Source organism: Streptomyces sp. NPDC059957 (assembly GCF_042730015.1).
In the GTDB taxonomy this organism is placed as follows: domain Bacteria; phylum Actinomycetota; class Actinomycetes; order Streptomycetales; family Streptomycetaceae; genus Streptomyces.
Map to the genome: position 1 here is coordinate 1 of NZ_JBHWMB010000047.1, position 57,671 is coordinate 57,671.

Annotated in this window: 46 protein-coding genes and 1 pseudogene; 27 read left to right on the forward strand and 20 right to left on the reverse strand. The window is 72.5% G+C overall.

Translation table 11 applies throughout. From position 1 onward, the window contains the following. Positions 1-254 precede the first annotated feature (254 nt). The gene (locus ACFWBW_RS27420) at positions 255-875 is read right to left on the reverse strand and encodes a TetR/AcrR family transcriptional regulator (protein ID WP_385377486.1); all 621 of its coding nucleotides are present in this window, start codon (positions 873-875) and stop codon (positions 255-257) included. 121 nt (positions 876-996) lie between these two features. Between ACFWBW_RS27420 and ACFWBW_RS27425 the strand changes: the two genes are divergently transcribed. Next, positions 997-2,556, forward strand: coding sequence for an amino acid permease (locus ACFWBW_RS27425; protein WP_385377490.1), 1,560 nt, complete (start codon positions 997-999; stop codon positions 2,554-2,556). After that, positions 2,478-4,097 carry an amidohydrolase gene (locus tag ACFWBW_RS27430; protein ID WP_385377493.1) on the forward strand — a complete coding sequence of 540 codons (1,620 nt, stop codon included), beginning with the start codon at positions 2,478-2,480 and terminating at the stop codon, positions 4,095-4,097. Before ACFWBW_RS27425 ends, ACFWBW_RS27430 begins: the two co-directional genes overlap by 79 nt. A 13-nt stretch (positions 4,098-4,110) precedes the next feature. On the opposite strand, the gene ACFWBW_RS27435 is transcribed toward ACFWBW_RS27430, so the two are convergent. The 3 genes from ACFWBW_RS27435 to ACFWBW_RS27445 all read right to left on the reverse strand — a co-directional run bounded on the left by ACFWBW_RS27435 (position 4,111) and on the right by ACFWBW_RS27445 (position 7,875). Next, positions 4,111-5,016 carry a phosphatase PAP2 family protein gene (locus tag ACFWBW_RS27435; protein WP_385377496.1) on the reverse strand — a complete coding sequence of 302 codons (906 nt, stop codon included), beginning with the start codon at positions 5,014-5,016 and terminating at the stop codon, positions 4,111-4,113. A 127-nt stretch (positions 5,017-5,143) separates the two neighbouring features. After that, on the reverse strand, positions 5,144-6,184 hold the full coding sequence (locus ACFWBW_RS27440; RefSeq protein WP_385377499.1) for a LacI family DNA-binding transcriptional regulator: 1,041 nt from the start codon (positions 6,182-6,184) through the stop codon (positions 5,144-5,146). Between the two features lie 26 nt (positions 6,185-6,210). Continuing rightward, the gene (locus ACFWBW_RS27445) at positions 6,211-7,875 is read right to left on the reverse strand and encodes a glycoside hydrolase family 13 protein (RefSeq protein ID WP_385377502.1); all 1,665 of its coding nucleotides are present in this window, start codon (positions 7,873-7,875) and stop codon (positions 6,211-6,213) included. Positions 7,876-8,094: 219 nt separating this feature from the next. Here ACFWBW_RS27445 and ACFWBW_RS27450 point away from each other — a divergent pair, with 219 nt between their 5' ends. The 5 genes from ACFWBW_RS27450 (at position 8,095) to ACFWBW_RS27470 (ending at position 14,097) form a co-directional block, all read left to right on the forward strand. Then, complete coding sequence (locus ACFWBW_RS27450; RefSeq protein WP_385377505.1) at positions 8,095-9,375, forward strand: extracellular solute-binding protein; 1,281 nt, start codon at positions 8,095-8,097, stop codon at positions 9,373-9,375. Positions 9,376-9,382: 7 nt separating this feature from the next. Then, complete coding sequence (locus ACFWBW_RS27455; RefSeq protein ID WP_385377508.1) at positions 9,383-10,453, forward strand: carbohydrate ABC transporter permease; 1,071 nt, start codon at positions 9,383-9,385, stop codon at positions 10,451-10,453. 155 nt (positions 10,454-10,608) lie between these two features. Further along, entirely contained in the window at positions 10,609-11,400 is a 792-nt protein-coding gene (locus tag ACFWBW_RS27460; protein WP_385377640.1) for a sugar ABC transporter permease, read from the forward strand. 76 nt (positions 11,401-11,476) lie between these two features. Then, positions 11,477-13,093, forward strand: a complete 1,617-nt coding sequence (locus ACFWBW_RS27465) for a glycoside hydrolase family 13 protein (protein WP_385377511.1) — start codon at positions 11,477-11,479, stop codon at positions 13,091-13,093. After that, positions 13,090-14,097 (forward strand): LacI family DNA-binding transcriptional regulator, encoded by a 1,008-nt coding sequence (locus tag ACFWBW_RS27470; RefSeq protein ID WP_385377514.1) that lies wholly within the window; start codon positions 13,090-13,092, stop codon positions 14,095-14,097. Before ACFWBW_RS27465 ends, ACFWBW_RS27470 begins: the two co-directional genes overlap by 4 nt. A 734-nt stretch (positions 14,098-14,831) precedes the next feature. Here ACFWBW_RS27470 and ACFWBW_RS27475 read toward each other — a convergent pair. Beyond that, entirely contained in the window at positions 14,832-15,302 is a 471-nt protein-coding gene (locus ACFWBW_RS27475) for a DUF6415 family natural product biosynthesis protein (protein ID WP_385377517.1), read from the reverse strand. A gap of 126 nt (positions 15,303-15,428) precedes the next feature. Here ACFWBW_RS27475 and ACFWBW_RS27480 point away from each other — a divergent pair, with 126 nt between their 5' ends. The 7 genes from ACFWBW_RS27480 to pulA all read left to right on the forward strand — a co-directional run bounded on the left by ACFWBW_RS27480 (position 15,429) and on the right by pulA (position 27,237). Next, positions 15,429-16,694: a Twin-arginine translocation pathway signal gene (locus ACFWBW_RS27480; protein ID WP_385377524.1), complete on the forward strand. Its 1,266-nt coding sequence runs from the start codon at positions 15,429-15,431 to the stop codon at positions 16,692-16,694. A 1-nt stretch (position 16,695) separates the two neighbouring features. Then, the gene (locus ACFWBW_RS27485; protein ID WP_385377526.1) at positions 16,696-17,010 is read left to right on the forward strand and encodes a 4a-hydroxytetrahydrobiopterin dehydratase; all 315 of its coding nucleotides are present in this window, start codon (positions 16,696-16,698) and stop codon (positions 17,008-17,010) included. Between the two features lie 272 nt (positions 17,011-17,282). Beyond that, positions 17,283-17,711 (forward strand): DUF6188 family protein, encoded by a 429-nt coding sequence (locus ACFWBW_RS27490; protein ID WP_385377529.1) that lies wholly within the window; start codon positions 17,283-17,285, stop codon positions 17,709-17,711. 249 nt (positions 17,712-17,960) lie between these two features. Further along, complete coding sequence (locus ACFWBW_RS27495) at positions 17,961-18,338, forward strand: DUF6193 family natural product biosynthesis protein (RefSeq protein WP_385377532.1); 378 nt, start codon at positions 17,961-17,963, stop codon at positions 18,336-18,338. Between the two features lie 183 nt (positions 18,339-18,521). Next, positions 18,522-19,310 carry an aminotransferase class IV gene (locus tag ACFWBW_RS27500; RefSeq protein WP_385377535.1) on the forward strand — a complete coding sequence of 263 codons (789 nt, stop codon included), beginning with the start codon at positions 18,522-18,524 and terminating at the stop codon, positions 19,308-19,310. 764 nt (positions 19,311-20,074) lie between these two features. Next, positions 20,075-21,826 (forward strand): carbohydrate-binding module family 20 domain-containing protein, encoded by a 1,752-nt coding sequence (locus ACFWBW_RS27505; protein ID WP_385377538.1) that lies wholly within the window; start codon positions 20,075-20,077, stop codon positions 21,824-21,826. Between the two features lie 41 nt (positions 21,827-21,867). Then, entirely contained in the window at positions 21,868-27,237 is a 5,370-nt protein-coding gene (gene pulA / locus ACFWBW_RS27510) for a pullulanase-type alpha-1,6-glucosidase (protein WP_385377541.1), read from the forward strand. 22 nt (positions 27,238-27,259) lie between these two features. Here the strand turns inward: pulA and ACFWBW_RS27515 are convergent, their stop codons facing one another. The 7 genes from ACFWBW_RS27515 to ACFWBW_RS27545 form a co-directional block, all read right to left on the reverse strand. Beyond that, positions 27,260-27,805 carry a GNAT family N-acetyltransferase gene (locus tag ACFWBW_RS27515; protein ID WP_385377544.1) on the reverse strand — a complete coding sequence of 182 codons (546 nt, stop codon included), beginning with the start codon at positions 27,803-27,805 and terminating at the stop codon, positions 27,260-27,262. Positions 27,806-27,872: 67 nt separating this feature from the next. Then, a complete protein-coding gene (locus ACFWBW_RS27520) occupies positions 27,873-28,601 on the reverse strand; it encodes a TetR/AcrR family transcriptional regulator (protein ID WP_385377547.1) in 729 nt (242 codons plus the stop codon). A 35-nt stretch (positions 28,602-28,636) separates the two neighbouring features. Continuing rightward, a complete protein-coding gene (locus ACFWBW_RS27525) occupies positions 28,637-29,686 on the reverse strand; it encodes a PDR/VanB family oxidoreductase (protein WP_385377550.1) in 1,050 nt (349 codons plus the stop codon). Beyond that, positions 29,683-30,648, reverse strand: coding sequence for a metal-dependent hydrolase (locus ACFWBW_RS27530; protein ID WP_385377553.1), 966 nt, complete (start codon positions 30,646-30,648; stop codon positions 29,683-29,685). The genes ACFWBW_RS27525 and ACFWBW_RS27530 overlap by 4 nt, the downstream gene beginning before the upstream one ends. 114 nt (positions 30,649-30,762) lie before the next feature. Next, positions 30,763-32,688 (reverse strand): hypothetical protein, encoded by a 1,926-nt coding sequence (locus ACFWBW_RS27535; protein ID WP_385377556.1) that lies wholly within the window; start codon positions 32,686-32,688, stop codon positions 30,763-30,765. 120 nt (positions 32,689-32,808) lie between these two features. Continuing rightward, positions 32,809-33,624 carry a tyrosine-protein phosphatase gene (locus tag ACFWBW_RS27540; protein WP_385377559.1) on the reverse strand — a complete coding sequence of 272 codons (816 nt, stop codon included), beginning with the start codon at positions 33,622-33,624 and terminating at the stop codon, positions 32,809-32,811. A gap of 87 nt (positions 33,625-33,711) precedes the next feature. Then, on the reverse strand, positions 33,712-34,344 hold the full coding sequence (locus tag ACFWBW_RS27545) for a rhomboid-like protein (RefSeq protein ID WP_385377561.1): 633 nt from the start codon (positions 34,342-34,344) through the stop codon (positions 33,712-33,714). Between the two features lie 66 nt (positions 34,345-34,410). Here ACFWBW_RS27545 and ACFWBW_RS27550 point away from each other — a divergent pair, with 66 nt between their 5' ends. Both ACFWBW_RS27550 and ACFWBW_RS27555 read left to right on the forward strand, forming a co-directional pair. Next, positions 34,411-35,160 carry a hypothetical protein gene (locus ACFWBW_RS27550; RefSeq protein WP_385377564.1) on the forward strand — a complete coding sequence of 250 codons (750 nt, stop codon included), beginning with the start codon at positions 34,411-34,413 and terminating at the stop codon, positions 35,158-35,160. A gap of 79 nt (positions 35,161-35,239) precedes the next feature. Then, complete coding sequence (locus ACFWBW_RS27555) at positions 35,240-36,727, forward strand: PepSY-associated TM helix domain-containing protein (protein WP_385377567.1); 1,488 nt, start codon at positions 35,240-35,242, stop codon at positions 36,725-36,727. A gap of 55 nt (positions 36,728-36,782) precedes the next feature. Here the strand turns inward: ACFWBW_RS27555 and ACFWBW_RS27560 are convergent, their stop codons facing one another. The 3 genes from ACFWBW_RS27560 to glnII all read right to left on the reverse strand — a co-directional run bounded on the left by ACFWBW_RS27560 (position 36,783) and on the right by glnII (position 41,112). Beyond that, positions 36,783-38,576 carry a protein kinase gene (locus tag ACFWBW_RS27560; protein WP_385377569.1) on the reverse strand — a complete coding sequence of 598 codons (1,794 nt, stop codon included), beginning with the start codon at positions 38,574-38,576 and terminating at the stop codon, positions 36,783-36,785. 225 nt (positions 38,577-38,801) lie between these two features. Further along, positions 38,802-39,395: a winged helix-turn-helix domain-containing protein gene (locus ACFWBW_RS27565; protein WP_385377572.1), complete on the reverse strand. Its 594-nt coding sequence runs from the start codon at positions 39,393-39,395 to the stop codon at positions 38,802-38,804. Positions 39,396-40,092: 697 nt separating this feature from the next. Beyond that, positions 40,093-41,112, reverse strand: coding sequence for a glutamine synthetase (gene glnII, locus ACFWBW_RS27570; RefSeq protein WP_385377575.1), 1,020 nt, complete (start codon positions 41,110-41,112; stop codon positions 40,093-40,095). A 279-nt stretch (positions 41,113-41,391) separates the two neighbouring features. On the opposite strand from glnII, the gene ACFWBW_RS27575 reads away from it, so the two are divergent. Further along, complete coding sequence (locus ACFWBW_RS27575) at positions 41,392-42,321, forward strand: Gfo/Idh/MocA family protein (protein WP_385377643.1); 930 nt, start codon at positions 41,392-41,394, stop codon at positions 42,319-42,321. Positions 42,322-42,397: 76 nt separating this feature from the next. Here the strand turns inward: ACFWBW_RS27575 and ACFWBW_RS27580 are convergent, their stop codons facing one another. Further along, positions 42,398-42,988 carry a hypothetical protein gene (locus ACFWBW_RS27580; RefSeq protein WP_385377578.1) on the reverse strand — a complete coding sequence of 197 codons (591 nt, stop codon included), beginning with the start codon at positions 42,986-42,988 and terminating at the stop codon, positions 42,398-42,400. Positions 42,989-43,172: 184 nt separating this feature from the next. On the opposite strand from ACFWBW_RS27580, the gene ACFWBW_RS27585 reads away from it, so the two are divergent. From ACFWBW_RS27585 to ACFWBW_RS27595, 3 genes and pseudogenes are all read left to right on the forward strand, one after another. Beyond that, complete coding sequence (locus ACFWBW_RS27585; RefSeq protein ID WP_385377581.1) at positions 43,173-43,880, forward strand: NADPH-dependent F420 reductase; 708 nt, start codon at positions 43,173-43,175, stop codon at positions 43,878-43,880. A gap of 272 nt (positions 43,881-44,152) precedes the next feature. Beyond that, positions 44,153-44,416 (forward strand): annotated as a pseudogene (locus tag ACFWBW_RS27590) (ketopantoate reductase family protein); the annotation flags it as partial. A gap of 349 nt (positions 44,417-44,765) precedes the next feature. Continuing rightward, positions 44,766-45,857, forward strand: coding sequence for a serine hydrolase domain-containing protein (locus ACFWBW_RS27595; RefSeq protein ID WP_385377584.1), 1,092 nt, complete (start codon positions 44,766-44,768; stop codon positions 45,855-45,857). Between the two features lie 186 nt (positions 45,858-46,043). On the opposite strand, the gene ACFWBW_RS27600 is transcribed toward ACFWBW_RS27595, so the two are convergent. Then, positions 46,044-46,427: an ArsC/Spx/MgsR family protein gene (locus ACFWBW_RS27600; RefSeq protein ID WP_385377587.1), complete on the reverse strand. Its 384-nt coding sequence runs from the start codon at positions 46,425-46,427 to the stop codon at positions 46,044-46,046. Positions 46,428-46,533: 106 nt separating this feature from the next. Between ACFWBW_RS27600 and ACFWBW_RS27605 the strand changes: the two genes are divergently transcribed. Then, positions 46,534-46,797 carry a hypothetical protein gene (locus ACFWBW_RS27605; protein WP_385377590.1) on the forward strand — a complete coding sequence of 88 codons (264 nt, stop codon included), beginning with the start codon at positions 46,534-46,536 and terminating at the stop codon, positions 46,795-46,797. Positions 46,798-46,836: 39 nt separating this feature from the next. On the opposite strand, the gene ACFWBW_RS27610 is transcribed toward ACFWBW_RS27605, so the two are convergent. Together ACFWBW_RS27610 and ACFWBW_RS27615 are read right to left on the reverse strand one after the other, a co-directional pair. Further along, a complete protein-coding gene (locus tag ACFWBW_RS27610) occupies positions 46,837-47,622 on the reverse strand; it encodes a polysaccharide deacetylase family protein (RefSeq protein WP_385377593.1) in 786 nt (261 codons plus the stop codon). A 112-nt stretch (positions 47,623-47,734) separates the two neighbouring features. After that, positions 47,735-48,841 carry a PP2C family protein-serine/threonine phosphatase gene (locus ACFWBW_RS27615; RefSeq protein WP_385377646.1) on the reverse strand — a complete coding sequence of 369 codons (1,107 nt, stop codon included), beginning with the start codon at positions 48,839-48,841 and terminating at the stop codon, positions 47,735-47,737. A 106-nt stretch (positions 48,842-48,947) separates the two neighbouring features. Between ACFWBW_RS27615 and ACFWBW_RS27620 the strand changes: the two genes are divergently transcribed. From ACFWBW_RS27620 to ACFWBW_RS27630, 3 genes are all read left to right on the forward strand, one after another. Then, entirely contained in the window at positions 48,948-49,655 is a 708-nt protein-coding gene (locus ACFWBW_RS27620) for a VIT family protein (RefSeq protein ID WP_385377596.1), read from the forward strand. Between the two features lie 1,085 nt (positions 49,656-50,740). Next, positions 50,741-51,634 carry a TIGR01777 family oxidoreductase gene (locus ACFWBW_RS27625; protein WP_385377599.1) on the forward strand — a complete coding sequence of 298 codons (894 nt, stop codon included), beginning with the start codon at positions 50,741-50,743 and terminating at the stop codon, positions 51,632-51,634. Positions 51,635-51,843: 209 nt separating this feature from the next. Then, positions 51,844-53,094, forward strand: coding sequence for an FAD-dependent oxidoreductase (locus tag ACFWBW_RS27630; protein ID WP_385377602.1), 1,251 nt, complete (start codon positions 51,844-51,846; stop codon positions 53,092-53,094). Positions 53,095-53,459: 365 nt separating this feature from the next. On the opposite strand, the gene ACFWBW_RS27635 is transcribed toward ACFWBW_RS27630, so the two are convergent. Next, complete coding sequence (locus tag ACFWBW_RS27635; protein ID WP_385377605.1) at positions 53,460-54,974, reverse strand: regulator; 1,515 nt, start codon at positions 54,972-54,974, stop codon at positions 53,460-53,462. A 173-nt stretch (positions 54,975-55,147) separates the two neighbouring features. Here ACFWBW_RS27635 and ACFWBW_RS27640 point away from each other — a divergent pair, with 173 nt between their 5' ends. From ACFWBW_RS27640 to lipA, 3 genes are all read left to right on the forward strand, one after another. Continuing rightward, positions 55,148-55,507: a hypothetical protein gene (locus ACFWBW_RS27640; RefSeq protein ID WP_385377608.1), complete on the forward strand. Its 360-nt coding sequence runs from the start codon at positions 55,148-55,150 to the stop codon at positions 55,505-55,507. 88 nt (positions 55,508-55,595) lie between these two features. Beyond that, complete coding sequence (gene lipB, locus ACFWBW_RS27645) at positions 55,596-56,393, forward strand: lipoyl(octanoyl) transferase LipB (RefSeq protein ID WP_385377611.1); 798 nt, start codon at positions 55,596-55,598, stop codon at positions 56,391-56,393. Positions 56,394-56,512: 119 nt separating this feature from the next. Further along, a complete protein-coding gene (lipA, locus tag ACFWBW_RS27650; protein ID WP_385377614.1) occupies positions 56,513-57,460 on the forward strand; it encodes a lipoyl synthase in 948 nt (315 codons plus the stop codon). Positions 57,461-57,671: the final 211 nt, after the last annotated feature.

Below are 57,671 nucleotides of genomic sequence, written 5' to 3' on the forward strand. Positions count from 1 at the left end.
CCGTTTCTTCCTGCTCTCCCCGCGCGGACGGGGCCGTCGGCCACCTAGATCCGCACGCCGCCTTTGTGTGGCCGCATCAGCTGAGTGCCAGCACGGCGAGGGCCGTCAGGGCGACGGGGAGCAGCGGCCGGCGCGCGGAGCGGGCGAACGTGCTGGTGGAGCCATGGGTTCGGGTCATGCGGACAGTCTCTGATCATGGCGAGCCCGGCGCGTGAGTACGCATACTCACCTGGGCCGGGGGTACTTGCTCAAGCTCAGGACGTGTACGTGTCCGCCACGCCCCGCAGCCCCCGCGCGTACGCCAGGAACGCCGTCAGGCCCACCTCGAAGGCGGCCTCCGCGCGGCCCGGGCCCTGGGCGGCCAGGGCGCGGGCGAGCAGGGGGGTGCCCGGGGTCGGCTCCCACATGGCGTCCGGGGCGGCGAGGTCCAGGGCCGAGCCCAGGACCAGGTTCTCCAGGCCCGTGAGCAGCGGCATCACCTGCTCCGCGGCGAAGCCCGCCCGCAGGAGGAGGGCCACCGCCCGTTCGTACTGCGCGAGCACCGCGGGCGCCCGTACCGGGGTGGTCATCAGCAGCGGGATGGCCCGCGGATAGGCGGCGAAAGCGGCCCGGTACGAGCGGGCCCAGGCCTCCAGCGACCGGTCCCAGGGCTCCGGTGAGGACAGCGTGTCGCCGTCGATCCGGGCGCACACCCGCTCGCGGACCAGCTCGATCACCCCGGCCCGGCCGTCCACGTGGTGATACAGCGACCCGGTCTGCACCCCGAGTGCGCGGGCGATCTGCGGAACGCTGAACTCTCCCTGATCGGCGAGCAGTTGCAGGGCGGCAGCGCCGATCCGCTCCCGGTCGAGCAGTGGGGTGCGCGGCCGCGCCATCGTATTTCTCCCGCCGTCAGGTCTTCCCGTATCCCAAAACCGGAGGCTACATTGCCGCAAACCGAAAGCCTTTAGGTTTTCTGGTTCCCGCCGCCTGCCGTTCGCAGAAGGGTGCTCCCGCATGCCCGAAACGCCGAAGCCACCGAAGCCGCCGAAGCCGCCGAGAACCGGTAACGACCTGCGCCGCGGCGCGCTCGGTACCGCCGACATCTCCTTCTTCGTCGTCTCCGCGGCCGCCCCGCTCACCGTCATGGCCGGCGTCGCCCCCGTGGCGATCCTCCTCGGCGGCATCGGCGCCCCCGCCGGCTACCTCCTCGCCGGCCTCACCCTCGCGGTCTTCGCCGTCGGTTTCACCACCATGAGCCGCCACGTCCGCAGCGGCGGCGCCTTCTACGCCTACATCGCCCGAGGCCTCGGCAAGCGCGTCGGCATCGGCGCCGCCCTGCTCGCCCTCATCGGCTACAACGGCATGGAGATCGGTGTCTACGGGCTCCTCGGCACCACCACCGCCGACACCGGGCAGGCCCTCGCCGGCCTCGACATCCCCTGGCTCCCCGTCTCCCTCGCCGGCCTCCTCCTCGTCTGGTACGGCGGCTTCCGCTCCATCGACTTCGGCGCCAAACTGCTCGGCGTCCTGCTCGTCGCCGAGACCGGGATCCTCGTCCTGCTCGCGGGCGGCGTCCTGCTGGAGGGCGGCGCCCACGGCCTCTCCCTCGGGTCCTTCGCCCCCGGCGCGGTGCTCGTCCCCGGCACCGCCGCCGTCCTGGCCTTCGCCTTCGCCGCGTTCACCGGTTTCGAGTCCACCGTCATCTACCGCCGCGAGGCCCGCGACCCCGACCGGACCATCCCGCGCGCCACCTACATCGCCGTCGCCTTCCTCGGCCTCTTCTACGCCTTCGTCGTCTGGACCGTCATCCAGGCCTTCGGGTCCGGGGAAGTCCTCGCCGCGGCCGCCGAGGACCCGGCGGGCCTCTTCTTCACCGCCATCACCACCTACGTGGGCCCCTGGGCGGCCGACCTGATGCACGTCTTCATCGTCACCAGCGTCATCGCCTCCCTCCTCGCCTTCCACAACGCCATCAACCGGTACGCGCTCGCCCTCGCGGAGGAGGGCGTCCTGCCCGCCGCCCTCGGCCGGATCCACCCGCGCCACGGCTCCCCGTACGTCGCCGGCGCCGCGCAGACCGCCCTCGGCGCCGTCGTCGTTCTCGGCTTCGCCCTCGCCGGAGCCGACCCGTACCAGCAGCTCCTGCTCTGGGTGAACACCCCGGGCATGATCGGCCTCATGGCCCTGATGCTGCTCGCCGCGATCGCCGTACCCGTCTACTTCCGCCGGGTCCGGCACGACGAGGGGCCCTGGCGGACCCTGATCGCGCCCGTCACGGCCGCCGTGCTGCTGGCCGTCGCGATCTGCCTGGTCGTCTCCAAGGTGGCCCTCTTCACCATGGCCTCCACCACCGTCAACACCCTCCTCGTGGCCCTCGTCCCCGCCGTCTTCCTCGCGGGGCTCGCCCTCGCCCAGCGCCTGAAGACCCGCCGACCCGAGGTCTACGCCCGATTCGCCGAAGAACCTTCCCCCGAAGCCCCCCAAGGAGCAGAGCCGTGCCCGCTGCCGACACCGTCCTCACCGGAGCCCGCGTCCGCACCCTCGACCCCGCCCGCCCCGAGGCCCGCGCGGTAGCCGTCCTCGGCGGCGAGATCGTCGCCGTCGGCGACGAGGCCGACGTCCGCGACTGGCGTGGCCCCGGCACCGAGACCGTCGACCTCGGCGGCGCCACCCTCACCCCCGGCCTCACCGACGCCCACAGCCACCCCGTCTGGGGCATCGAGATGGCAGAGGGCACCGACCTCTCCGCCGTCACCGACCTCGACCAGCTCCGCGCCGCCCTGCGCACCGCCGAGAGGGGCCCCGGAGGCTGGGTCACCGGCTTCGGCCTCGACCACAACGCCTTCGGCGGGCGGCCCGTCGACAAGGCCCTGATCGAGGAGGCCCTCGCCGGAGCCCCCGCCTTCCTGCGCCTCTACGACGGCCACTCCGCCCTCGCCTCGGGCGCGGCCCTGGCCGCCGCCGGGATCACCGGTCCGCGCTCCTTCGCCCAGCGCTCCGAGATCGTCTGCGACCCCGGCGGGCACCCCACCGGCCACCTCGTCGAACACGCCGCCATGGCGCTGGTCGGCTCGCTCGCGCCGAAGCCCACGTACACCGAGCGCCGGGAACGCCTCACCCGGCTGCTCGGCGACATGGCCGCCACCGGGCTGACCGGCGCACACGTCATGGACCTCGGCGACGGGGACGTACCGGCCCTGCTCGCGACCGCCGAGTACGAGGGAGACCTGCCGCTGCGCCTGAACCTCGCCCCCTGGTGCATGCCGGGCGCCACCGGCGCGGACCTGGACGAGCTGATCGAGCTCCAGCGGGTCACGGGCCGCCACTGGAAGGTCGGCGGGGTGAAGTTCTTCATGGACGGCACCGTCGAGGGCGGAACCGCCTGGCTGGAGCACGCCGACTGCCACGGCCGGGGCACCGAGGCCTTCTGGCCCGACCCGCACGCCTACGCCGAGGCGGTACGGGTCCTCGACGCGGCCGGGGTGCGCACCGCGACCCACGCCATCGGCGACGCGGCCGTGCGGCACGTCCTGGACACCGTGCAGTCCCTGGGCCCGCGGGGCCGGATGCGGCACCGGATCGAGCACATCGAGACGGTCCCGGACGGCCAGCTGAAGCGGTTCGCGGAGCTCGGGGTGATCGCCTCGATGCAGCCGCCGCACACCGCGTACACCCGGGCCGACCACAGCGACGAGTGGTCCAAGCGGCTGGGGGAGGAGCGGGCCGGCCGCGCCTGGCGCTGCCGGGACCTGCGCGAGGCCGGTGCGGTCCTCGCGCTCGGCTCGGACTGGCCCATCGCCCACTACGACGCCCGCCAGGTCCTGGCCACCGCCCGCGACCCGCGCGGCGCGGCCTCGGCCGGTACGGGGGCCCGGACCGGGGCGGCCCTGAGCGGGCTGATGGCCCTGGAGGGCATGACCTCGCACGCCGCGCTGGCGGCGGGGGAGGAAGCGGTGGCGGGCCGCATCGCGGCCGGTTACCGGGCGGACCTGACCGCCTTCGGCCTGGACCCGGTGGCGGCTCCGGCGGACGAACTGGCCGGGGCGCCGGTCCGGCTCACCATGTCGGGAGGCCGCATTACCCACAGGGAGGGGTGTACCCACAGGGAGGGGTAGAGGAGGCCGGGACTCAGCGCTGGAAGCGGGCCAGTGCCGGATGGTTCAGGACGGCCGCCGCCACCGGGTGGCGGCCGGTCTCCTCGGGCCGGCGCGGCAGCCGGTGCGGGAGGGATCCGTACCAGGCGCGGGAGACGGCGTAACCGAAGGCCAGGCAGATCATGCCGCCGACGGCGTCGAGCCAGAAGTGGTTGGCGGTGGCCACGATCACGACCAGCGTCGCCGTCGGGTAGAGCAGGCCCAGGATCCGGGCCCAGGGGGCGGAGGCGACCGCGAAGATCGTCAGCCCGCACCAGAGCGACCACCCTATGTGCATGGACGGCATGGCCGCGTACTGGTTCGACATGTGCTTGAGGTTGCCCGAGGCCATGGAGCCCCAGGTGTGATGGACCAGCACGGTGTCGATGAAGTTCTGCCCGTTCATCAGCCGGGGCGGCGCGAGCGGATAGAAGTAGTAGCCGACCAGGGCCACGCCCGTGGTGGCGAAGAGGACGAGCCGCGTCGCCGCGTAACGCCCGGGATGAAAGCGGTAGATCCAGACCAGCACGCCGATGGTCACGACGAAGTGCAGCGTGGCGTAGTAGTAGTTCATGCCCACCACGAGCCAGGTCACCGAATCGACCGCGTGGTTGACCCTCTCCTCGACGGCGATGCCGAGCGCCTGCTCCACCTTCCAGATCCAGTCGGCGTTCGCGAGCGCGGCGGCCTTCTGCTCGGGCACGGCGTTGCGGATCAGCGAGTAGGTCCAGTAGCTGACCGCGATCAGCAGGACCTCGAACCAGATCCGGGGTCGCCGCGGGGCGCGCAGCCTGGAGAGCAGTGCGCGCTCGGACGACTCCGGGCGGTCCTTGCTCTCGGTCACGGGGGGTGACGAGACGTCCGTCCGGGTATCCAGTGTCTTCACGCTCGCTTCACCCATAGGAAAAGAGTCTGCCAGATGCGGACTCTCCTTCGATCATCCCCTGGGACGGTCTTGGCCGCAGCCTCTCCACCTTCGGAACGAGCGGAGGCCTTACGTCCCTAGGGGGTGTCGGCAGGGGCGTGCCTCAGGGGCGTGCGTCGCCGCGGCCCTGCCGCGGGCCTGAAGCGGTCGAACCGCGGACCACGAGCTCGGGGAGGAACACGAACTCGCTGTGCGGGGCCGGCGTACCGCCGATCTCCTCCAGCAGGGTCCGTACCGCGGCCTGACCCATGGCCTGCACGGGCTGGCGGATGGTGGTCAGCGGCGGATCCGTGAACGCTATGAGCGGGGAATCGTCGAAGCCCACGACCGAGACGTCCTGGGGGACCTTGAGCCCCTGCTGCCGGGCGGCCCGGATCGCGCCGAGCGCCATCATGTCGCTCGCGCACACCACCGCCGTGCAGCCGCGCGAGATCAGCGCGGCCGCGGCGGCCTGGCCGCCCTCCAGCGTGTAGAGGGAGTGCTGGATCAGCTCCTCGACCTCGTCCTCGCCGAGTCCGAGCCGCTCCTTCATGCCGAGGCGGAAGCCCTCGATCTTGCGGAGCACCGGCACGAACCGCTTGGGCCCGACGGCCAGTCCGATCCGGGTGTGCCCGAGCGCGGTCAGGTGGGTCACCGCGAGCTGCATCGCGGCCCGGTCGTCGGGGGAGACGAAGGGGGCCTGCACCTTGTCGGAGAAGCCGTTGATGAGGACGTACGGGACGCCCTGGCCGCGGAGTTGGTCGTAGCGGCCCATGTCGGCCGTGGTGTCCGCGTGCAGCCCGGAGACGAAGATGATCCCGGACACCCCGCGCTCGACGAGCATCTCCACGAGCTCGTCCTCCGTGGACCCGCCGGGCGTCTGCGTGGCCAGCACCGGGGTGTAGCCCTGCCGGGTCAGCGCCTGGCCGATGACCTGGGCGAGCGCCGGGAAGATGGGGTTGTCGAGCTCGGGGGTTATCAGACCCACGAGGCCCGCGCTGCGCTGGCGCAGTCGTACGGGACGCTCGTAGCCGAGTACGTCGAGGGCGGCCAGCACGGATTCACGGGTGCCTGCGGCCACACCGGGCTTGCCGTTGAGCACGCGGCTGACTGTGGCTTCGCTGACCCCCGCCTGGGCTGCGATGTCGGCTAGCCGTGCGGTCACGGGATTGGACTGTACCGGTCGGACGTTCACAATGACCACCACGTGCACGAATCCGGGGGAAGCCGGACGGTACGGCCGTCCGTCTCCACCGGGGCGCTCGACAGGACGGGTCGTCCGGGCGAGGGCATTTCGAGCGGGACCGGCCGGGTGTTGAGCGTGCACGCGAAGCCGGGCCGGGTGAAGAGCAGCACTCCCTCGGGCGCGGGCAGCCACTGCATCCCGGACTCCGGAGCCCCGTCCTCCAGCGCGTCCCCGTCCTCCACCGCATCCCCGACCCCCGCCTCCGGCGCTCCGAGACCGGGCATCGCCCGGCGCAGTTCCAGGGCGGCGCGGTAGAGCTCCAGGGTGGAGTGGGGGTCGCCGGTCTGCGCGGCGACACTGAGCCCGCCCCAGCCGGCCGGCTGCGGGAGCCAGCTCCCGGCCGGCCCGAAGTCGTACGGGGGCTCCTCGCCGGACCACGGGATCGGTACGCGGCAGCCGTCGCGCAGCCCGTCCTGCCCGGCGCCGCGGGCGAAGGCCGGGTCCTGGCGGGCGGAGTCCGGGAGGTCGACGACCTCGGGCAGTCCGAGCTCCTCGCCCTGGTAGACGTACGCCGATCCGGGCAGGGCCAGCATCAGCAGCGCGGCCGCGCGCGCCCGGGCCAGGCTGCCGTAGCGGGTGCGGTGGCGCACGACGTCGTGGTTGGACAACACCCAGGTCGTCGGGGCGCCGACCGAGGCGGTGGCGGCCAGGGACTCGTCGATGACGGTCCGCAGCCGGGCGGTGTCCCACGGGCAGTTCAGGAATCGGAAGTTGAAGGCCTGGTGCAGTTCGTCGGGGCGGACGTACAGGGCGAGCCGCTCGGAGGTGGGCGCCCAGGCCTCGGCGACCCCGATGCGCGGGACCTCGTAGGAATCGAGCAGCCGCCGCCAGGAGCGGTGGATCTCGTGGACGCCGTCCTGGTCGAAGAAGGGGAGCGGCTCGGTGCCGATGAGGGTGGCCTGCGCGCCGCGGCCGATGTCCGGCAGGCCCGGGGCCTTGACCATGCCGTGCGCCACGTCCACCCGGAACCCGTCGACGCCGAGGTCGAGCCAGAACCGCAGGACGGCGGAGAACTCCTCGGCGACCTCCGGGTTCTCCCAGTTCAGGTCGGGCTGCTCGGGGGCGAAGAGGTGCAGGTACCAGGCGCCGTCCGGGGTCCGGCTCCAGGCGGGGCCGCCGAAGACCGACTCCCAGTCGTTGGGCGGGAGCTCCCCGGAGGGGCCCCGGCCGGGGTGGAAGTGGTAGCGGTCGCGGGCCCCGGGCTCCCCGCCCAGCGCCGCCCGGAACCAGACGTGCTGCTCGGAGGTGTGGTTCGGGACCACGTCCACGATGACCCGCAGCCCCAGGGCGTGCGCGGCGCGGATGAGGTCGTCGGCGTCGGAGAGGTCACCGAAGAGGGGGTCGACGGCCCGGTAGTCGGCGACGTCGTAGCCGCCGTCCGCCTGCGGGGAGACGTAGAAGGGGGTCAGCCACACCGCGTCGACCCCGAGCCGGGCCAGGTGGGGAAGGTGCTCGCGGACCCCGCGCAGGTCCCCGATCCCGTCGCCGTCGCTGTCCGCGAAGGAGCGCACGTACACCTGGTAGATGACGGCATCGCGCCACCAGCCGCCGCTCGCGGTGGCGTTGCTGGAAGCGCTTGCAAGCCGGGAGGCGGTCAACTCGTGGGTCATATCGGGTCAACGCGCGTACGACCCCCCTGGTTGCGGGCCCGGACAGTCGAAGAGGGTTCGAACTAACAGCAAGCTGCGGCAACCGTACGGACACACGGATGTAACGATCACCCCTTCTTGCAGAAACTTCCCGCAAGGTCTTTCGGTCGGCTTTCAGGCTTGTTACGTTCTCGGCAACTCGGGACGCGAGGCGCGGCCGGGATCATCGAAGGAGTTCATATGCGGCGTGGCATAGCGGCCACCGCGCTGGTCGCGGCTCTGGCGCTCGCGGCGACGGCTTGCGGCGGTGACACCAAGGACGGCGGCGGCAGCGGCGGCGCCAAGGCCGACGGGGAGCTCTCCGGCACGGTCACGTGGTGGGACACCTCGAACGACGCCGAGAAGGCGTCCTTCCAGAAGCTCGCCGAGGCGTTCACCGCCAAGCACCCCAAGGTGACCGTCAAGTACGTCAACGTCCCCTACGGCGACGCGCAGAACAAGGTCAAGAACGCCTTCAGCAGCGGCTCCGAGGCCCCCGACGTGATCCGCGCCGACGTGGGCTGGGTCGCCGACTTCGCCTCCCTCGGCTACCTCGCCGAGGTCCCGGCCGAGACGGCCAAGAAGGTCGACGCCGAGTTCCTGCCCCAGGCCGCCGCCAGCGGCAAGTACGAGGGCAAGACCTACGCCGTCCCGCAGGTCATCGACACCATGGGCCTCTTCTACAACAAGAAGATGCTCGCCGACGCCGGCGTCCAGCCCCCCAAGACGCTGGAAGAGGTGAAGACCGCCGCCGCCGCCATCAAGGCCAAGACCGGCAAGGCCGGCCTCTACCTGCGCGGCGACGACTCCTACTGGTTCCTCCCCCTCATCTACGGAGAGGGCGGCGACCTCGTCGACGCGAAGACCAAGACGGTCACCGTCGACAACCCGGCGGGCGTCAAGGCCTTCAAGGCCGCCCGCGACCTGGTCACCTCGGGCGCCGCGATCACCAACGCCACCGACGGCTGGACCAACATGCAGACCGCCTTCAAGACGGGCGAGGTCGCGATGATGATCAACGGCCCCTGGGCCGTGGCCGACAGCTACGCGGGCGACCAGTTCAAGGACAAGGCCAACCTCGGCATCGCCGCGGTCCCGGCCGGCTCCGTCAAGGCGGGCGCCCCGCAGGGCGGCCACGACCTCGCCGTCTACGCGGGCTCCAAGAACATCGCCGCCGCGAACGCCTTCGTCGACTACATGACCTCGCAGGAGGTGCAGGTCCAGTCCACCAAGGACCTGAGCCTGCTCCCGACCCGGACCGCCGCCTACGAGCAGCCCGAGGTCAAGTCCAGCGAGATGGTCCAGTTCTTCAAGCCGGCCGTGGACAAGGCCGTCGAGCGCGCCTGGATCCCGGAGAACGGTGCCCTCTTCGAGCCGCTCAAGGTCGAATACACCAAGGCGGTCACCGGGGCGTCGAGCCCGGAGGACGCGGCCAAGGCGGCCGGCGTCGAATTCCGCAAGATCCTCAAGGGCTGGAAGTAACGAAACCATGGCTGCTCACACCAGCCAGTCGGTGGCGAAGGCCGCGGGCAGCGAGACCGGTCCTGACGCCGGTCCCGCCGCCCGCGGCCGGAGCCGCAGGACTGACAACAGGGCCGGCGCCAAGGCCGGCGGCAAGGCCGGCGGGGGCAATCGCCCGGGGCTGAAGCGGGCGCTGGCCACCCACTGGTACGCCTGGGCCATGATCACCCCCGTGGTGCTCGTGCTCGGCGTGATCATCGGCTGGCCGCTCGTCCGCGGCGTCTACCTGTCGCTGACCGACGCCACCGAGCGCAACGTCGGCCGCACCATCGGCGCCAACCACATCGAGGCGACGTACGAGTTCATCGGACTCGACAACTACGCCGACGTCCTCGCCGACCCGGTGTTCCTGCAGCGGCTGGTGTGGACGGTGACGTGGACCGTCGCCTGCGTGTCGGTCACCTTCGCGCTGGGCCTCGGCCTCGCCACCGTGCTCAACCGCGAGTTCAAGGGACGCGCCGCCTACCGGATGGCACTCATCCTGCCCTGGGCCGTCCCCGGATTCGTCTCCGTCTTCGCTTGGCGGTTCCTCTTCAACCGCGACAACGGCATCCTCAACAAGATCCTCGAAGGCGGCGGCATCTCCGCCGTCCCGTGGCTCGACGACCCGACCTGGGCCAAGATCGCGGTCATCGCCGTCAACGTCTGGCTCGGCGTCCCCTTCATGATGGTCGCCCTGCTCGGCGGCATGCAGTCCATCCCCGGCGAGCTCTACGAGGCCGCCGAGATGGACGGGGCGAGCCCCTGGCAGCGGTTCCGCCACATCACCCTGCCGGGACTGCGCACGGTCAGCATGACCGTGATCCTGCTCTCCACCATCTGGACCTTCAACATGTTCCCGGTGATCTTCCTGCTCACCCGGGGAGGCCCGGGCGACTCCACGGAGATCCTGGTGACCCAGGCCTTCCGCGAGGCGTTCGTGACGAGCCCGCGCGACTTCGCGGTCTCGGCGACCTGGGGCGTACTGATCCTCCTGCTGCTCACGATGTTCGCGCTGGTCTACCGGCGCTCGCTGCGCAAGCAGGGAGAGGTGTGGTGACCGTGACGACCAACTCCGCGAGTTCCGCAAGGTCCGGGAGTTCCGCAGGGTCCGCGAGTTCCGCCGGGTCCGGGAGTTCCGCAGGGTCCGGGAGTTCCGCGAAGGCGGCCTCCGTCCGCCCGCGCGGCAAGCGCTCCCCGCTCGCCTCCGCCGGGCTGCACGCCACCCTGGCCGTCGCCGCCGTGATCGCCGTCTTCCCGGTGCTGTGGGTGCTGCTGACCTCGCTCAAGCCCGCGAAGCACGCCATCTCCACGGACTTCGTCAAGGAACCGACCCTCGACAACTACGGCTACCTGCTGGAGTCGACCTCCTTCCTCTCCTGGTTCGCGAACTCCGTCCTCGTCGCCGGCATCACCACCGTCCTCGGGGTGTTCATCGCCGCCACCACCGGATACGCCGTCAGCCGCTTCAAGTTCCCCGGAATGAAGCCGCTGATGTGGACCCTGCTCATCACGCAGATGTTCCCGATGGCCATCCTCATCGTCCCGCTCTACAACCTCATGGGAGACCTGGGGCTGCTGAACCAGCCGATCGGCCTGGTGATCACGTACCTCACGATCGCCGTGCCGTTCTGCGCCTGGATGATGAAGGGCTTCTTCGACACCATCCCGGTCGAGATCGACGAATCCGGCCGCGTCGACGGGCTCAACCCCTTCGGCACCTTCTGGCGCCTCATCCTGCCGCTCGCCAAGCCGGGCCTCGCCGTCACGGGCTTCTACGCCTTCATCACCGCCTGGGGCGAGGTCGCGTACGCCTCCGCCTTCATGGTCGGCGACGAGAACCTCACACTGGCCGGCGGCCTGCAGACCTTCGTCACCCAGTACACCTCCAACTGGGGTGCGATGAGCGCGGCTTCCATCCTCATCGCCATCCCCGCGGCGTTCTTCTTCCTCTTCGCCCAGCGTCACCTCGTCGCCGGGATGACGGCAGGCGCGACCAAGGGCTGACCCGCCCCCGCGCGCACGGGCCGACCACCCGGTGCCTGCCCCCTCTCACCCCCGGCCCGACCCATTCAAGGACGACATGACCCAGCACCTCGCCGCCGAATCCTCGTTGGACGGCCTTCCCACCTCCACCGGCACCCAGCCCGGCTGGTGGAGAGAAGCGGTGATCTACCAGGTCTATCCGCGCAGTTTCGCCGACTCCAACGGAGACGGCATGGGGGACCTCGAAGGCATCCGCACCCGACTGCCCTACCTCAAGGAACTCGGCGTCGACGCCGTGTGGCTCAGCCCCTTCTACGCCTCCCCGCAGGCCGACGCGGGCTACGACGTCGCCGACTACCGGGCCATCGACCCGATGTTCGGCAGCCTCCACGACGCCGACGCCGTGATCCGCGAAGCGCATGAGCTGGACCTGCGGATCATCGTGGACCTGGTTCCCAACCACTGCTCCGACCAGCACGAATGGTTCAAGCAGGCGCTGCGCGAAGGGCCGGGTACGCCGCTGCGCGAACGCTTCCACTTCCGCCCGGGGCGGGGAGAGGACGGGACCGAGCCCCCGAACGACTGGGAGTCCATCTTCGGCGGACCCGCCTGGACCCGGGTCGCCGACGGGGAGTGGTACCTGCACCTCTTCGCACCCGAGCAGCCCGACTTCAACTGGGAACACCCGGCGGTCCAGGACGAGTTCCGCTCGATCCTGCGCTTCTGGCTCGACCTCGGAGCCGACGGCTTCCGCATTGACGTGGCCCACGGCCTGGTCAAGGCGCCGGGCCTGCCCGATCTGGGGCGCGGAGAGCAGCTGAAGCTGCTCGGCAACCAGGTGCTGCCCTTCTTCGACCAGGACGGCGTCCACGAGATCTACCGCTCCTGGCGGAAGGTGCTGGACGAGTACGCCGGCGACCGGATCGGCGTGGCCGAGGCCTGGACGCCCAGCGCCGACCGGACGGCCATGTACCTGCGGCCCGACGAACTGCACCAGGCCTTCAACTTCCACTACCTGAACACCGGGTGGGACGCGCAGGCCCTGCGGTCCGCCATCGACGACTCGCTGGACGCCATGCGCCCGGTGGGCGCGCCGACGACGTGGGTGCTGTCCAACCACGACGTGGTGCGCCACGTCACGCGGTACGGGGGAGGGGCCGAGGGCCTGGCCCGGGCGCGGGCGGCCGCGCTGCTGATGCTGGCCCTGCCCGGATCCGCGTACGTCTACCAGGGCGAGGAGCTCGGACTGCCCGAGGTCGTCGACCTTCCGGACTCCGCCCGCCAGGACCCGGCCTTCGCCCGCGGCGCCGGGCAGGACGGGCTGCGCGACGGCTGCCGCGTACCGATCCCGTGGTCGGGCACCGAAGCCCCGTACGGCTTCGGCGAGGGTGGCAGCTGGCTCCCGCAGCCGGCCGAGTGGGCGGGCCTGAGCGTGGCCGCGCAGACCGGCGACCCGGCCTCCACCCTCGAGCTCTACCGGGCCGCGCTGCGCCTGCGCCGCTCGCAGCCGGAGCTGGGCGCGGGCGACGCGGTGGAGTGGCTTCAGGCCCCGGAGGGCGTCCTGGCCTTCCGCCGGGGGGACTTCACCTGCACGGTCAACACCACGGACGGACCGGTACGGATGCCCGCGCCGGGCACCGTACTGCTGGCGAGCGGGCCCCTGCCCGACCCGTCGGAGCTGCCGGCCGACACGGCGGTGTGGTGGCGGGGATGACCTCCCCGCTGCGGCTGACGGACATCGCCGCGCAGGCCGCGGTCAGCGAGGCGACCGTCAGCCGCGTGCTCAACGGCAAGGCGGGCGTGGCGTCCGGCACCCGGCACAAAGTGCTGGCCGCCATGGACCTGCTGGGCTACGAACGCCCGGTCCGGCTGCGCCGGCGCAGCAACGGGCTGGTGGGTCTCCTCACCCCCGAGCTGACCAACCCGATCTTTCCGGCGTTCGCCCAGGTCATCGAGCAGACCCTGGCGGGCCACGGATACACCCCGGTGCTGTGCACGCAGACCCCGGGCGGGGCCACCGAGGACGAGCTGGTGGAGCAGCTGGAGGAGCGCGGGGTCACCGGGATCGTGTTCCTGTCCGGGCTGCACGCGGACTCCTCGGCGGACCCTTCGCGCTACCAGCGGCTGGCGGCGCGGGGGGTCCCGTTCGTCCTGATCAACGGCTTCAACGAACAGGTCCAGGCCCCCTTCATCTCCCCGGACGACCGCGCTGCGGCGGAGATGGCGGTCCGTCACCTGGAGGACCTGGGCCACCGCAGGATCGGCCTGGCCATCGGCCCGACGCGTTACGTCCCGTCGGCCCGCAAGGAGGCGGGCTTCGTCGCCGCCCTCCCGGCTGCGGCGGCCGACGGGCTGATCCAGCGCACCCTGTTCACCGTCGAGGGCGGCCACGCGGCGGGCGGAGCCCTGCTGGACCGCGGCTGTACGGGCATCGTCTGCGGCAGCGACCCCATGGCCCTGGGCGTCATACGGGCGGCCCGCGAACGGGGCCTGCGCGTCCCGCAGGACATCTCGGTCGTCGGCTTCGACGACTCCCCGCTGATCGCCTTCACGGACCCCCCACTGACGACGGTCCGCCAGCCGGTCCGCGCCATGGCCACGGCAGCGGTGGGCGCCCTCCTGGAGGCGATCGCCGGCACCCCGGTCCAGCGGACCGAGTACGTGTTCCAGCCGGAGCTGGTGGTCCGGGGGTCCACGGGACAGGGGCCGGGGGAGTAGGGGCGGGGGTTACGGGGCTTCGCGGGGGCGGGGCTTCTTCCCCCCTCTCACCACCACCCTCAGCCGGTGGTTGCCCACCCGCCCCCTTCGGTGGTGAGGCGCGGGCTCGCAGGGCTGCGGGGTGGGGTCGGCGGCCGGCCCGGGCTGCGGGTTGGTCCTTGGCTGCGTGGGGTTCCGGTGGGCGTCCCTCCAGTCCAGTGTCCTTTCGGTGCGGGTCGGTCCCTCAAGGGCGCTCCCTGCGGTCGCGTCGCTTCGCGATGGCCTTCGGCCACCCTTGACCGACCGGCCCACCCCGAAACGCCACAAGACTTCCGGGATCCCCCCGGGGAATGGCCGGGGGGAGGAGAGGGGAGGGGCGGCCTCGTCGGAGATGCCCGTGCCCTCTCCGGCCGGTCATCCGCACCATGGACGGTCGGGACCGGCCAGCCGGACGGAATGGGCGCGCGGGGCAGTCAGAGCATCCAGGGCCGGGCGTGCCTGGACACCCTTCCCGAGACCGTCGACCGTCACCCCGAGCATGAGGGGGACAGGAAGCCCCTCAGGCGGTGGGCGCATCAGATCGCTACACAGTCTCGCTCGGCTTGGCGACTGCGGGCCGTCTCGGGCTGGGAAGCTGCTCAGCATGACCGTGTGCCCTCGCAGCTGGCATCGGTGTGGTCAGTAGGTGCTGGCGACAATGACGGCAAGGACTCCGAGGACGATCAGGACGTAGATGATCTGCCGCAGGCGCTCGGTCACCGGTCACGCGCCCGGATCGGCCGGCACTCCGGATCCGTCCGCTCGTGAGCGTGCTGGTCCGGGCGGGATCCGGACATTGAATGCCCAGGGACCGTCTCGTAGCCATCGCTCAGGATCGGCCGGTCGCAGAGGCAACAGAAGCGCGTTGCCGGGCGCTCGGAGTCGCTGAGAACTGACGTCAAGGTCCGCGCAATTCTGGCCAGGCCGCGGGCGTGGTTCCAATTCGCGGTCGGTTCGGAAGTCCGTGGGCCGACCGCTGAGGTGTACTCCCATTCCTCGACCGCATTGGAGGCTCGCGGGTCCCGCCGGTTCTGGGGAAGGCATTTCACGGCATGGTGGAGTTGATGACCGCAGGTGATGAGGTCGTCGATGAGCTGTGCCACACCCTCAGCGGACGGGCGCTCCGGATATGGACCAAGAGCCTCCGCGATCAAATCCTGAATGTTCCTGCCTGCTTGCGTCGTCACCGTCTACCCCGGTTCGTCAGCGCGTCCTGTGTCGTAGGTGGATGATGTCGCTGCACGCAGATGGGCAGATAGGCCATCGCGTGGCCAGCGATGGCCATGTGGCGGCCATGGCCGGGGATACGCGCGATGACACCTCACACTGGGGCCATGGTCCACCGAAACGACGCGCTCAGGGCCGCCCGACTTCGGGTCGGATGGCGCAGCATGGACGCCGCTGCGGCGGCACTCAGCCTTCACGGGCAGCAGTTCCTCGACGACCGCTCGTACGAGGTGTCCGCACGAACGTGGCGGCGTTGGGAAGGCACCAGCCCGGGGTGGCCGTCGGAAGAGACGGCGACCGTGCTGCACGACGCACTCGGCCGATGGCCCGAGGACCTCGGCTTCCGATCACCTGCCGGCTGGATCCGACCTGAAGCCCACCCAGAGGAAGACGTGAACCGCAGGACGTTCGTATCCGTCACGGCGGCCGCGCTCATGCCCGGTCCCGTTGCCACGCAGTACGTCGACCCGGCCCTCATCGACTACTTCCAGCAGCAGTTGGAAGGTCACTACCGCGCCGACATGTTCCTCGGCCCTCACGATCTTGTCGGCACCGTCAGCGCTCAGTTCCAGCTCATCGACAAGCTCGTCCGCAGTGCAAAGGGCGAGACTCGCCGCGGGCTTCTTCGCGTTGGCGCCGCATACGCCGCGCTCGTCGGCTGGCTCTACCAGGATGCCGGAGACCTCGGCGCGGCCGCGTTCTGGAGGGGTGTAACGCAGGAGATCGCTGCGCGCGCCAGGGACCCGCACCTTGTCGGGTACTCACTCGTCAACCTTGCCCAAGTTCGCACCGACCTCGGTGACGGACACGGCGTCATCGACTTGTGCGAGGCCGTGCTCGATGACGACCGCGTTGTCCCCAAGGTGCGGGTCATGGCGATGCAGCAGCAGGCCCACGGCGCCAGCCTCACGGGTGACCGGACCGCCGTCGACCGCCTGATCGACACTGCGGGCGGGCTCATCTCCCGTGTGGACGACGACCTGCCGTGGGGTAATGCCTGTCGGCGCACGCCGGGCTACCTTGAGGTGCAGCGGGCCACCTGCTACGGCCGTCTCGGCCTGGGCCGGGAGGCGGAGTCGTTGTGGTCACAAATCCTTGACGCGGTTCCCGCGACCGCCCGCAGGGACCGCGGTGTGTACCTCGCCCGACACGCCACGGCGGCCGCCGTGGCCCGGGAACCGGAACAGGCGCTGGAGATCGCTCGCGCGGCAGTGGAGATCGCAACAGAGACGCGGTCCGCGCGGATGCTGCGCGAACTAGACGCCCTGGAGCGGGAGATGAGGCCGTGGCACGATGCCCCGGTAGGCCGGGACCTCGCGGAGGTCCTGGCGCCCGTGAACGAGGGGAGCTGACATGGGTGTACCGAAGCCATTGTCCGACGAGGTGATCATCGAGCACCTGGCCGGGCTGCCGGGGTGGGAGCGCAAGGGTGATGAGATCACCCGAACCTACGAGATCCGCTACCACGCAGCCGTTGCGGCGATCGTGACCATCGCGGACCGGTCCCGGCGCATCCAGCACCATGCTGACCTGGACCTCCGCATCGACAGTCTGCGCGCGTCGATCACCACGCATGATGCCGGCCACCGTCTGACCCACGCGGACTTCGACCTCGCACACCGCATCGACGCCATCGTGGCCGCGCACCAAGCACTCCCGCTGGACTGACGCCGGACGAACGGAAGACCCCCTCCCGGGCTCCGAAGGGCCGAGAGGGGGCGTTGTCCTGTCTCATTCAATCGAGGCGTTCTCTCAACGAACCCAGCCGTTTGGATTTCTGTCTCAGCGAACCTAGGCGCGCGACACGAGTGCGCTGGCAGTGCTGAGTGGCTGTGCCGGCTGGAGTGGATCAGGCGGGGCCGTCCTGGGGTCACTCGCTTCCGGCGCTCAGCACGGGGAAATGCCCATGGCTCTCGACTTCCGAATCGGCCAAGGTAGGAGTGAGCACTGAAGAGAGTCCCGTGGAGTGCGAAGACCGGTGGAACCTGAATCTTCGTGGCGGGCGCGTCACGAAGATCACGGTGGACTTCTGGCTCGTGCTGATCCTCGACTTGGACGGGCAAGTCGTCTTGGAATCGCCCGTCAGCCTCTCGCACGGGACGGTCCACGCCGACCGGCCCATACTCCTCACACCGGAGTCGCAGGACGTCGCAGCGGCCCTCGCCCTCTTCGGTGGAAGCGTCCTGTCGGCGGTCGCGTTCAAGTCCGGCACTCTGCGCCTCGTCTTCGACACGGGCCACCATCTGACCTGCCCGCCCGATCCGTCCTTCGAGGCCTGGCAGGTCACGGGCCCACGAGGATGGCTCTTCACATCGCTACCTGGAGGCGACCTCGCCGTCTGGACCGGCTCGGGAGCGAGCGAGTCCTAGCCGCCACACGCGTTCTGCCGGCTACGAGTCTTGCAGTCCGCCTCAACGAACGAAGTCCACGCGTCTCACCCAATCCAGCCCACCCAGGTCAGCGGCATACGAGCGACCAACTTCGTTGAGACAGGACAGGCGATGCGCTGCGGGGCCACGACGTGCCGGACTGCTGCCCAGGCCGGCCACGTTGGCGAGGAGGGGATCCGGCTCGACTTCTCTGGAGTCGGGTTTCCGCACGTCTGAGACGCTGCTCCCATGGATTCCACAGGAACAGCGGAGGATGTCGTCGAGGCCGAGTGGGCCAGGCTCTTCTCTTCAGATCGCGTGGACGGACATCTGGTCCGCGCCGCCTACGCCGAACCCAGGCTGCGGCAGCTCTTCCCCTGGGTCGGCATGTGGGAGCTGCACTTCAGCCGCTGCACCGAGCATCCCTGCACGTGGGACGTGCCCTACATCGCGCAGAGGCAGGGTGGGGGCTTCGTCGTGGCGGGCCCGTCCAGGGTGGAATCCGTCGGCGAGGCCGCCACCGCCGAGACGGCCGTGGAAATGGTGGCGGACCGCCTGCCTCCAGGCTGCGGCCGAGCGGTTGTCGGCAACCGTCACAACCTCGCCGCTTTGGCAGGGGAACACTGACGAACGGATCACGACCGTCCCGGGCCGCACACCGCGTCGGAACGCTCTGCGACTACTCCTGGGCGGTCTCCTGGGCGACCCACGTCACGTAGGCGTCCGAGCCGCCTTCCACGGGAAGCGCGGTCCACTCCGCACGGATCGCGAGGGAGCGGCGGACAAAGCGGCTGTGACAGCATGGCGCGAGTGCTGCGCGTAGAGATCAACGGTCTGCCCGCAGAGGTCGCGGACGTGCACCGGGTGGCGACCTGGAACTACGGGCACTTCACGTCGATGCAGGTCCGCGAGGGGGCGGTGCCGGGTCTCGAGCTCCACCTCCGACGGCTGGCCGGCGCCTCCCTGGAGCTCTTCGGCGAGGCGGCCGTGCAGGACGACGCCCGGATCCGCGAACTCATCCGGCACGGGCTCGGCGACCGGTCTGCTGCGTCAGCGCGGGTGAGCGTCGTTCCCGCAGTCGGCTCAGAGGACCGTACGGACGTCATGGTGTCGGTCTCGGACGCCGTGGCCGACAGCCCCCGGCCGGCCCTGCGGGTTCGCACGGCGACGTATGAGCGCGACCTGCCGCACCTCAAGCACGCGGCGACGATGGGGCTCACCTACGGAATGCTCCAGGCCCGCGAGGCGGGTTTCGACGATGTCCTGTTCGTCGGTCGGGACGGGTTCGTCCGTGAGGGCTCGGTCTGGAACGTGTCGTTCTGGGACGGAGAACAGGTGCTGTGGCCCGAGGCCCCCATGCTGCCCGGCATCACCATGCAGCTGCTGCAGGCCGGCCTGACCCGCGTCGGTGCGCCGTGGTCGCCCCGCCCGCTGACGGCCAACGACCTTCCCGAACTTCGAGCCGCCGCCGCGAGCAACTCCCAATGCCCTAGCCAGCCCCTGGCTTCCATCGACCGGGTCGCCTTCTCCGACGGGGGCTCGGTCCTGACCGAAGTCCTCGACAGGGCCTGGGCCTCGGTCCCCTGGGACGTCATCTGACAGCCGTATCGGCATCAGGTCGTCACCCGCCCGCCGTCACCCGCCCGCAGTCACCACGTCGTCGAACGGGCCACCACGTACATGTACCCGAACTCGTACCCGAACATGCGCTCGTACTCTTACCCCATGCCCGTGTAGATCCGCCACGGACGGTCGGTAGTCGCCAAGCCGAGTGGGACTGTGTAGCGATCTGTCGCGCCCACCGACCCTGAGGCCTTCCCTGTCCACCTCTCGCTCGTGTCGGCTGTCGACGGTCACGGGAAGGGTGTTCGGGCGCCCGGCCCTGGATGCTCTGACCGCCCCGCACGTCCGTACCGGCTGAGGTCACGGTCCTGCCGGGGCCGTGACCGGATGACCGGCCGAAGGGGGCTGCGCATCTCCGACCAGGCCGCTCCTCCCCGCACTCTCCCCCCGGCCATTCCCCGGGGGGATCCCGGAAGTCCTGTGTTTTCCGTGGTGGGACGGTCCGTCAAGGGTGGCCGGAGGCCATCGCGGAGCGACGCGACCGCAGGGAGCGCCCTTGACGGACCGTCCCACCACGGAAGGACGCTCGACTGCCGGGACGCCGCCCGGCACCCGCGCAGCCACCGCCCGGCCCGCAGCCCAAGCGCCCCCACCCCCGACTCCGTCCGGAAACAATTCTGCAATCTCTTGCGCAAGGTCTTGCAGTGCTTCCGCCCGGGACCTACGGTCGCTGCAATCCCCAACTCGGCCGTGACCGGTCCCCACCCGGCTCCGTGCCTCTCCGCCAGGAGGAACACCGCATGCCCACCCGTGCCCGCGCCGCCAGAGCCGCCGCCGCGCTGCTTTCCGTATCCGCCGTCACCGCCGTGGCCGCCTTCGCCGTCGTCGGCGGGACCGCCCCCGAGGCGCGTGCCGCCGCCCCAGGTGAGAAGGACGTCACCGCCGTCATGTTCGAGTGGCGGTTCGACTCCGTGGGGAAGGCCTGCGCGGAGAGCCTCGGGCCCGCCGGGTACGGCTACGTCCAGGTGTCGCCCCCGCAGGAGCACATCCAGGGGGCCCAGTGGTGGACCTCGTACCAGCCCGTCAGCTACAAGATCGCCGGGCGGCTGGGTGACCGGACCGCCTTCAAGGCCATGGTCGACGCCTGTCACGCGGCCGGTGTGAAGGTCGTCGCCGACTCCGTCATCAACCACATGGCGGCCGGCGACGGGGTGGGGACGGGGGGTAGTTCGTACACGAAGTACAACTACCCCGGCATCTACTCCGGTGGCGACATGGACGACTGCCGGTCCTCGATATCGAACTACCAGGATCGCGGGAACGTCCAGAACTGCGAGCTCGTCCAGCTCGCCGACCTGGACACGAGTGAGGACTACGTGCGCGGCCGGATCGCCGGCTACCTCAACGACCTGCTGTCGCTGGGGGTCGACGGCTTCCGGATCGACGCCGCCAAGCACATGCCCGCCGCCGACCTCGCCAACATCAAGTCGCGGATGTCGAACCCGAACGCCTACTGGAAACTCGAGGCCATCCACGGGGCGGGGGAGGCGGTCTCGCCGTCCGAGTACCTCGGGAGCGGCGACGTACAGGAGTTCCGGTACGCGCGGGACCTCAAGCGGGTCTTCCAGAGCGAGAACCTCGCCAACCTGAAGAACTTCGGAGAGGCCTGGGGGTACATGCCCGCAGGGCAGTCCGCCGTCTTCGTCGACAACCACGACACCGAGCGCGGCGGTGACACCCTCAGCTACAAGAACGGGTCCGCCTACACGCTCGCCAACGTCTTCATGCTCGCCTGGCCCTACGGCTCCCCGGACGTGCACTCCGGCTACGAGTGGACCGACCGGGACGCCGGACCGCCCAACGGCGGCACGGTGAACTCCTGTTACGCCGACGGGTGGAAGTGCCAGCACGCCTGGCAGGAGATCTCCTCCATGGTCGGCTTCCGCAACTCCGCGCGCGGCCAGGCCGTCACGGACTGGTGGGACAACGGCGGCGACCAGATCGCCTTCGGGCGCGGTGCCAAGGCGTACGTGGCGATCAACCACGAGGGCTCGGCGCTGACCCGGACGTTCCAGACCTCCCTCCCGGCCGGCGCCTACTGCGACGTGCAGAGCGGGCGGGCCGTGACCGTGGACTCCGGCGGGCGGTTCACCGCCACCCTCGGGGCCGGGACGGCCGTCGCCCTGCACGTTGGCGCCCGCGGATGCGGAGCCACCACCCCGAGCCCGACCCCGACCCCGACGGCCACTCCCACCGCCACCGCCGGTGCCTCCTTCGCCGTCAACGCCACCACCGTCGTCGGCCAGAACATCTACGTCACCGGTGACCGCGCCGAGCTCGGCAGCTGGAACACCGGCGCCGCGCTCAAGCTCGACCCGGCCGCCTACCCCGTCTGGAAGCTCGACGTCACGCTCCCGCCCGGCACGGTCTTCGCGTACAAGTACGTCCGCAAGGACGCCGCCGGGAACGTCACCTGGGAGAGCGGAGCCAATCGCTCCGCCACGGTTCCCGCCAACGGCAAGGTCACGCTGACCGACACCTGGCGCAACTGACCCTCCCGCCCCACCCCGTCCCGCACCCGAGGAGATCCGCCTTGATACGCCCCGCCCTCGCCGGCGCCGCGGGAGTGCTCGCAGCCGCCCTGGCCGTGACGCTCCTGCCCGCCCTTCCCGCCGCCGCGGCGGACGCCGCCAAGGCGCCACCGGCCCCGCCGTCCGACGCCAAGCTGGCGGCCGAGTCCGCACGGCACGACCTGACCCGGGAGCAGTTCTACTTCGTGCTCCCGGACCGGTTCGCGAACGGCGACCCGCGCAACGACCGGGGCGGGCTGACCGGCTCCCGGCTGGAGACCGGCCTGGACCCGACGGACAAGGGCTTCTACCAGGGCGGGGACCTCAAGGGGATCACCGACCGGCTGGACTACATCAAGGGGCTCGGCACCACGGCCATCTGGATGGCGCCGATCTTCAAGAACCAGCCGGTGCAGGGGACGGGCAAGGACGTCTCCGCGGGCTACCACGGGTACTGGATCACCGACTTCACCCAGGTCGACCCGCACTTCGGGACCAACGCCGATCTGGAGCGGCTGATCGACAAGGCGCACCGGAAGGGGATGAAGGTCTTCTTCGACGTCATCACCAACCACACCGCCGACGTCGTCGACTACCGGGAGGCGTCCTACGGGTACCTGTCGAAGGGCGCCTTCCCGTACCTGACCAAGGGCGGGGAGCCGTTCGAGGACGGCGACTACGCGGGAGGGAAGGGGAAGTTCCCGAAGACCGACGGCGACTCCTTCCCCCGCACCCCCTTCGTCCCCGCGGCCAAGAAGAACCTGAAGGTCCCGGCCTGGCTCAACGACCCGACGATGTACCACAACCGGGGCGACTCCACCTTCGCCGGGGAATCCTCCGACCAGGGTGACTTCTTCGGCCTCGACGACCTGTGGACCGAGCGTCCCGAGGTCGTGGAGGGGATGGAGAAGATCTACGAGAAGTGGGTCGAGGACTTCGACGTCGACGGCTTCCGGATCGACACCGTCAAGCATGTCGACACCGGCTTCTGGACCCAGTGGGCCACCGCCCTCGACGCGTACGCCGCCCGGCAGGGCCGCAAGGACTTCTTCATGTTCGGCGAGGTCTACTCCGCCGACACCGCGATCACCTCCCCGTACGTGACCCGGGGCCGGCTGGACGCCACCCTCGACTTCCCGCTCCAGGAGGCGATCCGTTCGTACGCCGCCCAGGGCGCGGAGGCCGGGCGGCTGGCCTCCGTCTTCGGCGACGACTACCGGTACACCACCGACAAGGCGAACGCCTACGAGCAGGTCACCTTCCTCGGCAACCACGACATGGGCCGCTTCGGGACCTTCCTGAAGCAGGACCGGCCGGGGGCGGGGGAGCAGGAGCTGCTGGACCGGTACCGGCTGGCCAACGAGCTGATGTTCCTCTCCCGGGGCAACCCGGTGATCTATTCCGGCGACGAGCAGGGCTTCACCGGCGCGGGCGGGGACAAGGACGCCCGCCAACCCCTCTTCGCGTCCAAGGCGGCCGACTACCTGGACGACGACCAGCTCGGAACGGTGCGCACACACGCGAGCGATGCTTACGATCCGGAGCACCCGCTCTACAAGCAGATCAGTGCTCTCGCACAGCTGACGAAGGCCCACCCGGCCCTCCGCGACGGCGTCCAGAGCGAACGTTTCTCCAACGGGTCGGCCTACGCCTTCGCCCGCACCGACACCCGCACGCGCACCGAGTACCTGGTCGCGGCCAACAACGCCACCGAGCCCCGCACCATCGAGCTCGACGCCCCGGCCGGCGCCCAGTACCGCACCCTCTACGGAGGCACGGCCCTCCTGCGCGCCTCGGCCGCCGGCAAGCTCACCGTCCCCGTCCCGGCCCTCGGCTCCGCCGTCCTCCAGGCGATCGCCCCGGCCGCCAAGCCCGCCACCGGGCCCGCCCTCACCCTCAAGGCCCCGGCCCCCGGAGCCACCGGCACCGTCGAGCTCTCGGCCGAGGTCTCGGGCGACCCCCTGAACCGGGTCGTCTTCGCCGCCCAGACCGGCACCGGCAAGTGGCAGGTCCTCGGCTCCGCCGACCACGCCCCGTACAAGGTCACCCAGTTCATCGACCCGGGCACCGCCGCCGGCACCCCGCTGCGCTACAAGGCCGTGGTCGTCGACTCCGCCGGCCGCACCGCGAGCGCCCTCGCCGCCTCCGTCACCGGGCAGACCCCGCCCGCCGAAGTCCCCACCGCCACCCAGCGCGACTACGCGATCGTCCACTACAACCGCCCCGACGGCGACTACACCAACTGGCGCCTCTACGCCTGGGGCGACATCGCCGAGGGCGAAGCCACCCCCTGGCCGGCCGGCCACGACTTCACCGGCCGCGACGCCTACGGCGCCTTCGCCCACGTCAAGCTGAAGCCCGGGGCGAGCAGCGTCGGCTACCTCGTCATCGACAAGGACGGCACCAAGGACGTCGCCGCCGACCGGACCATCGACGTGACGAAGACCGGCGAGGTCTGGCTGGAGCAGGGCAAGGAGCCCGTCCGCACCGACCGCCCCGCCTACCCGCCGCAGGACCAGTCGAAGGCCGTCCTGCACTACCAGCGCCCCGACGGCGCCTACGAGGGCTGGGGCCTGCACGTCTGGACCGGAGCGGCGACCCCCACCGACTGGTCCAAGCCGGTCCTCCCCACCCGCACCGACTCCTACGGCGCCGTGTACGAGGTGCCCCTCGCAGCCGGAGCCACCAGCCTCAGCTACATCCTCCACAAGGGCGACGAGAAGGACCTCCCGTCCGACCAGTCCCTCGACCTGAAGAGCAACGGGCACGAGGTGTGGATGCTGGGCGGCAAGGAGAAGTACCTCCTCCCGCAGCCCGCCGGCAGCGCCGCCGCCCTGGACCTCACCAAGGCCCAGGCCGTCTGGATCGACCGCGACACCGTCGCCTGGAACGCCCCGCCCGCCGCCGCCTCCCTCCAGCTCCTCGCCTCCCGCGAAGGCGCCGTCAAGGCCGAGAACGGCACCCTGACCGGCCGGGCCCAGTGGCTTCGCCTGGCGAAGACCGAGCTGACCGCCGCCCAGAAGCAGAAGTACCCGCACCTGGCCGCGTACGCCGCCCACACGGTCGACCCGCGCGACCGGGACCGCGTCCGCGAAGCCCTGCGCGGCCAGCTCGTGGCCAGCGCCCGCGCCGCCAACGGCGCCGTCCTCGCCGCCACCGGGGTCCAGCTCGCCGGGGTCCTCGACGACCTCTACACGACGACGACCGCCCTCGGCCCCGTCTTCAAGGACGGCCGCCCCACCCTCTCCGTCTGGGCCCCGACCGCCCAGCACGTCGCCCTCGAACTCGACGGCGGCCGCACCGTCCCGATGCGCCGCGACGACGCCACCGGCGTCTGGTCGGTGCGCGGCGACCGCGACTGGACCGGCAAGCGCTACCGCTACGCCGTCACCGTCTGGGCCCCGAGCACCGGCCAGGTGGTCCGCAACCTGGTCACCGACCCGTACTCCACCGCCCTGAGCACGGATTCCACGTACAGCCTGGCCGTGGACCTCGCCGATCCGAAGCTCGCCCCGTCCGGCTGGCGCGAGCTGAAGAAGCCCGCGCCCGTCCCCTTCACCTCCGCGCAGATCCAGGAGCTGCACATCCGCGACTTCTCGGTCGCCGACCGCACCACCACCCACCCCGGCCAGTACCTGGCCTTCTCGGACACCGCCTCGGCGGGCATGCGCCACCTGCGCGGGCTGGCCGCCGCCGGGACCTCGTACGTCCACCTCCTGCCCGCCTTCGACATCGGCACCATCCCCGAGAAGCCCGGGGACCGCACCGAACCCGACTGCGACCTGAAGGTCTACGCCCCCGACTCCGAGGAGCAGCAGGCCTGCGTGGCCGCCGCGGCCGCGAAGGACGCGTACAACTGGGGCTACGACCCGCTGCACTACACGGTCCCCGAGGGTTCGTACGCGAGCGACCCCAACGGCACGGCCCGCACGGTGGAGTTCCGCCGCATGGTGCAGTCCCTGAACGGCGCGGGCCTGCGCACGGTCATGGACGTGGTCTACAACCACACCGTGGCCGTCGGCCAGTCCGACAAGTCGGTGCTCGACCGCATCGTCCCCGGCTACTACCAGCGGCTGCTGGCCGACGGCTCCGTCGCCACCTCCACCTGCTGCGCCAACACCGCCCCCGAGAACGCCATGATGGGCCGCCTCGTCGTGGACTCGGTGGTCACCTGGGCCAAGCAGTACAAGGTCGACGGCTTCCGCTTCGACCTCATGGGGCACCACCCGAAGGCCAACATCCTGGCCGTGCGCGCCGCCCTCGACGCGCTGACGCTCCAGAAGGACGGGGTCGACGGGAAGAAGATCGTCCTCTACGGGGAGGGCTGGAACTTCGGCGAGGTCGCGAACGACGCCCGCTTCGTGCAGGCCACGCAGCAGAACATGGCCGGCACCGGCATCGCCACCTTCTCCGACCGCGCCCGTGACGCGGTCCGCGGCGGCGGCCCCTTCGACGAGGACCCGCGCGTCCAGGGCTTCGCCTCCGGCCTCTTCACCGCCCCCAACGCCTCCCCGGCGAACGGCACCCCGGAGCAGCAGCGCGTCCGGCTCCTCCACGACCAGGACCTGATCAAGGTCGGACTGACCGGCAACCTCGCCGGGTACGCCTTCACGGACTCCACCGGCCGATCGGTCAAGGGCTCCGAGGTGGACTACAACGGAGCCCCGGCCGGTTACGCGGCGGCTCCCGGCGACGCGCTCGCGTACGTCGACGCCCACGACAACGAGACGCTCTTCGACGCCCTGGCGTTCAAGCTCCCGGAGGGCACCTCCACGGCCGACCGGGCCCGCTCCCAGGTCCTGGCCATGTCCGTGGCCGCCCTCTCCCAGGGCCCGGCCCTCTCCCAGGCGGGCACGGACCTGCTCCGCTCCAAGTCCCTGGACCGCAACTCCTACGACAGCGGGGACTGGTTCAACGCCATCCTGTGGGACTGCAAGGACGGCAACGGCTTCGGCCGCGGCCTGCCCCCGGCGGCCGACAACCGCGCGAAATGGCCCTACGCGAAGCCCCTGCTGGCAGCGCCCGCACCCGGCTGCGCGGAGATCGGCGGCGCCTCGTCCGCGTACCGGGACCTGCTGAAGATCCGTACGACGGAACCGGCCTTCGCCCTCACCACCACCGAGGCAGTCCAGGCGAAGCTGGCCTTCCCCCTCTCGGGACCCGAGGAGACCCCGGGCGTGATCACGATGGTCCTGGGCGACCTGGTGGTGGTCTTCAACGCCGCCCCCACCGCCCTGACCCAGCGGGTCCCGGCCCTCGCGGGCACGGCCTACGCCCTGCACCCGGTCCAGGCCTCGGGCGCGGACCCGGTGGTCCGCGGGGCGGCCTACGACCCGGCGAAGGGGGAGTTCGCCGTCCCGGCCCGCACGGCGGCGGTCTTCAAGCGGGGGTGACCCGTCAGGGCGGGGGTACGGGTCAGTCCGAGTTGACCAGGGTGAGCTGATCCAGCCGCTTCTCCAGCAGGATCACCCCGTACACCCGCCCGTCCTTGCCCTCTTTGTGGGGGAACTCCCCGACCACCCGGTAGCCCGCGGACTGGTAGTACGCGACCAGCCGGGGGTTCGTCGAGACGCAGTCCAGCCGCGCCCGTTCGCGGCCGGTCCTGGCGATGCGCCGCTCGAAGTGTTCGAGCAGCCGCCGGCCGGCCCCGACGGGCGCGGCTTCGCGTTCGACCATGAGCCGGTGCACGTAGCCGGCCACGGGCGGCTGGATGCCCCAGGCCTCCTCGTCGGACCACCACAGCTCGTACGCCCCCACGGCGTGCCCGTTGCCGTCCGAGGCGATCCACACCTCGCCCTCGCGCATGACCGCCCGGAAGTGCGCGGGGTCCTTCTCGCCGGGCTTCCACTGCTCGATCCCGTGCGCGGCCATCCAGCGGGCGGCCTGGTCGTACAGCGCCACCAGTGTGCCGGCGTCCTTCTCCTCGGCCTGCCGGAACACGATCCCGTCGTCAATGATCACGCGGGCATTATTACGCGCTATTCGATCAAGGACGGTCCATCAACGCGGACCGGTCAGCGCGGACCGGTCAGCGCGGACCGGGCACCGAGGGGCCGGCTCCCGTGGGAACGAGGGCCACCAGCCGCCCCACCAGTTCCCCGAACGGCCCGTCGGCCGGCTCGTCCACCAGGATCCGTACGAGAATGCCCGCCATCTCCGCGTCGTAGGCGGCGCTCACCGCGGCCAGCGCCGCGAAATCGTGCACGAGCTGCAACTCCAGCTCGGCGCGCGGGATCCGCCGGCCGTCCAGCCAGATCAGCGCCGTCGACTCGGCCAGCGACACCCACGAGCGCACCACGAGCTCCAGCCGGGCGGGCGGAGCCTGCCGGTCGACGCCCAGGTGCGAGAGGATCTGCTCGTACGCCGCCTGCCGCACCTCGTCGATCATCGCGTTGGCCCGGCTGCTCCCGACCGCCGGACCGCCCCGCATCAGCGCCGAGAAACCGGGCCCGTGGTCCTCGACGAAGGCGAAGAACCGCCCCATGACCCGGAGCAACCGCGCCCCGAGCGGCCCCTCCTGGGGCTCCACGAACCGCAGCGCGAGCTCGTCGGCGGCCCGCCGCAGCGCAGCCTCGTAGAGGCTCAGCTTGCCGGGAAAGTAGTGGTAGACGAGCGGCCGCGATATCCCCGCGGCCGCCGCGATCTCGTCGATGGACACATCGTCGGGCGACCGGTGGCTGAACAGCTCCAGCGCCACCCCGATCAGCTGCTGCCGCCGCTCCTCGACACCCATCCTGCGCCGCACCCCGGTTGTCATGCGGCCACCCTACTGCGCACCCCCGCAGGGGCCCCCTACAGGTCCAGGACCAGGTGGTCCGAGGCCGCGCGGGAGACGCACAGCAGCATGGAGTCCTCGCGTTCACCGTCCGTGAGCAAGGTGTCGCGGTGGTCGATGTCCCCTGCCAGGACCCGGTGTTGGCAGGTACCGCAGAAGCCCTGCTCGCAGGAGTACGGGGTATTGGGCAGCTCCCGGCGGACCGCGGTCAGGGCGGATTCCGCCGCCGCCACCTCCACGACCCGCCCCGAGCGCCGCAGTTCCACGGTGAAGGGCTTCGCGTCCCCGCCGGCCGTCGCCGGGGCGAACCGCTCCAAGTGGACCGGGGTGCCCGCCGGCGCCGCCGCCTCGACCGCCGCCATCAGGGGGGCCGGGCCGCAGCAGTAGACCAGGGTCTGCGGGCCGAGCGCGCCGAGCACGCTCAGGTCGGGGAGGCCCGCCTCGTCCTCGGGGACGACGGTGACCCGGTCCCCGTACCGCGCGAGTTCGGCCAGGAAGGGCATCGAGGCCCGCGAGCGGCCCCCGTAGAGCAGGGTCCAGTCCGCGCCGGCCGCCGTCGCCGCCCGGAGCATCGGCAGGACCGGGGTGATGCCGATCCCGCCCGCGACGAAGGCGTAGGACGGGGCCGGGGCGAGGGGGAAGCGGTTGCGGGGCGGGCGGACCGGGAGCTCCGCGCCCTCCACCAGCTGGGCGTGCGCCTCGCGCGAGCCGCCGCGGCCGTCCGGTACGAGCCGGACCGCGATCGTGTAGCGGCCCCGGTCGGCGGGGTCCCCGCACAGGGAGTACTGGCGGACCAGCCCCGACGGGAGCTGCACGTCCAGGTGCGCACCCGGGGCCCACTCCGGGAGCTCCGCCGATTCCAGCGTCAGGGACAGCACCCCGTCCGCGGGCTCCGTACGGGAGACGATCAGCGCCGGGATCCACCGGCGCGGCGAGTACCCCGAGACCGGGGTCTCCAGCGCGGGCAGCGGCCAGAGGGGCGATCCGGAATTGATGCGCCGGCCGATCGCGCGCTTCGCCAGCCATGCGGCGCCCGCGAGCGCGGTCACCGTGAGGGCGCGCCTCATCCGCGGGCACCGCCGTTCGGGCCGTGGGAACCGGCGTGGGCTCCGTGGGAACCGGCGTGGGTTCCGTGGAATCCGCCGTTGGCGCCGGGGGAGGAGGCCAGGTAGGCGACGGCCTGCGCCGTGGAGCCCTCCTGCGAGGGGTGGTAGGTGCGCGAGAGGTACGTCGGGATCGACTTCAGCATCGCGCCCGTGGACGGCAGGGTCCCCTTGCGGCCCGAGCGGTAGAACTGGCCCACCGAGGCCTTGGATCCCGGCGGGAGCCCGGGATCGTGCTCCATGAAGTAGCGCGATCCGCGCTGCCACAGGAAGACCAGCGCGGTGAAGGCCGTGGCCCAGGTGCGCGCCCGGCGCCGGTAGTTGCCGTCCAGGTGCATGAACAGGTCGAAGGCCACCGACCGGTGCTCGACCTCCTCCGCGCCGTGCCAGCGCAGCAGGTCCAGCATCATCGGGTCGGCGCCGCGCCGGTCCAGCTCGTCGGCGTTGAGCACCCAGTTGCCCAGGAAGGCCGTGTAGTGCTCGATCGCGGCGATCATCGCCACGCGCTCCATCAGCCACCACTTGCGGGGCCTGCCCGGGGGCAGCGTCCGGTCGCCGAGCATCTTCTCGAAGAGCCAGTCGATCTGCGCCGTGTAGGGCGTCGGGTCCAGGCCCAGCCGCTTGAGGTGGGGGAGCACGTCGTCGTGCGCGCTCGCGTGCATGGCCTCCTGGCCGATGAACCCGACGACGTCCTCGCGCAGCCGCTCGTCCGTGATGTACGGGAGCACCTGCTTGTAGACGTGCACGAACCAGCGCTCGCCCGCGGGGAGCAGCAGGTGCAGCACGTTGATGGTGTGGTTGGCGAAGGGGTCGCCGGGCAGCCAGTGGAGCGGGGTGTCCTCCCAGGAGAAGGACACGTTCCGGGCCTTGAGATTTATGGGTGGAGACGCCACGGGGGCGGGCGACGCGGGCGGCGTATTAGACATGGCGTCAATGTACTGATGGGTAGAGGGGAGGGAAACCCCTCTCACGCCACTTCCTGCCGCCCCCGCGCCGGGCCGGGGGCCGGGCCCCGCCCCCGGCCGAGCCCCCGGCCGGGACTACCTCAACACCCCTGCCTTCGAGCCGTCCGTGAGCTTGCCCGTCAGTTCCACCTGCGCCCCCGCAGGAGCTTTCACCGCCAGCCGGTTGCCCACCGCGACCCCGCTCACCTGGCCGCCGCCCACGGTCAGTGAGGCGAACTGCGCACTGCCTGCCGCCAGGACGTACCACTGCCCGGCCTTCGACTTCCACAACACCCCGGCCAGCACCCGCGGCTCCCGCGGTCCGCACGCCGGCGAGCCCTCGGCCTTCGCCGCCTGCGCCGCCAACGGCGCGCCCGGGGCCAGGAACTGCGCCTGAACCCGGTCCGCCGTGCCCTGCCAGGTCTCCGCCCGGGTGCACAGCCAGGTCGCCGTGCCGTCGCCCTCCGGCAGCGGCTGCTTCGCGTACGTCCACGCGTTGACCGTGCGCACCCCGTGCGAGCGCACCGAGGGCAGCAGGCACGCGATCCGCGACCAGTCGCCCAGCTCCGCGCCCTCCGTCACGTTCCGCTCGGCGCCCGGCGCCCCCGAGGTCAGCCGGGCCGGGGTCAGCTCGCCCAGGTCGGTGATGAGCCGGGTCGAGCCGTCGCCGGTCATCGCCAGCGCGTTCCAGCTCGTACAGGTGCCGTCCGGGGCGGGGCTCGGCACCGGCGGAGTGACCCCCTCCGGCGTCAGCTCGAGTCCCGTCGGGGCGTCCGCCGGCTTCAGCAGGTCCCGCCGCGTCGCAAGCGTCACCCACGGCGCCGCCAGATAGCGGACGTTGCCGTCGACCCGGCTGAGCACCAGGGCCGCCGCCGTGTCCGCCGAGGCGCCGTCGGTCCGGGCGAAGTCGAGGGCGGCGATGTCGGTGCCGGAGCGCGGTTCGGCGTACCGCACCACGCGCAGGCCGTCGTACAGCAGGACCACGACGGCCTGGTCCACGGTCCCGGCGAACAGCAGCTGCGGGGGCCCCATCGGCGGCCCGGACGGGGTGCCGGGGGTGGCCGAGACCACGACCGAGCGGCCCGGGCGGGCCCAGACGGCCAGCGCCCGCCGCAGCAGCGCGGCATCGTCGACGCGGTCGCCGCGCGCGGGCCAGCCGGAGTAGTCGGTACGGGAGGAGGTGCCCCAGACCGCGGGCGGGACCCGGACCAGCTGTCCGGGGTCCAGGGCCTGCTCGGCCGCCGCGTTCCTCGCGTAGAGGGGGGCGGCGGCCCCGTCGGCCCCCCACCCGCCGCCGGGCAGCGCGAGCAGCACCCCGCACACGGCCAGGGCGACCCCGGCGGCGATCCCGCCCCGCACGAGCCGGCGGCGGCGCAGCAGGTCGGTGGGCCGGGCCTGCAGCACGCAGGGGTCGAACTCGGGGGAGGCGAACAGCTCGTCGGTCGAGGGATCCCCCGACTCCGCGACGGCGGCGGCCGGGTTGGCCACGCCCGCCTCGGTCAGCACCCGCAGCACCTCGGGCTCGGGCAGCCGCTCCAGCGCCCGCAGCACGCACGCGGCCCGGCCCGGCCCGTCGAGGGTGGCCAGCCACTGGTCGAGGGCCAGCTCCTCGGCCCCGCCCGAGCGCGGGAACAGCCGCAGCCCCCACACCTGGGGCAGCAGCGGCGGCAGTTGGGCCCGCCGGGGCAGCGCGCGGAACGTGAGGGGGATCCCGGCCTCCAGCGCGGAGCGCAGCACGCGCAGCCGCACGTACGCGTACCCGGACTCGGGCCCCGCCCCGCCCCGCTGCCCCGGAACCCCGCCCTGCACCGCCGCCTGCGCGGCCGCCCCGTCCCGCCGCCCGCGCGGCAGGGCGCGCTGGGCCAGCGAGTGGGCGGTGAGAACCCGCCGGTTGCGGCCGAGGGCGGGCGGCAGCACCAGGTAGGCCAGTCGCACCAGCCGTGGATAGTGCTCGACGATGGCGGCCTCGGCCTGCTCGACATCGGGCGGGAGGGGGCGGGTGGCGGTATCCGGCGCAGTCACGTTCAGCAGAACGAGCGAATGGTCGGATGGTCACCGGGTCCCAGCGCGCATGTTCGGACCGGTTCTCCCGGCGCGGCGCTCCCGGCGCTCCGGCCCGGCCGGGAGGATCCCGCGGAGGGATCAGGCGATGAGGCGGGCGCGCAGTGCCTCGACCGTTTCGTCGGGGACGCCGAGGCCCTCGCGCACGTACTTCTCCATCGAGCCGTAGCGCGTGTTCACCTCGTCGAACGCGGCCTCCAGGTAGGAGGGGAAGACGCCGATCAGCGCCAGCGCGATGTCCGGGTCGCCGCCGGCCGCCGTGAAGCCCTCGATCATCGGGGCGAACGCGATCCGCACCGCCGGGTTGACCGACAGGTACTCGCTCATCAGCGTCTCGTCGTCGGCGCCGAGCAGGGACAGGACCACGGTCGCGCCCCAGCCCGTACGGTCCTTGCCCGCCGTGCAGTGGAAGAGCAGCGGCCCGGACGTCGGGTCGGCGAGCTCGGTGATCAGCAGTCGGTACGCGGCCTGCGCGGAGGCGGAGCTGACCAGTGAGCGGTAGATGCCGGCGAACAGCGCCTGCGCCTTGCCGCCGCCCAGGTGCTCCTCGGCCACCACCGGGTCGGACAGGAGGTCCTTGAGCTGGGCGGCGGGGATCTTCCCCGGGCCGGCGTCGCCCGAGCTGTCGGCCGCCATCTTGTCGGCCAGGGCGTCGGCTATGAGCATCCGGGTTCCGGCCGGTATCCGGTCGGGGTGATCGCCGCGCTCCACGCCGGAACGGAAATCGATGACGGTGCCGATGCCCAGCGCGGCCACCTCCAGGTCGACGTCGAGGTCGAGCCGGTCGAGCTGGCCCGAGCGCAGCGCCAGGCCCGGGCGGACGGTGCGGCCGTCGGCGAGCGGAGTGCCTCCGAGGTCCCGGAGGTTGGCGACGGTCGTGGCGGAGGTGGCGGTCATCGTGGCGGCTCCAACGTGATCAGAGATCAGAGAAACGTGATCAGAGAAACGTGATCAGAGAATCGAATGATCAGGGAAATGGATGGCTCAGGATGAAGCGCGCTGGGTGACGCGTGTCATCCATCTGATTTTCGGAGATTTCGCTCCGGAAAGGTAATCGGCGGCCAGGGAGACCCCGAGGCCGAGCCCCAGTGCCACCAGGTGCCCGGCGTCGGTGAAGGTCCGCTCCCGCCGCAGCACCGGCCGGACGGCGAGCGCCAGCAGCCCGACCCGGGCGGTGGTGCGCACCGGACCGCGCGGGAGCGCCGAGGTCAGCGCCCCGAGCACGGTGTTGAAGCCGTAGCTGGTGCCCACGTCCACCGCCCGCCGGGTCCGGGGGCCGGCCGTCCGGCGGAGCACGCCGTGGACCAGGAGGGTGGCCGTGACGTGCCCGAACAGGAAGGCCGCCGCCGTCCACCAGGCCCCGTAGGCGTACTCGGCGTACCCGAGGACGGCCACCAGCAGGAGCGCGTACGGCAGCGGCATCGGCTCCTCGACGAGGAAGGCGCTGGCCGGCAGGGTCTCCCAGCGGCCGGCGTCCAGGTTGTCGGCGTTGGTGGAGCAGCGGCGCAGCAGCCGCTCCCGTGCCTCCGGCTCCAGCCGCTCCAGGGCGTACGCCCCGAGCTGGACCGCGCCCGTGTACACCGCGCTCATCGGGACCGTCAACGGTAAGGGGATCATCGGACCATGATCGGCCACGGGGGCGCCCTTGGGCGAGGCGGGGGGCCGTGGCAACATTCCCAGGTCATGTCAAACAGCCCCGCGCCGATGCGCGCCACGCGGGCCGCGGTATTCGCGGCGGTGGCCGTCGTACTGGGTGCGGCGGGGCATTCGTACATGTCCGGTACGGACCTTCCCGCGATGGTGCTTCTGTCCGCCTTCGGGCTGACCGGAGGGCTCGCCTGGCTCTCGGCCGGTCGCCGGCGCGGACCGCTCCCCATCGCCGCGTCGCTGCTCGCGGTGCAGGCGGTCCTGCACCTCCTGTTCTCCTCCTCTTCCGCCTCCTCGCCGGCCCCGGCCGGTGGCCGCCATCGGGCGGATATGGGTACGGGTACGGGTGTGGGCATGGACGCGGGCGCGGCCGACGCCGTGCAGGGCATGGGCTCCATGGACGCCATGAGCGGCATGGAGGGCATGGCCGCCATGGGTGACATGGCCGCCGGCCACGCCCATGACGGGCTCGGCATGATCGCCGCGCACGCCCTCGCCGGGCTGTTCTGCGCGCTCTGGCTGGCCTGGGGCGAGGCCGCCGTCTTCCGGCTCGCCGCCGCCCTCGCCGCCGGGGCGCTGCTCGCCGCCCGGCCGCTCTCCCGGGTCCTCGCCCTGCTCCGGGCGCGCGGGATCCCCGTACCGCCGGCGCGGGCGTTCCGGCCCGCCGGGTACGAACGGCCGCGCACCCTGCGCGGCGCCGTCCACGCGCACACCGCGGAGCGGCGCGGGCCGCCCGCGCGCGCACGGATCCGTACCACGGCCCCCGGCCGTCCTGCCCGCGCCTGACCGAACGGCGCACCCCTGGTGAGGGGGCGGCGAGACCTGGGGCCGCCCCCCCATGTCTTCGCCAACACCTAGGACACGCATGTCTCTCGACGAGGTCGGGAAACTCCGCTCAGCGGACCCCGACGCCCCCGACGCTCCCGACGCCCCCGAGACCACCGCGGCCGAGCCCGCCCCCGCCCGCGGGCCCGGCACCTGGGCCGCCCTGCGGCCGCTGCTCCTGCGCCTGCACTTCTACGCCGGGCTGCTGATCGCCCCGCTCCTGCTCGTCGCCGCCACCACCGGGCTGCTCTACGCCGGATCCTGGCAGGCCGAGAAGTTCCTCTACGCCGACGAGCTGACGGTCGACCGCGTCGGCGCGAGCGCGCAGCCGCTCAGCGCGCAGGTCGGCGCCGCCACGAACGCCGCGCCCCAGGGCAAGGTGACGGCCGTGTGGCCCGCACCCGAGGCGGATGCCACCACCCGGGTGATCATGGAGAGCCCGGGACTCGCCGAGGGCGAGACCCTCACCGTGTTCGTCGATCCGTATACGGCCGAGGTCCGCGGGAAGCTCACGACCGTCGGGGACGCGCTGCCGTTGCGGGCCTGGCTGAGCGAGTTCCACGCCAGCCTCCACCTGGGGGAGTTCGGCCGGAACTACAGCGAGCTCGCCGCGAGCTGGCTGTGGGTGGTCGCGCTCGGCGGGCTCGCGCTGTGGATCGGCCGCAAGCGCGCCCGTAAGGCCGCCCTCGTCGTGCCGGAGGTCCGCACGGCGACCGGCCGCCGCAAGACCCTGTCCTGGCACGGCTCCGTCGGCGTCTGGATCGCGGTCGGCCTCGTCGGCCTCTCCATCACCGGTCTGACCTGGTCGAGGTACGCCGGCGAGAACATCGGGGAACTCAAGGACGGCCTCGGCGGGGGCACCCCGGCCGTGGCCGCCAAGCTCCCCGGCGCCCCGGCCGCCGACGCGGGCGGTGAGCACGCCGGGCACGGCGCGGCCGGCGGTGACCAGGCGGCGATGCCCGCCCCCGTCGATGTCATCGGCATCGACGGAGCGGTGGCGGCGGCCCGGTCCGCCGGGGTCACCGAGTCGCTGCGGATCAGCCTGCCCACCCCGGGCAAGGGGTACGTGGTCAAGGAGCAGGACAAGCAGGTGCCGGTGCACCTGGACGCGGTCTCCGTGGACCCCGCCGACGGCCGGGTCATGGACGAACTCCGCTTCTCCGACCACCCGCTGCTCGCCCAGCTGACCCGCTTCGGCATCGACCTGCACATGGGCCTGACCTTCGGGTTCGCCAACCAGCTGGCCCTGGCCGCGCTGGCGGTCCTGGTGATGTTCATGGTCGTCTGGGGCTACCGCATGTGGTGGCTGCGCCGCCCGACCAAGGAGCGCACGTTCTCGGCCGGCCGCCCCCAGCCGCGCGGAGCGTGGCGGAAGCTGCCGGTGACGCTGCTGCTCCCGCTGGCCGCGGCGACGGCCGTCGTGGGCTGGTTCGTGCCGATGCTGGGCATCAGCCTGCTGGTGTTCCTGGCGGGCGACCTGGTGCTGGGCTTCGTCGCGTCGAGGCGCGGGGCCGGGGCCGGCGCCTAGAGCGTGCTCCGGGGGGCGGGGTTCCCCGAGGGGAGCCCCGGCCCACCCGGCGGCATCAGCCGATCTTCCAGAGCGTGAGCGTGGTGACGTAGTCGGGCATGGGGCCGTAGGTCCCCTTGCTCGGGTCCTGGATCACGTCGGTGATGCGGATCATCGCCAGGTTGTTCTCACTGGTGACGGTGCACAGCACGGTGCCCTTCGTGATCGTCTTGCCCTCCTTCAGCTCGACCCTGCCCACGCTGGAGGTCAGGGTGTTGGTGGCGACGGCCTCGCGGCACTCCTCCGGCGTGGTGCCCGGGCTCTTGCCCGCGGCCGTCAGGAAGCGCAGGTCGGCGTCGCCCCAGTCCTGGTAGGTGAGCTCCATTCCCTGGGTCTTCCCGATGGCTCCCTTCGGGAAGATCTGCGGAGCGTCCAGGTCGACGTGGGTTCCCGTGCTCCCGGAGGGCCCGCGCAGGGTGAAGGGCTTGTCCTGGAACACGGGGGTGTACGCGGCCTTCGGCGGGGCGGAGGCCGAGGGCGAGGTCTTCGGCGCGGAGGGGGCCTTGACCGGGTCCGAGGTCTCGGGAGCGGCCGGGGCCTCCTGCCCGGCGGCGGGCGTCTTGGCGCCGTCCTTGGAGCCGTCCTCGTCCAGCAGCCAGACCGCGCCGGCGCCGGCGAGGACGGCCAGCACCAGGGAGGCGGCGATGAGCCCGCCCCGGAAGCCCTTCGGCGCCGGAGCGGGGGCCGGAGCCCGATTCGGGCTCGGACCCGGGGCGGGCGTCGGGCGGTTCGGCCGCGGCGGCCCCGCGGGCCGGGGCGGCGCGAACGCCGTGTCCGCGGCGTGCACCCCGCCGAAGGCACCGGCAGTCCCGGTACCCGCACCTGTACCGGCGGGGCCGAAATCACCGGCACCGGCACCCGCACCCGCGTCCGCCACCGTCGGCACCGGCGGATTCTCCGCGGCCCGTACCCGCCGGGCGATCTCCAGTCCGACCGGCTCCGGGAGCCAGCCGTCGAAATCGTTCAGCGGCCGCCCGGCGAACAGTTCGCACAGCGCGGCGAGCTCCTCCGTGCCGATCCGCGCCGCCGGATCCGCCGTCAGGCAGCGCTCCAGCAGCGGCTTCAGCTCGGTCGGGTAGCCGCTCAGGTCCGGGGGCAGCCGGTCGGTGTTGGCGATGCGCACGCCGAGGGCCGTGGCCCCGCCCTCCCCGTAGGGATGCCGCCCGGTGGCCGCGACCGCGGCGATGAGCCCGACCGCGAACAGGTCGCTCGCGGTGGTGACTTCGGCGCCCAGCGCGTGTTCGGGGGACATGTACTGCGGCGTGCCGATGACCCCGCCGGTGCGGGTGAGCTGCGTGCTGTCGGCGGCCCGGGCGATCCCGAAGTCGATGACGTACGGCCCGGCCGCGCCGAGCAGCAGGTTGGCGGGCTTCAGGTCGCGGTGCACGACCCCCGCGGAGTGGATGGAGCCGAGGGCCCGCGCCGTGCAGCCGATCAGCTGGAACACCGTGCTCAGCGGAAGCGGACCGTGGGCGCTCAGGGCGTCGTGCAGCGACAGTCCCGGTACGAACACCGAGGCGAGCCAGGGCGAGGCGCCCGTGGTGTCGTGGTCGAGGACCGGTACGAGGTGGTAGCCCTGCACCCGGCGTGCGGCCCGCACCTCCTGCTCGAACCGGCTGCGGAAGTCGGGGTCCTGCCCGAACTCCCGGCGGATCAGCTTCAGTGCGACCGGCTGTCCGCCGCGCGTGTGCGAGAGGTAGACGGTGCCCATGCCGCCCTCGCCGATCCGGGCGATCAGCCGGTAGCCGGCGGTCTCGCGGGGGTCCTGGGGCTCAAGTGGGGCAAGTACGCTGCCGGTTCCGATGGTCACGACGGAAAAGCCTACGTCAGGGGCCGGGCCTGATCAGCACGGGTGTGCGAGGAAATCCCCTTTGTGGCGGCCCGAGTTGACCGTCCCGGTCCACCGTCCCGGTCCACCGGCCCGGTCCACCGGCCCGGTCCACCGGCCCGGTCCACTGGGCCGACCGCACCCGGTCGGCCCCGTCCGGGCGGGCCCGTACTCCCCCTCGTCAGTACGGACCCGCAGCCGTCCCCGTCAGGGGGCGTACTTGTACCCCACGCGGCGTACGGTCTGGATCGCGCTGCGGTGGGCGGCGCCCAGCTTGCGGCGCAGTCGCGCGACGTGGACGTCGACCGTGCGGCCGTCACCGACGTGGCCGTAGCCCCAGACGGTGGTCACCAGCTGGTCGCGGCTGTGCACCCGGTGCGGGTGCGCGACCAGGTGGGCCAGCAGCTCGAACTCCAGGTACGTGAGGTCCAGGACCTCGCCGTCCACCTCGGCGGTGCGCTGCGCGGGGTCGATGCGGACCAGTGCGTCGCCGGTGGTAGCCGCCGCGCCGGGGGCCGGGGCGGCGGGAACGGACTGCGGGGAGAAGGTGATCGGCGGCTGCTGATCGGCCGGTACGAGCACCAGGTAGCCGACCATCGGAGGCTGGCCGGGCAGGGCGGGCAGGGTGTGCTGGGGGGCGGGCAGCCAGGTGGCGCCGGGCGGCAGGAAGTCCACGACGCGGGCCACCTCGTCGCGGTCCACGGCCCGCAGGCGGTGGCGCGGACTGGGCGGGAACGCCGGGTAGGTCAGGGGAGAGGTCGCAGCGGAGGCGGCAGAAGCGAAGGAACGGGTGTTCGCCATGAGTGGTCAGCTCTTTCACGCGGAGTGGTCGGCAGGAGACGTACGTAAAGGCGTCGTCTTGTGTCGTACCGCGCAGACCGAAGGCCTCGGGGAAGGTCGGTTGGAGGTCCCGGAGGCTTTAGAGGGCCGGCGCGTTCTTCGCGCGGCAACACACCCGGTCGAAATCGTGATCCTGACGGGAAGGCCAGAACGGCTCGAGGTCGCTGCGACCGGTCGAGGAGTTGTGCGAGTAGCTGGCCATGGCCCCATTCAAGCAGATGCGGGGGCGCTGGGGCAGACCCCGTCTCACCTGGTGGAGCGGAATCCCATATTCCGTGATCATGGCATGAACGGACCATTGCAATCCCGACAAACCATCACCCGCCCAGCCGCCTCTTCCACTCCACTCCCGGTGGCCCGTATCGCATCCTGGGCGGATCCGTCCCACGCCCACGTCAGCCCCACCGCGCCCAGCGCCCGGACGACCTCCCGGCCCACGGAGACGGTGAGCTCCTACTCCACCTCCGGGGCGAGCGGCGGCACTTCCGCGACCGGGAACTCCAGCCGTTCCCAGGCCGGTCTCGTGCCACACCTGGACGAACACGTCCGGCTCGTCCGGCAGTCGCTCCACGATGGCAGGAGCCGCTGACAGCAAGGCGCCCGCCCTCCCGAGGGGGAGGGCGGGCGCCTTGGTGGTGTCAGGGGTGGCCGGCCGGGATCAGACCAGGCCGTCCTTCTCCAGGGCGGTGCAGCAGGTGTCCGTGATGAGGCGGGTCACCACGTACGGGTCGACGTTCGCGTTCGGGCGGCGGTCCTCGATGTAGCCCTTGCCGTCCTTCTCCACCTGCCACGGGATGCGGACGGAGGCGCCGCGGTCGGAGACGCCGTAGCTGTACTCGTTCCACGGGGCCGTCTCGTGCAGGCCCGTCAGGCGCTCGTCGATGCCCGCGCCGTAGTTCTTGACGTGGTCCAGCGGCTTGCTGCCCTCACCCAGGGACTCGGCCGCGGAGATGATCGCGCGGTAGTCCTCGCGCATCGCCTTCGTGGAGAAGTTGGTGTGCGCGCCCGCGCCGTTCCAGTCGCCCTTGACCGGCTTCGGGTTCAGCGTCGCGGAGACGTTGAAGTCCTCGGCGGTGCGGTAGAGCAGCCAGCGCGCGATCCACAGCTGGTCGGAGACCTCCAGGGGGCCGACCGGGCCGACCTGGAACTCCCACTGGCCGGGCATGACCTCGGCGTTGATGCCGGAGATGGCCAGACCCGCCGCGAGGCAGTGGTCCAGGTGCTTCTCCACGATGTCGCGGCCGAAGATCTCGTCCGAGCCGACACCGCAGTAGTAGCCGCCCTGCGCGGCCGGGAAGCCGTTGACCGGGAAGCCGAGCGGGCGCGTGCCGTCGAAGAAGGTGTACTCCTGCTCGATGCCGTAGATCGGCTCCTGAGCGGCGAACTTCTCGGCGATCGGACGCAGCAGCGCGCGGGTGTTCGACTCGTGCGGGGTCATGTCGATGTTCAGGACCTCGCACAGCACGAGGACGTTGTCGCCGCCGCGGATCGGGTCCGGGCAGGTGAACACCGGCTGCAGTACGCGGTCGGAGGCGTGGCCCTCGGCCTGGTTGGTGCTCGAACCGTCGAAGCCCCAGATCGGCAGCGCGTCGCCGTCCGCCATGATCTTGGTCTTGGAGCGGAGCTTCGCAGTCGGCTCGGTTCCGTCGATCCAGATGTACTCAGCCTTGTAGCTCACGGGCCCCATCCTTCGGTGCGTCGCTCCGGCGCAGACTCTGCGGGTGCTGCGTTGCGTCCTGCGGATCGCGTACGGCGGTTCACGTCCCTGTGGCTCGCGTACTGCGAATTCGTTCTGCGGTGTAGACCGCAGCGTGCCCGCTCGCGATTTCTCTTCCGTTGCCCGTGTGTGAACCCCGTGTTACCGAGGTTTGCGCCGCAGGTGGGCGTGGTCGAGAGGGTTGGCGTCCGGGCGCCCGTCCGGGTGGGGCAGACTGTGAGGGTGAGCATTTCGTACGATTTGACGTCCGCCGGAGATGCCGCCGCTGAGGCCGCTTCCGGGCCCCGCCCCCGGGTCGGGCTGCTGGGCACCGGCCCCTGGGCCCGCCGCACGCACGCCCCCGCCCTCGCCGCGCACCCCGGCTCCGAGTTCGCCGGAGTCTGGGGCCGGCGCCCCGAAGCCGCGACCGAACTGGCGCGCGAGTTCGGGGTGAAGGTGTACGAAGACCCCGACGCGCTGTTCGCCGACTGTGACGTCGTGGCCTTCGCGCTCCCGCCCGACGTGCAGGCCCCGCTCGCCGTGCGCGCGGCCGCCGCCGGCTGCCACCTCCTGCTCGACAAACCCGTCGCCACGACCCCGGCCGACGCCCGCGCGGTCGCCGCGGCCGTGGCCGAGCACCTGGTCGCGTCCGTCGTCTTCCTCACCCTGCGCTTCGCGGAGCCGACCGCCGGCTGGGTCACGGAGCAGGCCGAGCGCACGGGCTGGTTCACCGCCGCCGCGCACTGGCTCGGCGCGGTCTTCCCGCCCGACGGCGAGCCCAGCGCCTACGCGGACTCGCCCTGGCGCAAGGCCAAGGGCGGGCTGTGGGACGTGGGGCCGCACGCCCTGTCCGTACTCATCCCGGTCCTCGGTGACGTCACCGAGGTCAGTGCCACCCGCGGCCCCGCCGACGTGGTCCAGCTGGCCCTGCGCCACACCTCCGGCGCGGCCAGCACCGCCGTGCTCAGCCTCAGCTCCCCGCGCGCGGCCGCCGGGGTGGGACTGGAACTGCGGGGGACCGCCGGCGTCTTCGGCCTGCCGGACTGGAGCGACGTACCGGGGGCCTACGGCCGAGCCCTGGACGCGCTCCTCACCTCGGCCCGCACCGGGGTGCCGGACGTACGGGGGGCGGAGTTCGGGGCCCGGCTCACGGAGATCCTGGCGGAGGCGGAGGGGCAGCTGCCGGAGTAGCGCCCTCTGCCCTCCTGGCTTCCGTCCCCTGAGCTGCCCGATCCGAGTGAGGCCCCTGCCGCGCGTGGCGGGGGCCTCACTTGATCACCGCGTTGGCCGCGATGATGGCGAGCCCGATCGTGGCGTCGGCGACCCCGATGAGTAGGGCCGAGGCGAGCTTGTAGCCGACGCGGAGGGCCACGAAGGCGCCCCAGGCGAACAGCATCGCGGTGTTCACGCCGAGCCCGACGGCCGTGACCCCGTGCGAGTCCCAGTCGGTGAGCCCGGCGACGAGCAGGAGCAGCACCGTGGGCAGCGTGGCCGCGATCATGGGCCACTCGTTCCACAGTGCCCGCCGCAGGATCCGCCACCGGTGACCGGCGGAGCCGGCCTGGTGGGTGCTCATGTGGTGCGAGTAGCCGTGCGCGAGCCCGGCGGTCGCGGCGGTGACGAGCACCCAGCTGGCGTCGTAGAAGGGGGTGTACTCCCCGCCCTTCTGGTCGAGCGCGGCCAGCAGCCCGGACGCGAGGACGGTCCCGTACACCCCGCCGAACATCCAGTCGGCGCCGCGCCGGGGCGGGGGGAGCGGAGGGAGCGCGGACACTGGAAGGTCCAGCGGCACCGGGGGCGCCAGCGGCACCGGAGGCTCGCCGGGCGTGGTGGGCCTCGGGTGCTGCTGCTCGTTCACGACGGATCCTTTGGTGCGGTACGTCCTCTTTGTGCTGGCCCTACCCTACGAGGCGCGGGATGGGGCCGAGGTGAAGGCCCGTGACGGGAACGGGGAGGCGAGGGGACGGCCCCGGCCGAGGGGGGCCTCGCCACCGGTGGCGCAGCGGCGGAATACCGTGGAACGCGGGCGACTTGAACCCCGCATGGCAACTCTTGGACTCATCGGAAGCGGCAACATCGGAAGCACCCTCGCGCGGCTCGCCGTGGACGCGGGGCTGGACGTGGTCCTCAGCAATTCCCGGGGACCGCAGACACTGGACGACCTCGTCGCCGAGCTCGGCCCGCGCGCCCGGGCCGCCACCCCCGCCGAGGCGGCCGCGGCCGGCGACTGGGTCGTGGCCACCATCCCGCTGGGGAACTACCGCGAGCTGCCCGCCGACGCACTGGCGGGCAAGGTCGTCCTCGACACGCTCAACTACTACCCGGAGCGGGACGGGGTCTTCCCCGCCCTGGAAGCGGAAGAGACCACCACCAGCGGGCTCGTCCAGGAACACCTCTCCGGAGCGCAGGTCGTCAAGGCGTTCAACAACATCTACTTCAAGCACCTGCTCTCCCTCGCCCGCCCGGCCGGCTCCCCGGACCGCTCGGCCCTGCCCATCGCGGGCGAGGACCCGGCCGCCCGCGCGTCCGCCACCCGCCTCCTCGACCTGCTCGGCTACGACGCGGTCGACGCGGGGACGCTCGCCGAGAGCTGGCGCTTCCAGCGCGACACGCCCGTGTACGTCCTCCCGTACGCCGAGGACACGGGCGGCCCGGGAGGCTTCTACGAGGCTCCGGGGGCCGTTGCCGACGCGGCGTCCGTACGCACCGCCCTGGCGAAGGCCGTCCGGCCCGCGGACTCCGCCGGATGAGGATCCTGCCGGTCGGAGCCGGCGCGGCGGGCGGCTACTTCGGCGCGGCACCGGACGCCGCAGGCCCGCCCTGATCCGAAAGACAGGCCCTAGTAGTGCTTTGTCGGGTCCCTCTGACCTGGGCCGATCCAGCGAGCCTGACGATCACTCGGCGGCTCGCGCGAGAAGGCAACTGCAGGTCGCAGGCTTGCTGCAAGATCCAGGCTCGGTCCTGGTGCCGCAGACCCGACAAAGCACTACTAGCCCGCGCCGGCCAGGACGTCACCTTCCTGGTGCGCCCCCGGCGGGCCGAGGTCCTGCGGGCGCGCGGGCTGCGGGTGAGCGGGCCGGGGGAGGAGATCGCCCTCGACCCGCAGCTCGTCACCGCCGAGGCGCCGGCGGGTCCGTACGACCTCCTCCTGCTGTCCGTGAAGTCCACCGCCCTGGAAGCGGCCACCCGGGACCTGGCCCCGGCGGCCGGTCCCGGGACGGCGATCCTGCCCCTGCTCAACGGGATGGCCCACCTCGACCACCTCGCGGACCGGTTCGGGGAGGCGGCGGTGCTCGGCGGGGTGGCCAAGGTGGTCACCACCCTGAACGAGCACGGCGACATCCTCCGGCTGGCCCCGCCCGCAGTGGGCCCGCGACCTCGCCGTCCCCGCCCCGCTCCTCGATCTCGCCACCCTCCACTTGCGGGTGCACCAACGTCGGGTGGTGGCGGGGGAGTAGGGGGAGCGGGGCGGGGCGGTGGGCGGGGGAGGTGGTGGCAGGCCTCAGGGTCCTTCCCTCCGGCCCCTTCGGGGTGGCCTCGGGGGCGGCTCAGGGTGATCACCGATGGGCAACGTGCGTCGGGTGGCGGAGTGTTGGTGTCAGAGCCCGACGAGTCGCCTTCTCCAGGAGCCACCGATGAACGCACGCCGCCCCCGCACCGCACGCCGGATCGCCGTCACCGGCATCGCCCTGGCGGTCCTCACCGTGGGTGTGGGCGCCCCGGCCGCACTGGCCGCGCCCGGCGTGTCCGACGGCTCCGCCGCGCGCACGGCCCACGCCCGGCAGGCGGTCGCCCATGACCGCGCCGCGCTGCGCACCTTGCGGGCCTCCCTGCCCGACGGGCTCTCCACGGGGGCCCTGGTGCGGCTGTCCGGCGCGGGGCTGCGCACGCCCTGGACCGGCGGGCCGGTCGCCGCCGACGCGGAAGTCCCGATTGGCAGCGTCACCAAGCTGTTCACGAACACCCTGGTGCTGCGGCTCGTCGCGGAGCACCGGATAGGGATCGACGCGCCGGTGCGCCGCTACCTGCCCGACCTGATACCCGAGGCCTACGCCGAAGTCACCGTCCGGCAGCTCATGGACCACACCTCCGACCTGCCGAAGGCCGCCGGCGTTTCCGCCGACCCGCGCACCTTCGTGCTCGAGACGTTCGCGAAGGACGCGTCCACCGGCTCCGGCCGCACACCCGCTCCGGGCACGGCCCAGCAGTACAACGGGACGAACACCTTCGTCGCCGGCCTGCTCGTGGAGCGGATATCCGGCCGGACCTACGCGGAGGAACTGCAGCGCCGCATCGTGCGCCCCCTGGGGCTGCGGCAGACCCGGATGTCGAGGGATCCCCGCACGGCCAGGTTCTGGGCGGAGGGCGGCCTGGTCTCCACCGCGGCCGATCTGGACCGCTTCATGGCCGCGCTGCTGGGCGGCAGGCTGCTGCCGCCCGCGCAGCAGCGGCACCTGTACGAGGTCCCGGACGTGCCCAACGCCGCCGAGAACAAGTGCGTCTCGCCGAAGGCCTGCTTCAGCGCGGGCGGCTTGATGCGCCACGAGACGGCCGGCGCCACGGTCTGGGGCAAGACGGGCTCCGGCCCCGGCTGGTCGACCGGAGTGTTCGCGACCGAGCACGCCGGCCGCCGGCTCGTCTTCGCCTCCAACCCGGTGCCCGGTACGAGCGGGACGCAGCAGGTGGGACGCGTTCGGCAGTTCGTGGACGCGGGCTTCGCCGGCTAGTGCTGTGACCGGAAAGGTTCACCGGGTCACGACGCCCGGCACGGCACCTCGCCGCGTTGTCGGACCACGGAAGTACGTCCAGTACGAGCCGCGGTCCTCCGCCTTGCGATGCACCGCACCGGACGCCGCGACCCGGCAAACCTTCCCGGCCACAGCACTAGGCGGTCTCCGCCCCGGGGGCGCGCCTCAGGTGCGGGGGCCGGAGGTGCGGGAGAGGGCGTCGCGGACGGCTTCCTCCGAGCGGGCCACCACCGCCGTGCCGTCCTCGGCGGTGATGATCGGGCGCTGGATCAGCTTCGGGTGCGCCGCCAGGTGGCTGATCCAGGCCCCGCGGGCGGCTTCGGTCTCCTCGCGCGGCAGGTCCCGTACGCCGGTCTCCTTGGCCAGGGGGTCCGAGGTGCGGGTGATGTCCCAGGGCTCCAGACCCAGCCGGCCCAGGACCTCGCGGATCTCGGCCTCGGAGGGGACGTCCTCCAGGTAGCGGCGGACGGTGTACTCGGCGCCCTCGGCGTCCAGCAGGGTCAGTGCGCCACGGCACTTCGAGCAGGCGGGATTGATCCAGATCTCCATGCCCGAAAGCTTAGCGAGGCGCCGTCTGGCCAGGTCCTTTGTCAGTGGTCACCGGTAAAATTCAAGGAGAAGGACAGGACGCCAACTTGCCTTTGGGAGGCTGTAGATGGCCACTGCCATGACCCTGCACACCATCGGGCCCGTCAAGAAGAAGCCGCTGCCGGCGGGGCTGCCCCGCGAGTGGTACGAGAGCCACAACCGGCGGCTGAAGGCCATGCGGCTGGCGATATCCCTGCTCGACTCGGGCACGTATGACGCTCGGCGCGCCACCAACCGCAAGATCCGCACGATGGCCGTCCGGACGGGTATCCGCCGGCCGTCGAACGTGACCTGCAAGCTGGTCCGTTCCTTCATCCGCGACGCCGGGTAGGCGCAGCGGGCGGGGCGGGGCGGGGCGGGGCGGCCGGTCTCAGCCCGCCTCGGGGACCTTCGGGAAGCTGAAGCCGTAGCCCTGCTCCTTGAGCCACGGCAGCAGCTTTTCGAGGGCCTCGACGGACTGGGAGCGGTCGCCGCCCCCGTCGTGCATGAGGATCGTCGGCCCCTTGGTCTTCAACTGGTCCTGCACGGTGCTGACGATGGTGTCCGTGCCGGGCCGGTTGAAGTCGCCGGGGTCGACGTTCCAGCCGAGGTTGGCCATGCCGTTGCGGGCGGCGATCTCCCGGCTCTCGGGGGTGAAGGCGCCGCCGGGAGCGCGGTAGTACCGGATGCGGGCGGAGCCGCTCGCCTCGTCGATCATCCGCTTCGCGTCCATGATCTCCCTCTCCTGGTATGCGACGTCCTTCTTGTTCATGGCCGTGTCGTGGCTGACCGCGTGGTTGCACAGGCGGTGGCCGGCCGAGGTGATCTGCTTCACCAGGTCCGGGTGCTTCTTCGCGTTCGGGCCGGTCAGGCAGAAGGTGGCCTTCGCGCCGTGGGCCTCGAGGACTTCGAGCGCCTTCGGGGTCCACCTCAGGTCCGGGCCGTCGTCGAGGGTGAGGTTGACGACCTTGCCCCCGTCCTCGGCGGCGCGCACCAGGGCCGAGCCCACCCGGAGCGGGGCGGGGGCCTCGATCTGCTGGTTCTGCGCCGAATCCGGCTCCGCCACCGCCTCTTCCCCGGCCAGGCCGAACACGATCGCGCCCGTGACCAGGGCGACGGCTCCGGCCGCCGCGATGATCGCCGTGATCCGCTGGTTGTGTTTGTACGGTGCGCGCATCGAAGGGGCCTCGTATTTCCGTGCTCGGGGGGCTGGAAGACCCGAGCAAAACACGGAAATTGACCCAAATGGGTGATTGTCATCGTTTGGTCATGTGATCAGTACGGCGTGGTCACCGTGCGCCGGAGGCCTTGCCCGAAGCCCCGCCCGGCGCCCCCTCCGGCTCCGGCTCCGGGGACGGGGACAGCACCAGCAGGGCCACGTCGTCGCGCGGCCCGCCCCCGGTGAAGGACCTCAAGTCCCGCCACACCGCCGGGGCCAGCCCCGCCGGGTCCGTCGCCAGTACGGGCACGCGTGCGGCCAGCGGGTAGAAGTGGCCCGCCGCGTCGCGGGCCTCCGTCACCCCGTCCGTGTACATCACCAGCCGGTCCCCGGGGAGGACCCGGAGCTCGGCCGGCGCCGCCGGAGTGGGGCCGGCCAGTCCCAGGCCCAGCGGGGGCCCCGGGTCCACATCTACTTCCGAGACCGTGAAACCCCGTAGCAGCAGGGGCGGGGGGTGACCGCACGACACGATCCGTACGAGGTCCAGCCCGGGCGGGAACTCCAGCAGCACCGCCGTCGCGAAGAGCTCCGCGTGCTCCACCGACTCGGCCGCCGAGTCCGCTAGCAGCCGCCGGTCCAGCCGGGCCGCCACCGTCGTGAGTTCCGCGTCGTCCAGGACCCCCTCCCGGAAGGCGCCGAGCAGCGAGGCCACGGTGCCGACGGCGGCCAGGCCGTGGCCCTGGACGTCGCCGATCAGCGCGCGCACGCCGTAGGGGCCGACCCGTACGTCGTACAGGTCGCCGCCGACCAGGGTGCCCTGCTGGGCCGCCCGGTAGAGGCCCGCGCAGTCGACCGCGCCGACCCGTTCGGGGACGGGCGGCAGGACCGCGAGCTGCGCCGCCTCCGCGACGGTGCGCACGCTCACCAGCTGGGCGTCGCGGCGTTTTCGGACCCAGGCGACGACGATGCTGAGCAGCCCGATCACCGCGACGGTCCCGAGGTCGGAGCCCTGGGCGTGCGCGATCCCGAGCGTGGGCAGGCCGATGAGGACCAGCACCACCGCGGCGAAGACGGCCGTCCCGGCGGCCCCGTAGGCGAAGGCGGCCACCGGGGGGAGCCCGGCAAGGAAGTAGCCCAGCTCCACGTCGCCGGGGGTGATGCGCTGCACGAACACCAGCACGACGAGGGCCACCGCGGGCGCGAGGCGGGCCCAGCGCGGCGGCGGCGCCCCGCGCAGCCAGCCCGGCTCCTCGCGTCGGCGTCTCACCCCTCCACCCTGATCCCGGCGCCGAAGGCGCGCACGCCGGGTGGCTCCGTAGGGCTGGGGCCGCGACAGTGGTGGCGTGACGGAAGCGGATGGTGCGGCGGAGCAGAGCGCGGCGATCAGTACCCGGCTGAACTGGCTGCGCGCGGGGGTGCTCGGCGCGAACGACGGGATCATCTCCACGGCGGGCCTGGTCGTCGGCGTCGCCGGGGCCACGACCTCACGGACGGCGATCCTGGCGGCGGGCGTCGCCGGGCTGCTGGCCGGCGCGCTGTCAATGGCGGCGGGGGAGTACGTGTCGGTCAGCTCCCAGCGGGACTCCGAGAGGGCGGCGCTGGAGGTGGAGCGGCGCGAGCTGGAGGAGTCGCCGCAGGAGGAGCTGGAAGAACTGACGGGGCTCCTGGTCGGCAGGGGGCTGAGCGAGTCGGTGGCCCGGGAGGCGGCGGAGCAGCTGACCGAGCGGGACGCGCTGCGGGCGCACGCGCGGGTGGAGCTGGGGATCAACCCCGACGAGCTGGCCAACCCCTGGCACGCGGCGGTGGCGAGCCTGGTGGCCTTCACGGTCGGGGCGCTGCTGCCGTTGCTCGCGATCGTCCTGCCGGACGCCTCGGAGCGGGTCCCGGTGACCGTGGTCGCGGTCCTGCTGTCCCTGACCCTGTGCGGGGTGCTCAGCGCACGGCTGGGCGGGGCGCCTCCCGGCCGGGCGATCCTGCGCAACGTCACAGGCGGCGCCCTCGCCATGGCGGTCACCTACGCGGTCGGCACCTGGCTGGGCGCAGCCACCTGACGGACCGCGCCGTGGGCCCGGGTCCGCGCCGGCCGCGTCCGGCCCCGCCCGGGCCGCCCGCCCGGCGGTCCGCCCGCCCGGCGGTCCGTCTGCCGTCTGCCGTCTGCCGTCCGCCGTCCGTCTGCCGTCCGGCGGTCCGTTCGCCGTCCGGCGTGCCTGACGCCGTGCGGGCCCGCAGTCACCTGACGGGCCGGCCGTTTCAAGGCCTGCCGCCACCTGAAGGGCTTGCCGCCGGCCCCGGCCCGCCGCCGAGCCCCGCTGCGGCCGCGAGAGCCCCCGCCGCGAAGGCGAAGGGTCCCCTACCCGCCCTTCCTCCGTTCCCCGGGCTCCACCCGGACCCGGCCCCGGCCCGCCGACCAGGCGGATGGACGGCACGACCTCCGGGCCCCGTCCACCCGCCCGCCCGCCCGGACGAGGCCCCGGCCCCCGTCCCTTGGTCCTAGTCCAGGCCCTCGGACTGTGGCCCTGGCCCCCGGCCCTGGCCCTGGCCCCGGCCCCCGGCCCCTGGCCCTGGCCCTGGCCCCTGGCCCTGGCCCTGGCCCCTGGCCCTGGCCCTGGCCCCTGGCCCTGGCCCTGGCCCCTGGCCCTGGCCCCTGGCCCCTGGCCCCTGGCCCTGGCTCCGGCCCCCGGCCCTGGCCCTGGCCCCGGTCCCGGCCCTGGCCCCGGTCCCGGCCCTGGCCCCGGTCCCGGCCCTGGCCCCGGTCCCGGTCCCGGTCCCGGTCCCGGGCCTTGGCCCAGCCCCCGGTCCCGGTCTCGGCCGCCGGCCCCGGCCTCGGCCCCCCCCGGCTCCCCGGCCCCCGGCCCTGGCCCTGGCCTCGGCCGCCGGTCCCGGCTCCCCGGACCCCAGCCCCCGGCCCTGGCCCCGGACCCCAGCCCCCGGACCCCAGCCCCTGGCCCCGGACCCCTGGCCCGGCCCCCAGCCCCCAGCCCCCGGACCCCGGCCCCCGGACCCCAGCCCCTGGCCCCGGACCCCTGGCCCCGGCCCTGGCCCCCGCCCCGCCCCGGGAGCGTGCGGCCCGGAAGGGGGCGGAGAGTGTCCCCGCGGTCCGGCGCCTCCGGCGGGGGGCCGCTGCCAAGATGGGGTCATGCGTATCGCAGTCACCGGTGCCACCGGGCTCATCGGCAGCGCCCTCGGGCGGTCACTGAAGGCCGACGGACACGACCTCGTCCGCTTCGTGCGGCGGGAGCCCGCCGGGCCCGGCGAGGCGCGGTGGGACCCCGCGCGCGGGTACGTGGATCCGGCCGGGCTCGCCGGCTGCGGAGCCGTCGTGCACCTCGCCGGGGCCGGGGTCGGGGACCACCGCTGGACGGCCGCCTACAAGCGGGAGATCCGGGACAGCCGGGTCAAGGGCACGGCCGCCATCGCCTCGGCCGTCGCCGCCATGGACGAGCCGCCCGCGACCCTCGTCTGTGGTTCCGCCGTCGGGTACTACGGAGACACCGGAGACCGGACCGTCGACGAGGACTCCCCGGCCGGCGAGGGGTTCCTTCCGGAGGTCTGCGTGCAGTGGGAGGCCGCCGCCGCGCCCGCCCGGGAGGCCGGGATCCGGACCGTGCACGCCCGTACCGGCCTGGTCGTCGCCGCCGAGGGCGGGGCCTGGGGGAAGCTGTTCCCGATCTTCAAGGCCGGCATCGGCGGCCGCCTCGGCAACGGCCGCCAGTACTGGTCGTACATCTCGATGCACGACGAGATCGCCGCCCTGCGCCACATCATCGACACCCCGGCCCTGTCCGGGCCGGTGAACCTGACCGCTCCCGAGCCCCTGACCAACCGCGAGGTCACCGCCGCGATGGGCCGGGTCCTGCACCGCCCGACGGTGTTCGCCGTGCCCGCGCCGGTCATGCGCGTGGTGCTCGGGGAGTTCGCCCAGGACGTGCTGGGCAGTCAGCGGGCGCGCCCCGCCCGGCTGCTGGAGTCCGGGTTCGTCTTCCGGTACCCGGGGATCGAGGAATCGATCAGGGCCGCGCTGGAGGCCTGAAACACCCCCGGTCCCGGGGCCGGAAAGCCCCGGAGCTCCAGGGGGAGCGCCCCGGCGCACGCGTGCGACCATCCGTGAGCCGAATGCGACCGCCGTGCGACCGGAGTTGACCGCATTGCCCGCGATAGCACACCCAACTCGGGTTCCGCTGGAGTCGGTTGGGGGAAGGAGGTTCCCCACACAGCCGGGCCGACCTCGGGGAGGGGCACGTGCTCAACAGCGCACACGCACACCATGCGGACGTGGTCATCGTAGGAGCCGGAGTCTCCGGACTCGCGGCAGCGCACCACCTGATCGCGGCCGGAGTCACGGTCATCGTCCTGGAGGGCGCCGACGATCCCGGCGGCCGGATGGCCACGGAGACCGTGGACGGCTTCCGGCTCGACCGGATCGGCCAGCTCCTCAACACCGCCTACACCGAACCGGCCCGCACCCCGGGCCTGGAAGGCCTGGTCCTCAAGCCCTTCGCGCCAGGCGCCCTCATCCACAGCGACGGCCGGACACTGCGCGCCGGCGCCCTCACCCCCGCCCGCGCCCTGACCAGCGGCTCCCTCGACCAGGCCCGGATCGGCGCGGCGCTCGCACGCCTCGCCGCGCTGCCCGAGGAACGCCTCCTGGCCCGCCCCGAGCGCACCGCGCACGCCGCCCTGAGCTCCAGGAGCCTCGGTACGACGCTGCGCCCGCTCCTCGCGGCGCTGCTGCGCGACCCCGCACTCGGCACCTCCAGCCGCGTCGCCGACCTGGCCCTGCGCACCTTCGCGCGCGGCCGCCTCGCCGTACCCGAGGGCGGCGCCGCCACTCTGCCCGGACTGCTCGCCGCCGCACTGCCGCCCGGCACCGTACGCACCGGGGTCCGGGTCCGCTCCCTCGCCACCAACCTGGTCACCACCGAGGGACACGGCGACTTCAGCTGTCGCTCCGCCCTCCTGGCCACCGGCGCCAGGGCCGCCGCCGAACTGCTCCCGGGCCTGCGCGTGCCCGCCTTCCACCAGGTGACCGTGATGCACCACGCCACCACCACCCCGCTCGCCTGGGACGGCTCGCTGCTCCTGGACGGGGACCCGGACTGGCCCGTCGCCCACACCGCGGTGATGAGCGCGGTCGACCCGACGCGCGCGCCCGCCGGCCGCAGCCTGGTCACCACCACCGTGCTCGGCCCGCCGCCGCCCACCCGGACGGTCGCCTCGCGCCTGGCCCGGCTCTACGAGACCGCGACCCGGGACTGGGAGCTGCTCGCCGTCCACCACACCCCCGAGGCGGTCCCCGCCATGCCGCCGCCGCAGGACAACCGGCGCACCGTCCGGGTCCTGGCCGGCCTGTACGTGTGCGGCGACCACCGGGACACCAACACCGTCGAAGGAGCCCTCCGCTCAGCCCGCCGCGCCGCGGCCGCCGCCCTGCGCGACTTCGGCATCCCCGTCCCCTCCACCCCGAAGGCCGCCCTCCCGGTGGCAGCCTGAGCCAACCACCCACCTCGGCTGCACGGCCCTGCCAGGCAACCACCCCCTTCGGGGCCGGGCAGGGCCAAACCGGCCCCCACCAGGGTCGGCCCGCAGGGCAGAGTCAGCCGCCGGCAGGGCCAAACCGGCCCCCGCCAGGGTCGGCCCGCAGGGCAGAGCCAGCCGCCCGGCAGGGCCAAGCCGGCCCCCGCCAAAGCCTGCCCGCAGGGCAAGATCAGCCCCGCCGGCGTTTGAGGCGCGGGGTCCGGGGCGGAGCCCCGGGAGCGGACCCGCAGGGGCACCACGGCGCAGCCACCCGCCGGGCCCGGGGCGCAGCCCCCGCACAGGCCGGGCCCGGGGGCGCAGCCCCCAGCCGACCCGCAGGGTCAGGACAAGGCGGCCACCCGGTCCCGATACCCCCGCACCGCCGACGCGTCCCGATAGGGCTCGAGCCGTCGCTCGAAGTCCCGTACGTACTCCACCGCCCGCACCGACCGCATCTCCATCGCCTGCTGCGCCGCCTCCGCACCCAGCGCGCACGCCTGGTCCAGCTCGCCCAGCCCCAGCCGCGCCGTGGCCAGCACCACCCGGCAGAACAGCCGCGAGCGCGCGTACGAGGGCGCCCGCAGCTGCAGGGACCGCTCCGCGTGCTGCGCCGAGGCCCGGTACTGCTGGAGGTCCCGGTGGCAGTGCCCGAACTCGTCCGCGAGCTGCGCCTCGTCGTAGTCCCGCGCCCAGTGCGGTACGTCGTCCCCCGGCCGGGCCGCGCCCAGCGCCCGCTCGGCCCGTACCAGCGAGGCCGTCGACGCCCTGACCTCCCCGAGCACCGCGTGCCCGCGCGCCTCCGCCGAGTGCAGCAGCGCCTGCACCACCGGCGGCGGCCCGGAGCCCACGCCCTGCTGGGCGACCCGGGCCAGCTGCACCGCCTCCCGGCCGTGGCCGAGGTAGACCGCCTGCCGGCTCATCGTGATCAGCACGTACGCCCCGTACGGCCGGTCCCCGGCGGCCTGGGCCAGCCGCAGCGCCTGCACGAAGTACCGCTGGGCGAGCCCGTGCGCGGCGATGTCGTACGAGGTCCAGCCGGCGAGCCGGGTCAGATCGGCGGCGGCGGCGAACAGCCGGCGCCCGGTGGTCTCCCCGTAGGTGCCGCGCAGCATCGGCTCGGCCTCGTGCTCCAGGTACCGCACCAGGGCCTGGCGGGCATGGCCGCCCCCGTAGGCGTGGTCCAGGGTGCGGAACAGCTCGCCCACGGATCTGAGCGCCGCGATGTCACCGCCCGTCACCCGCTGCCCGGGACCGCGGTCGATCTGCCGCTGCCGCGGCACCGAGGCCCGGCCGGGCAGGGGACGGCTCTGATCGAGGCGGCTCGGGTCCAGACGGCTCGCGTCCAGACGGCTCTGGTCCAGGCGGCCCTGTTCGGGGACGCGCGAGGCGGCCGGCTCCGCGCCCCGGCCGACCCGCTCGTCGGCGCGCCCGATCAGCCAGTCGCGGCTGGGCACCACCAGCCCGGCCGGGGTGAAGGCGATCTTGCGCAGCTCGGCGTGCGAACCGGAGTCCTTGCGCCAGAGCCCGCTCGCGATGTCGACGGCCTCCTCGGGGGTGGCCGCGAACTCCAGCCCCGCGTACACCGGGGCGCACGCGTCCAGGCCCAGGTCCTGGGCGGACAGCCGTCGCCCCAGGCGCCGGGTGAACACCTCCGCGATCAGCGCCGGGGTGGTGCCGCGCGGCTGCTGCCCGCGCAGCCAGCGGGTCACGGAGGTCTTGTCGTACCGCAGATCGAGACCGTGCTCCAGACCGAGCTGGTCGACACGGCGGGCGAGCCCGGCGTTGGAGAACCCGGCCTCGGCGATCAGTGCCGAGAGCTGCCGGTTGGGGACACGCTGGGCAGGTCGTTCCGTCATCGGCTCCACGGTCTCCTGACGTGACGGACCGGAGTCCCGGCCCTGTGAACGGCGTGAATGTAGCGGCGAACCTCGCCCGTACCGCCCTCTCTGTCCCACATTCATCCGATCGTGTGCAGAACCGGTGGGTCTCTTTACGGACCGACCCCCTCCACCCGCGTACGCTGCGCCCCATGACCCGCCGGCCCACCGGGGAACCTCCCCCCGGCAGCTGCGAGCGCCCCGACGGCGACGACAGCCACGCAGAGTCCTCGGCTCCGCCGCACGTACCCGAGCCGGCCGACGTACCCGAGCTGACCGCGCCCGAGCTGACCGAGGCGGAGTGCCGGCGGTGCGGGACCTACATCGCGGGTCTCGACGGGCGCTACGCGTGCGGGGTCTGCGGCTGGGTGAACGACCACACCGAAGGGCACCGCCGGCTGCCCCGGGCGGACGAGGACCCGGACCGGCCGCCGAAGGGCCGCAGGCGACCGAAACAGCTGCCCGGCCCCCCGGATCCGGGGCCTTGGGCGGTGTCCGGGACGGGCGCCTGACAGGGCGCGCCGGGGCCGCCGTACCCTTGCTTGGTGCGATAGGTGCACACAGCAAGTTCGTCGGCAGGTTCAACGAGGAGGCGCCGCGGTGGCTGAGCTTGGGTTTGTCCGCATGGGCTTCGGCCCGGAGGCCGTCGAGTACACGGTGGCCTGGGAAGAGCAGCGCCGGGTGCACGCGGCGCGCTTCGCGGACGAGATCGAGGACACCTGCCTCCTGCTGGAGCACCAGCCGGTCTACACCGCCGGCCGGCGCACCGCCGACAGCGAGCGCCCGCTCGACGGCACGCCCGTCGTGGACGTGGACCGCGGCGGCAAGATCACTTGGCACGGCCCGGGCCAGCTGGTCGGCTACCCGATCATGAAGCTGCCCCGCCCCGTGGACGTGGTCGCCCACGTCCGCCGCCTCGAGGACGCGCTGATCCGCACGGCCGCCGATTTCGGCCTGGAGACCACCCGCGTCGAGGGGCGCAGCGGGGTCTGGGTGCTCGGCGACCCGGTGGAGGAGCGCCCGAAGATCGGTGGCCTCTCACTGGACTTCGACCCGCGGCTGCACGACGAGGAGTTCGACCCCCGGCTGAACGGCCCCGAGTACGCCCCGTCCAACGCCGGCCAGCGCCGCGAGGACCGCAAGCTCGCCGCCATCGGCATCCGCGTCGCCAAGGGCGTCACGATGCACGGCTTCGCGATCAACGTGAACCCCGACAACACCTGGTTCGACCGGATCGTCCCCTGCGGGATCCGCGACGCCGGTGTGACCTCGCTCTCGTACGAACTGGGCCGCGAGATCGCCATCGCCGAGGTGCTGCCGGTGATCGAACGGCACCTGAAGGACGTACTGGAGCAGGCGGAGCCGAAGCCCCGGGAGATAGAGCCCGCCGCGGGCTGATCCCGGGGGGACGCCGGGGAATGGGCCGGACCGCCCGCAGGTTGGCCGACGTAAGAACGTATGAAATTACGGGCGTACCCTGGTGGGCGCCGAAGAATCGAAGTCACAGGGAGCCGGTCGTGTCCGCAGTCGCACCCGACGGACGCAAGATGCTGCGCCTAGAGGTCCGTAACGCCCAGACGCCCATCGAGCGCAAGCCCGAGTGGATCAAGACGCGGGCGAAGATGGGCCCCGAGTACACCAAGATGCAGGCCCTGGTGAAGGGCGAAGGACTGCACACGGTGTGCCAGGAAGCCGGCTGTCCGAACATCTACGAATGCTGGGAGGACCGCGAGGCCACCTTCCTCATCGGTGGCGACCAGTGCACCCGGCGCTGTGACTTCTGCCAGATCGACACGGGCAAGCCCGAGGCGCTGGACCGCGACGAGCCCCGCCGCGTCGGCGAGTCCGTCGTCACCATGGACCTGAACTACGCCACCATCACGGGCGTCGCGCGCGACGACCTGGCGGACGGCGGCGCCTGGCTCTACGCGGAGACCGTGCGCCAGATCCACCAGCAGACGGCGGGCCGCGAGAGCGGCCAGACCAAGGTCGAACTGCTCGCCCCGGACTTCAACGCGGTCCCGGAGCTGCTGGAGGAGGTCTTCGCCTCCCGCCCCGAGGTTTTCGCGCACAACATCGAGACGGTGCCCCGCATCTTCAAGCGGATCCGCCCCGGCTTCCGCTACGAGCGCTCGATGGACGTCATCACCCGGGCGCGCGCCTACGGCCTCGTCACCAAGTCCAACCTGATCCTGGGCATGGGCGAGGAGCGCGAGGAGGTCAGCCAGGCGCTGAAGGACCTCCACGAGGCGGGCTGCGAGCTCATCACCATCACGCAGTACCTGCGGCCCTCGCCGCGCCATCACCCCGTCGAGCGCTGGGTGAAGCCGGCCGAGTTCGTGGAGCTGGCGCAGGAGGCCGAGGAGATCGGTTTCTCCGGAGTCATGTCCGGTCCGCTGGTCCGGTCCTCGTACCGCGCCGGCCGCCTCTACCAGCAGGCGATGGAGAAGCGCGCGACCGTCTGAGTGTCATGCGCGTCTGAGGTGTGCGAGACGCGTGATGCGGGTGGTATGTGAACTCGCGCACAAAGTCTTACTTACGGGTAACACCGCATCGATGCGGCCCCTAGGCTCTTTCTCGAGAGGTTCTTGCTCGAGAAGGGCCTGGTGGGCCGCATCAAGGTTTCATCACTGTTTGACCAGTCGGTCATGCCCTGGTAACACCAGACGGTGACGA

What these genes read in the sequence shown, in the direction of transcription:
- ACFWBW_RS27465 (WP_385377511.1), top strand. Translation starts at nt 11,477, where the DNA reads ATGACCCAGCACCTCGCCGCCGAATCCTCGTTGGACGGCCTTCCCACC.
- ACFWBW_RS27550 (WP_385377564.1), top strand. Translation starts at nt 34,411, where the DNA reads ATGTCAAACAGCCCCGCGCCGATGCGCGCCACGCGGGCCGCGGTATTC.
- ACFWBW_RS27600 (WP_385377587.1), bottom strand. Translation starts at nt 46,427, where the DNA reads ATGGAGATCTGGATCAATCCCGCCTGCTCGAAGTGCCGTGGCGCACTG.
- ACFWBW_RS27470 (WP_385377514.1), top strand. Translation starts at nt 13,090, where the DNA reads ATGACCTCCCCGCTGCGGCTGACGGACATCGCCGCGCAGGCCGCGGTC.
- ACFWBW_RS27455 (WP_385377508.1), top strand. Translation starts at nt 9,383, where the DNA reads ATGGCTGCTCACACCAGCCAGTCGGTGGCGAAGGCCGCGGGCAGCGAG.
- ACFWBW_RS27555 (WP_385377567.1), top strand. Translation starts at nt 35,240, where the DNA reads ATGTCTCTCGACGAGGTCGGGAAACTCCGCTCAGCGGACCCCGACGCC.
- ACFWBW_RS27420 (WP_385377486.1), bottom strand. Translation starts at nt 875, where the DNA reads ATGGCGCGGCCGCGCACCCCACTGCTCGACCGGGAGCGGATCGGCGCT.
- ACFWBW_RS27485 (WP_385377526.1), top strand. Translation starts at nt 16,696, where the DNA reads ATGGGTGTACCGAAGCCATTGTCCGACGAGGTGATCATCGAGCACCTG.
- ACFWBW_RS27595 (WP_385377584.1), top strand. Translation starts at nt 44,766, where the DNA reads ATGAACGCACGCCGCCCCCGCACCGCACGCCGGATCGCCGTCACCGGC.
- ACFWBW_RS27520 (WP_385377547.1), bottom strand. Translation starts at nt 28,601, where the DNA reads ATGACAACCGGGGTGCGGCGCAGGATGGGTGTCGAGGAGCGGCGGCAG.
- ACFWBW_RS27540 (WP_385377559.1), bottom strand. Translation starts at nt 33,624, where the DNA reads ATGACCGCCACCTCCGCCACGACCGTCGCCAACCTCCGGGACCTCGGA.
- ACFWBW_RS27585 (WP_385377581.1), top strand. Translation starts at nt 43,173, where the DNA reads ATGGCAACTCTTGGACTCATCGGAAGCGGCAACATCGGAAGCACCCTC.
- ACFWBW_RS27445 (WP_385377502.1), bottom strand. Translation starts at nt 7,875, where the DNA reads ATGACCCACGAGTTGACCGCCTCCCGGCTTGCAAGCGCTTCCAGCAAC.
- ACFWBW_RS27635 (WP_385377605.1), bottom strand. Translation starts at nt 54,974, where the DNA reads ATGACGGAACGACCTGCCCAGCGTGTCCCCAACCGGCAGCTCTCGGCA.
- ACFWBW_RS27495 (WP_385377532.1), top strand. Translation starts at nt 17,961, where the DNA reads ATGGATTCCACAGGAACAGCGGAGGATGTCGTCGAGGCCGAGTGGGCC.
- ACFWBW_RS27435 (WP_385377496.1), bottom strand. Translation starts at nt 5,016, where the DNA reads ATGGGTGAAGCGAGCGTGAAGACACTGGATACCCGGACGGACGTCTCG.
- ACFWBW_RS27425 (WP_385377490.1), top strand. Translation starts at nt 997, where the DNA reads ATGCCCGAAACGCCGAAGCCACCGAAGCCGCCGAAGCCGCCGAGAACC.
- ACFWBW_RS27625 (WP_385377599.1), top strand. Translation starts at nt 50,741, where the DNA reads ATGCGTATCGCAGTCACCGGTGCCACCGGGCTCATCGGCAGCGCCCTC.
- ACFWBW_RS27565 (WP_385377572.1), bottom strand. Translation starts at nt 39,395, where the DNA reads ATGGCGAACACCCGTTCCTTCGCTTCTGCCGCCTCCGCTGCGACCTCT.
- ACFWBW_RS27545 (WP_385377561.1), bottom strand. Translation starts at nt 34,344, where the DNA reads ATGATCCCCTTACCGTTGACGGTCCCGATGAGCGCGGTGTACACGGGC.
- ACFWBW_RS27640 (WP_385377608.1), top strand. Translation starts at nt 55,148, where the DNA reads ATGACCCGCCGGCCCACCGGGGAACCTCCCCCCGGCAGCTGCGAGCGC.
- ACFWBW_RS27480 (WP_385377524.1), top strand. Translation starts at nt 15,429, where the DNA reads ATGACACCTCACACTGGGGCCATGGTCCACCGAAACGACGCGCTCAGG.
- ACFWBW_RS27450 (WP_385377505.1), top strand. Translation starts at nt 8,095, where the DNA reads ATGCGGCGTGGCATAGCGGCCACCGCGCTGGTCGCGGCTCTGGCGCTC.
- ACFWBW_RS27605 (WP_385377590.1), top strand. Translation starts at nt 46,534, where the DNA reads ATGGCCACTGCCATGACCCTGCACACCATCGGGCCCGTCAAGAAGAAG.
- ACFWBW_RS27530 (WP_385377553.1), bottom strand. Translation starts at nt 30,648, where the DNA reads ATGTCTAATACGCCGCCCGCGTCGCCCGCCCCCGTGGCGTCTCCACCC.
- ACFWBW_RS27525 (WP_385377550.1), bottom strand. Translation starts at nt 29,686, where the DNA reads ATGAGGCGCGCCCTCACGGTGACCGCGCTCGCGGGCGCCGCATGGCTG.
- ACFWBW_RS27610 (WP_385377593.1), bottom strand. Translation starts at nt 47,622, where the DNA reads ATGCGCGCACCGTACAAACACAACCAGCGGATCACGGCGATCATCGCG.
- ACFWBW_RS27505 (WP_385377538.1), top strand. Translation starts at nt 20,075, where the DNA reads ATGCCCACCCGTGCCCGCGCCGCCAGAGCCGCCGCCGCGCTGCTTTCC.